General features: G+C 39.6%; 52 protein-coding genes, 1 tRNA gene and 3 pseudogenes. 47 read left to right on the plus strand and 9 right to left on the minus strand.

What is annotated here, in order from left to right:
- Positions 1 to 1683, minus strand: a 1683-nt coding sequence (locus N2257_02985; GenBank protein MCX7793361.1) for a S8 family serine peptidase, incomplete at its 3' end; no start/stop codon positions are given.
- A gap of 214 nt (positions 1684 to 1897) precedes the next feature.
- Between N2257_02985 and N2257_02990 the strand changes: the two are divergent.
- The 3 genes and pseudogenes from N2257_02990 to N2257_03000 all read left to right on the plus strand — a co-directional run bounded on the left by N2257_02990 (position 1898) and on the right by N2257_03000 (position 4479).
- Positions 1898 to 2044: pseudogene (locus tag N2257_02990) on the plus strand (adenylyl-sulfate kinase).
- Between the two features lie 306 nt (positions 2045 to 2350).
- Entirely contained in the window at positions 2351 to 3490 is a 1140-nt protein-coding gene (locus tag N2257_02995; protein MCX7793362.1) for a hypothetical protein, read from the plus strand.
- Positions 3491 to 3519: 29 nt separating this feature from the next.
- Positions 3520 to 4479, plus strand: coding sequence for a glycosyltransferase family 4 protein (locus N2257_03000; protein MCX7793363.1), 960 nt, complete (start codon positions 3520 to 3522; stop codon positions 4477 to 4479).
- On the opposite strand, the gene N2257_03005 is transcribed toward N2257_03000, so the two are convergent.
- Positions 4459 to 6285 (minus strand): sulfatase-like hydrolase/transferase, encoded by a 1827-nt coding sequence (locus N2257_03005; protein ID MCX7793364.1) that lies wholly within the window; start codon positions 6283 to 6285, stop codon positions 4459 to 4461. The genes N2257_03000 and N2257_03005 overlap by 21 nt on opposite strands.
- A gap of 39 nt (positions 6286 to 6324) precedes the next feature.
- Here N2257_03005 and N2257_03010 point away from each other — a divergent pair, with 39 nt between their 5' ends.
- From N2257_03010 to galE, 5 genes are read left to right on the plus strand one after another with little or no spacing between them, the layout of a single operon-like run.
- Complete coding sequence (locus N2257_03010) at positions 6325 to 7446, plus strand: glycosyltransferase family 4 protein (GenBank protein ID MCX7793365.1); 1122 nt, start codon at positions 6325 to 6327, stop codon at positions 7444 to 7446.
- A complete protein-coding gene (locus N2257_03015; protein MCX7793366.1) occupies positions 7431 to 8972 on the plus strand; it encodes a glycosyltransferase family 39 protein in 1542 nt (513 codons plus the stop codon). The genes N2257_03010 and N2257_03015 overlap by 16 nt, the downstream gene beginning before the upstream one ends.
- On the plus strand, positions 8966 to 10072 hold the full coding sequence (locus N2257_03020; GenBank protein MCX7793367.1) for a glycosyltransferase: 1107 nt from the start codon (positions 8966 to 8968) through the stop codon (positions 10070 to 10072). The genes N2257_03015 and N2257_03020 overlap by 7 nt, the downstream gene beginning before the upstream one ends.
- The gene (locus N2257_03025; GenBank protein ID MCX7793368.1) at positions 10069 to 11025 is read left to right on the plus strand and encodes an SDR family oxidoreductase; all 957 of its coding nucleotides are present in this window, start codon (positions 10069 to 10071) and stop codon (positions 11023 to 11025) included. The genes N2257_03020 and N2257_03025 overlap by 4 nt, the downstream gene beginning before the upstream one ends.
- Positions 11022 to 12014, plus strand: a complete 993-nt coding sequence (gene galE, locus N2257_03030; GenBank protein MCX7793369.1) for a UDP-glucose 4-epimerase GalE — start codon at positions 11022 to 11024, stop codon at positions 12012 to 12014. The genes N2257_03025 and galE overlap by 4 nt, the downstream gene beginning before the upstream one ends.
- On the opposite strand, the gene N2257_03035 is transcribed toward galE, so the two are convergent.
- Complete coding sequence (locus tag N2257_03035) at positions 11979 to 12740, minus strand: glycosyltransferase family 2 protein (GenBank protein ID MCX7793370.1); 762 nt, start codon at positions 12738 to 12740, stop codon at positions 11979 to 11981. The two genes, galE and N2257_03035, sit on opposite strands and share 36 nt — an antisense overlap.
- A gap of 33 nt (positions 12741 to 12773) precedes the next feature.
- Here N2257_03035 and N2257_03040 point away from each other — a divergent pair, with 33 nt between their 5' ends.
- From N2257_03040 to N2257_03070, 7 genes are read left to right on the plus strand one after another with little or no spacing between them, the layout of a single operon-like run.
- Entirely contained in the window at positions 12774 to 13556 is a 783-nt protein-coding gene (locus tag N2257_03040) for a biotin--[acetyl-CoA-carboxylase] ligase (protein ID MCX7793371.1), read from the plus strand.
- Positions 13534 to 14289: a type III pantothenate kinase gene (locus N2257_03045; protein ID MCX7793372.1), complete on the plus strand. Its 756-nt coding sequence runs from the start codon at positions 13534 to 13536 to the stop codon at positions 14287 to 14289. The genes N2257_03040 and N2257_03045 overlap by 23 nt, the downstream gene beginning before the upstream one ends.
- Entirely contained in the window at positions 14282 to 15265 is a 984-nt protein-coding gene (locus N2257_03050) for a galactose-1-phosphate uridylyltransferase (GenBank protein ID MCX7793373.1), read from the plus strand. The genes N2257_03045 and N2257_03050 overlap by 8 nt, the downstream gene beginning before the upstream one ends.
- 1 nt (position 15266) lies before the next feature.
- Entirely contained in the window at positions 15267 to 15707 is a 441-nt protein-coding gene (locus N2257_03055; GenBank protein MCX7793374.1) for a universal stress protein, read from the plus strand.
- Between the two features lie 54 nt (positions 15708 to 15761).
- Positions 15762 to 16310: a Mov34/MPN/PAD-1 family protein gene (locus N2257_03060; GenBank protein MCX7793375.1), complete on the plus strand. Its 549-nt coding sequence runs from the start codon at positions 15762 to 15764 to the stop codon at positions 16308 to 16310.
- Between the two features lies 1 nt (position 16311).
- Positions 16312 to 17415 (plus strand): NAD(P)/FAD-dependent oxidoreductase, encoded by a 1104-nt coding sequence (locus N2257_03065; GenBank protein ID MCX7793376.1) that lies wholly within the window; start codon positions 16312 to 16314, stop codon positions 17413 to 17415.
- On the plus strand, positions 17412 to 18206 hold the full coding sequence (locus N2257_03070; protein MCX7793377.1) for a TonB family protein: 795 nt from the start codon (positions 17412 to 17414) through the stop codon (positions 18204 to 18206). Before N2257_03065 ends, N2257_03070 begins: the two co-directional genes overlap by 4 nt.
- Before the next feature lie 48 nt (positions 18207 to 18254).
- Here the strand turns inward: N2257_03070 and N2257_03075 are convergent.
- Positions 18255 to 18341 (minus strand) — tRNA-Leu (locus N2257_03075).
- A 17-nt stretch (positions 18342 to 18358) separates the two neighbouring features.
- On the opposite strand from N2257_03075, the gene N2257_03080 reads away from it, so the two are divergent.
- The 5 genes and pseudogenes from N2257_03080 to N2257_03100 all read left to right on the plus strand — a co-directional run bounded on the left by N2257_03080 (position 18359) and on the right by N2257_03100 (position 22069).
- Complete coding sequence (locus N2257_03080; GenBank protein ID MCX7793378.1) at positions 18359 to 19186, plus strand: hypothetical protein; 828 nt, start codon at positions 18359 to 18361, stop codon at positions 19184 to 19186.
- Between the two features lie 287 nt (positions 19187 to 19473).
- Positions 19474 to 20328: a prephenate dehydrogenase/arogenate dehydrogenase family protein gene (locus N2257_03085; GenBank protein ID MCX7793379.1), complete on the plus strand. Its 855-nt coding sequence runs from the start codon at positions 19474 to 19476 to the stop codon at positions 20326 to 20328.
- Between the two features lies 1 nt (position 20329).
- Positions 20330 to 20910, plus strand: a pseudogene (locus tag N2257_03090) (ThaI family type II restriction endonuclease).
- A gap of 251 nt (positions 20911 to 21161) precedes the next feature.
- A pseudogene (locus tag N2257_03095) lies at positions 21162 to 21794 on the plus strand (site-specific DNA-methyltransferase).
- Between the two features lie 50 nt (positions 21795 to 21844).
- Complete coding sequence (locus N2257_03100) at positions 21845 to 22069, plus strand: hypothetical protein (GenBank protein ID MCX7793380.1); 225 nt, start codon at positions 21845 to 21847, stop codon at positions 22067 to 22069.
- Positions 22070 to 22158: 89 nt separating this feature from the next.
- Here the strand turns inward: N2257_03100 and N2257_03105 are convergent, their stop codons facing one another.
- Positions 22159 to 22587 (minus strand): DUF86 domain-containing protein, encoded by a 429-nt coding sequence (locus N2257_03105; protein MCX7793381.1) that lies wholly within the window; start codon positions 22585 to 22587, stop codon positions 22159 to 22161.
- Complete coding sequence (locus N2257_03110) at positions 22568 to 23014, minus strand: nucleotidyltransferase domain-containing protein (protein ID MCX7793382.1); 447 nt, start codon at positions 23012 to 23014, stop codon at positions 22568 to 22570. The genes N2257_03105 and N2257_03110 overlap by 20 nt, the downstream gene beginning before the upstream one ends.
- Before the next feature lie 201 nt (positions 23015 to 23215).
- Here N2257_03110 and aroA point away from each other — a divergent pair, with 201 nt between their 5' ends.
- A complete protein-coding gene (aroA, locus tag N2257_03115) occupies positions 23216 to 24580 on the plus strand; it encodes a 3-phosphoshikimate 1-carboxyvinyltransferase (protein ID MCX7793383.1) in 1365 nt (454 codons plus the stop codon).
- 5 nt (positions 24581 to 24585) lie between these two features.
- Here the strand turns inward: aroA and N2257_03120 are convergent, their stop codons facing one another.
- The 3 genes from N2257_03120 to N2257_03130 form a co-directional block, all read right to left on the minus strand.
- Positions 24586 to 24771: a DUF86 domain-containing protein gene (locus N2257_03120; protein MCX7793384.1), complete on the minus strand. Its 186-nt coding sequence runs from the start codon at positions 24769 to 24771 to the stop codon at positions 24586 to 24588.
- A complete protein-coding gene (locus N2257_03125) occupies positions 24768 to 25013 on the minus strand; it encodes a hypothetical protein (GenBank protein ID MCX7793385.1) in 246 nt (81 codons plus the stop codon). The genes N2257_03120 and N2257_03125 overlap by 4 nt, the downstream gene beginning before the upstream one ends.
- A 232-nt stretch (positions 25014 to 25245) precedes the next feature.
- Positions 25246 to 25437, minus strand: a complete 192-nt coding sequence (locus N2257_03130) for a nucleotidyltransferase domain-containing protein (protein MCX7793386.1) — start codon at positions 25435 to 25437, stop codon at positions 25246 to 25248.
- Positions 25438 to 25455: 18 nt separating this feature from the next.
- Here N2257_03130 and cmk point away from each other — a divergent pair, with 18 nt between their 5' ends.
- The 26 genes from cmk to N2257_03260 form a co-directional block, all read left to right on the plus strand.
- Positions 25456 to 26112, plus strand: coding sequence for a (d)CMP kinase (gene cmk, locus N2257_03135; protein ID MCX7793387.1), 657 nt, complete (start codon positions 25456 to 25458; stop codon positions 26110 to 26112).
- The gene (locus N2257_03140; GenBank protein ID MCX7793388.1) at positions 26093 to 26689 is read left to right on the plus strand and encodes a 1-acyl-sn-glycerol-3-phosphate acyltransferase; all 597 of its coding nucleotides are present in this window, start codon (positions 26093 to 26095) and stop codon (positions 26687 to 26689) included. The genes cmk and N2257_03140 overlap by 20 nt, the downstream gene beginning before the upstream one ends.
- Positions 26686 to 27519 carry a 4-hydroxy-3-methylbut-2-enyl diphosphate reductase gene (locus tag N2257_03145; GenBank protein MCX7793389.1) on the plus strand — a complete coding sequence of 278 codons (834 nt, stop codon included), beginning with the start codon at positions 26686 to 26688 and terminating at the stop codon, positions 27517 to 27519. Before N2257_03140 ends, N2257_03145 begins: the two co-directional genes overlap by 4 nt.
- Before the next feature lie 64 nt (positions 27520 to 27583).
- On the plus strand, positions 27584 to 29212 hold the full coding sequence (gene rpsA, locus N2257_03150; protein MCX7793390.1) for a 30S ribosomal protein S1: 1629 nt from the start codon (positions 27584 to 27586) through the stop codon (positions 29210 to 29212).
- A 2-nt stretch (positions 29213 to 29214) separates the two neighbouring features.
- Positions 29215 to 30063 carry a signal peptide peptidase SppA gene (gene sppA / locus N2257_03155; GenBank protein MCX7793391.1) on the plus strand — a complete coding sequence of 283 codons (849 nt, stop codon included), beginning with the start codon at positions 29215 to 29217 and terminating at the stop codon, positions 30061 to 30063.
- A gap of 107 nt (positions 30064 to 30170) precedes the next feature.
- Positions 30171 to 30467 (plus strand): integration host factor subunit beta, encoded by a 297-nt coding sequence (locus N2257_03160; protein ID MCX7793392.1) that lies wholly within the window; start codon positions 30171 to 30173, stop codon positions 30465 to 30467.
- A gap of 82 nt (positions 30468 to 30549) precedes the next feature.
- On the plus strand, positions 30550 to 31002 hold the full coding sequence (locus N2257_03165; protein ID MCX7793393.1) for a Rieske 2Fe-2S domain-containing protein: 453 nt from the start codon (positions 30550 to 30552) through the stop codon (positions 31000 to 31002).
- 6 nt (positions 31003 to 31008) lie between these two features.
- On the plus strand, positions 31009 to 31656 hold the full coding sequence (locus N2257_03170; GenBank protein MCX7793394.1) for a cytochrome b N-terminal domain-containing protein: 648 nt from the start codon (positions 31009 to 31011) through the stop codon (positions 31654 to 31656).
- Positions 31653 to 32009, plus strand: a complete 357-nt coding sequence (locus tag N2257_03175) for a hypothetical protein (GenBank protein MCX7793395.1) — start codon at positions 31653 to 31655, stop codon at positions 32007 to 32009. Before N2257_03170 ends, N2257_03175 begins: the two co-directional genes overlap by 4 nt.
- Positions 32010 to 32069: 60 nt before the next feature.
- Entirely contained in the window at positions 32070 to 32621 is a 552-nt protein-coding gene (locus N2257_03180; GenBank protein MCX7793396.1) for a hypothetical protein, read from the plus strand.
- A gap of 579 nt (positions 32622 to 33200) precedes the next feature.
- A complete protein-coding gene (locus N2257_03185) occupies positions 33201 to 34040 on the plus strand; it encodes a transketolase (GenBank protein MCX7793397.1) in 840 nt (279 codons plus the stop codon).
- Between the two features lie 7 nt (positions 34041 to 34047).
- Positions 34048 to 35001, plus strand: coding sequence for a transketolase family protein (locus tag N2257_03190; protein ID MCX7793398.1), 954 nt, complete (start codon positions 34048 to 34050; stop codon positions 34999 to 35001).
- A 52-nt stretch (positions 35002 to 35053) separates the two neighbouring features.
- Positions 35054 to 35722, plus strand: a complete 669-nt coding sequence (gene ftsE / locus N2257_03195) for a cell division ATP-binding protein FtsE (protein MCX7793399.1) — start codon at positions 35054 to 35056, stop codon at positions 35720 to 35722.
- Complete coding sequence (locus N2257_03200; protein ID MCX7793400.1) at positions 35719 to 36600, plus strand: ABC transporter permease; 882 nt, start codon at positions 35719 to 35721, stop codon at positions 36598 to 36600. The genes ftsE and N2257_03200 overlap by 4 nt, the downstream gene beginning before the upstream one ends.
- Position 36601: 1 nt before the next feature.
- Positions 36602 to 37846, plus strand: a complete 1245-nt coding sequence (locus N2257_03205) for a peptidoglycan DD-metalloendopeptidase family protein (protein ID MCX7793401.1) — start codon at positions 36602 to 36604, stop codon at positions 37844 to 37846.
- A 10-nt stretch (positions 37847 to 37856) separates the two neighbouring features.
- Entirely contained in the window at positions 37857 to 39134 is a 1278-nt protein-coding gene (locus N2257_03210) for a S41 family peptidase (protein MCX7793402.1), read from the plus strand.
- A gap of 31 nt (positions 39135 to 39165) precedes the next feature.
- Positions 39166 to 39864, plus strand: coding sequence for a ribonuclease H-like domain-containing protein (locus N2257_03215; protein MCX7793403.1), 699 nt, complete (start codon positions 39166 to 39168; stop codon positions 39862 to 39864).
- A 41-nt stretch (positions 39865 to 39905) separates the two neighbouring features.
- Positions 39906 to 40970, plus strand: coding sequence for a tRNA 2-thiouridine(34) synthase MnmA (gene mnmA / locus N2257_03220; GenBank protein MCX7793404.1), 1065 nt, complete (start codon positions 39906 to 39908; stop codon positions 40968 to 40970).
- A gap of 139 nt (positions 40971 to 41109) precedes the next feature.
- On the plus strand, positions 41110 to 41418 hold the full coding sequence (locus tag N2257_03225) for a TRL-like family protein (GenBank protein MCX7793405.1): 309 nt from the start codon (positions 41110 to 41112) through the stop codon (positions 41416 to 41418).
- Positions 41419 to 41491: 73 nt separating this feature from the next.
- Positions 41492 to 41965, plus strand: a complete 474-nt coding sequence (locus N2257_03230) for a DUF3015 domain-containing protein (protein ID MCX7793406.1) — start codon at positions 41492 to 41494, stop codon at positions 41963 to 41965.
- A 25-nt stretch (positions 41966 to 41990) separates the two neighbouring features.
- Positions 41991 to 43865 (plus strand): DUF4105 domain-containing protein, encoded by a 1875-nt coding sequence (locus tag N2257_03235; GenBank protein ID MCX7793407.1) that lies wholly within the window; start codon positions 41991 to 41993, stop codon positions 43863 to 43865.
- 64 nt (positions 43866 to 43929) lie between these two features.
- On the plus strand, positions 43930 to 45192 hold the full coding sequence (gene murA, locus N2257_03240) for a UDP-N-acetylglucosamine 1-carboxyvinyltransferase (protein ID MCX7793408.1): 1263 nt from the start codon (positions 43930 to 43932) through the stop codon (positions 45190 to 45192).
- Positions 45193 to 45220: 28 nt separating this feature from the next.
- Positions 45221 to 47068 (plus strand): excinuclease ABC subunit UvrC, encoded by a 1848-nt coding sequence (gene uvrC, locus N2257_03245; GenBank protein ID MCX7793409.1) that lies wholly within the window; start codon positions 45221 to 45223, stop codon positions 47066 to 47068.
- Positions 47061 to 48122 carry a hypothetical protein gene (locus N2257_03250; protein ID MCX7793410.1) on the plus strand — a complete coding sequence of 354 codons (1062 nt, stop codon included), beginning with the start codon at positions 47061 to 47063 and terminating at the stop codon, positions 48120 to 48122. The genes uvrC and N2257_03250 overlap by 8 nt, the downstream gene beginning before the upstream one ends.
- Positions 48119 to 48565, plus strand: coding sequence for a 50S ribosomal protein L9 (rplI, locus tag N2257_03255; GenBank protein MCX7793411.1), 447 nt, complete (start codon positions 48119 to 48121; stop codon positions 48563 to 48565). The genes N2257_03250 and rplI overlap by 4 nt, the downstream gene beginning before the upstream one ends.
- The coding region (locus N2257_03260; protein ID MCX7793412.1) for a replicative DNA helicase at positions 48555 to 48909 on the plus strand (355 nt) is incomplete at its 3' end. The genes rplI and N2257_03260, both read left to right, overlap by 11 nt.

A 48909-nucleotide genomic window follows, 5' to 3' on the forward strand; every position in this document is an offset into this window, starting at 1 on the left:
ATTAGATCCATTAGGAAGTCTTAGATAGGCATCATATAATCCTTCATAATATCCATAACCCCATGTTAAAGCAAGCCAGTAATAGGGTTTGTTAGGTGGTACAGGTATATTGCCTGCATAAACCCAATCACAGGAAGGTGTTGTAATATCAAACCTTGGTCTTGCAAACTTTGTTTGTGATATTGTAAGCTTCAGGTTTTGGTTTATCGCATCTGTGAGTATATTGAAGAGTCCATAACCGCCAAAAGTTATATCTAGATCATACGGATCATTTAAATATCCATAGTAGGGCACATAGTCAGTTCCTTTTATGGTTGTTCCAAGTGTGAGCTGTACCCTTGCACCTGTTAGTGGCTCACCATTTTCTGCATTTAAGGCAAATCCAATGACACCTGCGATATCGCAGCCTTCATATTCAGAGGGTTTTACAATATATAAAAGATTCAGTGCTCCGAAGGTTGAGACATCATTTGGCCAGCATGTACCGTCTCTGAGAAGAGGGCCTGAAGTATTTGTTGTAAGAAGCTGACCTATCTGGCTATTTGTATAACCAGGATTCAATGCCCAAGCAACTGCTGCTGCACCAGCTACAAAAGGAGATGCCATTGATGTGCCATCAAGAATGGCAAAGCCATCTCCATTATAAGTTACACCGCCAATTGGTGTGGGTGATATTATCTCTACACCAGGTGCAGTAATTGAGACCCAGGTGCCATAATTTGAAAAAGATGCCCTGCAGCGGTTCCAATCATGTGCAGCTACTGCAATCACCTTATTTGGAAAATTTATTGAAAATGCAGCAGGATATACAAATGTACTACTATTATTATTTCCTGCTGCTGCTACAAGAAGCTTTCCTTTTGTATTAACAGCATAATCCACTGCAAGTTCTTCAAGAGGAGAATATCCTCCACCAAGGCTCATATTAATAATCTTTACACCTGTATTATCTGCTGCATATTTAATTCCAAGAAGAATATCAAAGAGAGTTCCCCAGCCCTGAGAATTCAGCACCTTTACGGCAAGTATCTTTGCATTCCAGGCAACTCCTGCTATGCCCAGGCCATTATTAGACTTTGCAGCAGCAATACCAGCTACATGGGTTCCATGGCCATGGTCATCCATGGGGTCTGGATCTCCATTCACAAAGTCATAGCCTTTTATTACCTTACCAATGAGTTCTGGATGTGTATAATCAACTCCAGTGTCAATCACTGCTATAATAGGCTGTGCAACTGCCTGAGGTGGGATCCAGTTTGCTGCAATATCATAATATCCCCACTGATAAACGAGCATTGGGTCATTGCTCTGGCTGAGAATCCCAGCATCTCCAGGATTTCTGATACCAAATGCCTTCTTGATTATATTTGGCTCAGCATATTTTACTGCGTTTCTAAATGCAGGTTCTGTCCTCACTCTTTCTATAGCCTGAGCAGTTGCCTCTTTTGTGGCAGCACCAAGCTTTACCTTTCTTACCTTTGCCTTAGGAAGGTTAAGCTTTCCTATAATCTGGCCACCCAGCTGTGTAACGAGTGCATTAATCTCAGCATCTGTAAGTTCGGGTTTAAATCCAATAATTATCTCACCAGGAGCCTGTTCTGGCTCTTCCCTTATCTGTCCGTAGACAGCGCCAGAGGTAAGGAGCAGACAGAGCATAAGAAGAAATAAAAATAACCTGTTCATAAACTCCTCCTTTTATTTTAATAAGAACACCGAAGGTGTTAATTTAACATTATCACACTACTAACTCAGAGTCAAGGTTATTTTTAATAATTATTGCTGTCTATTTCATGCTTTGGAAAGCTTAAAATAAATTATCATTTTTAAAGCAATAACTTTATCTTGCATGGTTATGTAACCCGTGAGGAGAGGCTCCTTAAATACGGACAGGAGTGGTCTTGTCAGGTTTACAGGTCTTTCTGCCTCAGGTAAGTCAACCATTGCTCACAATCTTGAGAGAGTACTTTTTGACAAAGGCATTAAGACCTATTCCCTTGATGGTGATAACATAAGGCATGGTCTTAACTCTGACCTTGGATTCTCTCCTTAACATAGATAAGGAAAATGCAGATAATAAGATAATCTCAAATGGATTAATAAGAAACATCTGCTCAGTTAAAGAAAGAATAAAAAACTGGTCATTTTTTTAAAAGTACTCAATATTCTTGTAATCAACGGTATTATTTAATTATACTATTGAACAAGAAAATTAACTCGGGATTTAAATATTTAAGATATGACTGAATTTTTTATGTTCACCAAGCAAATGAAAAGTCTCAAAAATTTCAAATTATAAATCAAGGCCCTGTAATAACAGGGTTGTGATTGGCTGGAATATGTAAAGTTTTATATGAAAAGAATTTTAATTTTGAATCACCATCTTGTCGAGTTTGCGGGATCTGAACTGGTTACACTTGAATTAGCTGAATATTTCAATATCAAGGGTTTTGATACCCTGGTGGGTTCATTTATTTATGATAAACCACTGAAGAAGATTTTTGAGAAGAAAAAGGTCAATGTTGTTAATTTTTTCAAAAATCCATTGCCCTTCACGACATTTGATATCGTATGGGCCCATCACTTTCCGACTTACATCAAGGCTATAGTAGAAGAAAGAATCAAGATTAAAAAGTTAGTAATAAGCTCGCTATCGCCATTTCATCCTTTAGAAACAATTCCTGAACCTTTTATGGCCGTTGCTGATCTTATTTTGGTTAATTCTTATGAAAATTTTCAAAAGATTACATCCTATGGAAATGAGTATATTGAAAAGATAATGATTTTTCCAAATAGTGTCCCGCAGATCTTCTTTAACTTTTTTAATCGTAATCCTAAAAATGAATTAAAAAAAATAGCAGTGGTATCAAATCATCCGCCCCTTGAAGTCTTACTTCTTAAAGGAGCCTTCTCCAAGCAGAAAATTGTCGTAGATTTTTTTGGTGTCAAGGGACAATATAAACTCATCACGCCTGAAATATTAATAAATTATGATCTTATCATCTCTATTGGAAAAACCGTTCAATATGCAATGGCTCTTGGTATACCAGTATATTGTTATGATCATTTTGGGGGTCCCGGATATTTAACCTTGGAAAATTATGAGTTAGCAGAAAGATTTAATTATTCTGGAAGATGTTGTAACAGGAAGCTTACTGTTGAAGAGATAAAAAAAGAGATTCTGGAATTTTACTCTTCAGCGGTTGTCTACAGGGAATTTTTTTACAATCTGAGCATTTCTAAATATTCTCTTGAGAAAAATATAAACAGAGTGCTTCAAAGATTAAAAATAGACAATGAGCTTGAATATAAAAATTTAGAACACAAAAATTTCTATTTTTTGTCTCAAATGAATAAGGCTTATATGGTAGAATTTGCAAAATCCAGAAAGACTAATAGTATTAAAAAATTAATTAATACTATAAAATCTATGAAAGCATTTCAGTGTATTCAAACAAAATTTAAGAACATTCTTCAGGCAGATACTTTATGAATATCCTTTTCCTGATCCAGGATCATCAGATGCCCAGTAGCAGGGTAAGGGTATTGAATCTCCTGCCTGAACTCAGGAAGAGGGGGATAAATTGCGATGTTCTTCCCTATCCAAAGGGATTTACAGGAAAAATAAGAATGTTCAGAATATTGAGTAGATATGAAGCAATTTTTCTTCAGAAGAAATTACCAACACCATTAGAATCAATAATTTTAAAAAAATTATCTCCTCTGCTCATTTTTGATTTTGATGATGCCATATATTTGAAACATGATTCAAGCGAGAATCTGGTTAGCAGATCAAGGATGTCAAAATTTAAGGCTATTGCAAGAAAATCAGATCTTATAATTGCTGGAAACAGGATACTTGCTGAAGAGGCAAAGAGATTCAATAAAAATGTTGTGGTAATTCCATCGGCTGTTGAGATAAGGGATATCCCGCAAAAAGACTATAAGTCTGAAAATGAAAGGGTTATCATTGGATGGGTCGGAGGAGCTATAAATTTAATTCATCTAAAACTTGTTGAGCCTGTTCTTAAAAAACTTTCTGAGGAATACAGTATTGAATTGAGAATTATTTGCTCTGAATCCCTTTATATGGAAGGTGTGAAAATTAAATTTATACCCTGGAGACTAGATACCCAGGAAGCTGAGATAGCTAAATTTGATATAGGTATTATGCCCCTTCCAAAGACCAGGCATTCTGAGGGTAAATGTGGTTATAAGGCCCTTCAGTACATGGCAGCAGCCGTCCCACCTGTAGTCTCTGATGTTGGAATTAATTCAGAGATAGTTGAGCACGGAAGCGAGGGCTTTGTTGCAAAAGATCTGGATGATTTTTATAAGTATTTAAGACTATTAATTGAGAACAAGGAATTGCGAAAGAAGATGGGATTAAGTGCAAGACAGAAGGTGGAGAAGCATTATTCAATTGCTGTTGTTTCAGAGATTCTTTCTGATGTCCTCCTATCATCTATAAAACTCAGATAGCATCTGGAGGGCTGTTCTGAGAATGGAGAGTCTTTCCCTGATTATCCTGTCGGCATTCTTGATTATACTGTAGCTATTTCCTGTTCTTACTTCAAAGATTCCTCTGTGAGATTCAGTTGAAAATATAATTCTGTATTCCTCATCAATAAGGGCTGCGGTGTCCCAGTTCGCAGTGATAACAAAGGGTCTTGTCGATTTCTCTAGAAGGGAAATGCCCTGAGAATAATCTTCATAGGGATTAAGGCAACCAAGAGAACGCATGATGGTAGGCACTATGTCAAGATGGGATGTGAGGTTTTCTCTGATTGCTGGCTCCGCCTCCGGATGCCAGAGCACAAAGACAACCTTGTTCTGATAGTCATTAAAAGCCGAGGTATGGCCGAGATAGCCATTTTCATAAAACTCCTCACCATGGTCACCTGTAATCACAACAATGGTGTTTTTAAGGAGTCTTTTTTCTTTAAGACCTGAAATAATCCTTCCTATCAAATGGTCTTCATAATGAATAGCATTTTTATACCTGTTTCTTATTAAATGTACCCTATCCTTAGAGACATCCCTGAAATAGTTTATATAATTGTCTTCTACTACAGGTTGAAATTTTTCAAATTCCTCTGGATAAAGATAGGGTTGATGGGAGGAGTCAAAGAACATAAAAGAGAAGAAAGGTCTTGTCCTTTCTCTTTTTGAGATAAAATCAAGAAATCTTTCTGTAATTATCCTGTCCCTTTCATAAGAAAGCCCGGTGTCAAATGTATCTGTAATAGCCTCAGGTATTCGGACAAAGGCAGTTTTTCTGAATTCAGGAAATGTGAGTCTTGTGCTGGAGAGAATAAGGAATTCATAATTTTTTTCCATAAGAGCATCTATGAGTACAGGTGATATCCTGTTTGCCAGAAAGCTGTGCCAGTATGTTCCGCTCAGGCCATAGAGAAGGCTGAATATCCCAAATCTACTACCATTTCCACCACTATAGTGATTCCTGAAAACTACTGCCTCTTTTGAAAATCTCCAGACCTCTGGCATTATCTCAGGATCGAGCATGTCAAATCTGAGACCTTCTACTGCGATTATCAGAATATTAAAATTCTTCTGATTCTCAAACCTTAGAGGTCTTTTTGGATAATTAAGCGCTTTCCGGTTTGTGTTTAATTTAAGTCCTTCTTCCCTGTTAACATTCATTCCAAGGACCTTTGATGCAAACCTCTTTACAGTGAATGGCTGGTACAGGGGATAGAGCCGTGAATTCTTTGTTATCTCTGTTTTATTCATAAGATCTCCGTAGGCATAGAGGCCCTTATCAAGGCAGATCAATAACAGGGCAGTGACAAAAGATATTCTTGAAAGTTTCTCTATAGCAGGTGAATTGAGTTTTTTAATATAGAGATTGAGTGCTACCTCAATTACTGTAATTAAAAGTATAATAATGATGAAAAATATTATTGTCTCACTTCCCAGTGTTACTGAGTCAGAAACTCCTTCAACTGTGATTACATTCCATACAAGAGAATTAAGATGGAAGCGAAAGAGTGAATAGATTTTTATATCAATGATGAGAATGGCCTGTAGAAGTGTATAAAAAATAACATTAATAAAAAAGGATATAACCTTTCCTGTTATAAATGATAAAAAATAAAGAAAAATTGCTGGAAGAAGATTCAGCATAAGGTAGTTAGCTAAAAAGGCTATTGCCTCAAGAAATATGTTCCCCTCCCAGTACTGGGTGAGGGTACGGGATATGAGCAGGGATAAAAATGTATTCACAAGGCCCAGAAGCACAAAGCAGTGGAATTTATTTTTAACCATCTTTTTAAATCCTCCATATTTGTATTACAATTCTATCATATGAAAGTTGCCATCATAAAGAGCAGATACACACCATATGGAGGAGCAGAAAAATATGCCGCCATAATGGTTAGGGCCTTTGCAGAGAGAGGGCACGAGGTTCACGTTCTCACCTCAGGACATACTGAATGGCCTGAAGAGGAATTTGTGAAGTATATAAGGCTTCCCCAGATCGGATTTAACAACCTGCTGCGACTTCTGACCTTTAATGAATCAGTAAAAAAATATCTTGAAAGAGTCCGCTATGACTGCATTCTGGGTATGGATAACACAGAGATCCAGACCCACATAAGGCTCGGAGGTGGCCTTCATAGGGCGTGGCTTGACAGGCGTTCAGAAGAAAGTTCCTTTTTAAAAAGATTAAGTTTTTCACTGAATCCCTTTCACAGGACAATGGTTGCAGTTCAGGAAAAGGCACTTCATTATCATGGCTTAAAGAGGATAATATGTAATTCAAGACTTGTCATGAATGAGATAGCATATTACTATCCTGAAGCAGTGGACAAAGCAGTGGTCATACATAATGGAGTTGAATGGAATGAACTGGCTCATGTCTTTGAGGTAGGACTTACTGAGAGAGAGCAGATATTGAAGAGATTGAATCTCCAGCCTGACCGTTTTTATTATCTTTTTGTCGGTAGTGGCTATGAAAGAAAGGGCCTTGAAAAGGCTATAAAGGCATTGAAAGGGATGCCTGATTACACTTCATTGATAGTAGTGGGTAGAGATAAAAATGAGAAAAGATTTCATGAACTTGCTGAAAAACTGGGTTTAAAAGAGAGGGTTTATTTTTTTGGTCCGAGAAAGGATGTCGTTAACTTTTACCAGGTCTCCGATGCCTTTGTGCTTCCGACACTTTATGATCCCTTTTCAAATGCAACACTTGAGGCACTTGCAATGGGGCTCTTTACAATTACATCAGATGCAAATGGAGCAGCAGAAATTATTTGGCCAGGTGCAGGTGTTATAATAAAAGACCTGAAAGACACAGAAGCGGTAAAAGAGGCACTGTCAGAGGCACTAAAACCCCATTTATCAAAGACAGAAATAAGAGATAGTGTTAGAAGTCTTGAACTTGAAAACCAGGTGAAAAAAATAATAGACATATGCGTGGAAAGATAATAGCAGGAATAATCCTTATCATATTTTATGGACTCTTAATAAATCTTCCCTATTATCATTTAAAAGAATTTCAGGGTGAGGAAGGTAGAAGAGTGGTTATTGCTCTAGAGATGATTAAAAGTGGAGATTATGTTGTCCCCACTCTCGAGGGAGAGGTGTATTTAAACAAGCCTCCTTTATTTAACTGGCTTCTGGCTGCAATGTTTAATATAACGGGCTCTTCTGCTGAGGCTACTGCACGGGCAGTATCTGTCCTCTCTGCCATAATATGTGCTATTATTGTAAGCCTTTTCTGGCTTAAACTCGGGTTCAAAGATTTATGGTTTCTACCAGGCCTTGTATTTCTCAGTATCCCTGATGTTATGGATAAGGCAATCAGGGCTGAGATAGATATGACCTTTACACTGACTGTCACGGCATCAATTCTGAGCTGGTTTTATTTATACGAGCTAAAAAAAAGAAATCTGGCGGGATGGATTGTCTCCCTTGTTCTTCTGACAATTGCATTCCTTACCAAGGGTATAATATCAGTATACTTTTTTTATCTCACGATAGGCTGCTATCTATTTTCAAATAAAAGACTTAAAGAACTTACAAGCATTAACCATCTTACCGGTGTATTTGCTGGAGTTATTGTATTTTCCTTATGGTTTATACCTCTATTAAAAAGAATTGATCTTCAGACCGTGCTCTCAGCCTGGCTGCAAGAGATATTGGTGAGGAAGGAACCGTTAAAAGACAGCTTCTGGAGACATCTGATCGATTTTCCATTACAATTCATTATTGGTTATATGCCGTGGATAGGTTTTCTGTTATTTTTCAAAAAAAGGTTAATGCTTAATAAGGGTCTAAAGGATATACTAACCTTTTCCCTGTTACCTATAATATCTACCCTAATTATCTTCTGGCTTATTCCTGGAGCAAGGGTGAGATACATTCTACCGCTTTCAGGAATCTTTGCCCTTTTAATAGCACTGATAATAGAATTTATTAAGGAAAGTAATGATATTTCTATTAAGATTTATTTTAAGATTTTGGCTGTTATCATAATCCTTTCAGGCCTTTCTATTCCCTTTTTGAAAGAAACCTTTGAAATTAAAGGAATGGTTCCATGGGCAGGCGGGTTACTACTCTTAGCAGGTGGTGTTTATCTCTTTTTTTTAAAAGACCTACACAAACGGGTGATAACCTTGCTGGTAATTATGTTCATTTTTAAGTCCGTCTATGCAGCTGTATATTTCCCTTATCATGAAAAGAATATGAGTTATTACAGGTATGCTGCAAAGAGGATTAATGAGATGGTTCCTCTATCAGCAAGTCTTTATGACTACAACCTCGGAAATTATCATATAACATATTATCTCAAAAGGGATGTTCTGAAGATTAAAGATATCTCTCTACTTAAGAAAGGAGATTATCTTATCACCAGAAAGGACCATATAGTTTTGCCCTGTGAATTCAAAGAAGTGGATGCCTTTATAGCAAGGAAGATGAGAATAGGAGTGTACAAAAAAGAAGGATGCTGATAGTCCATACTGAATCTGCAACTCTTGGTGGTGAGGCATACAGGCTTATTGAAGAGACGAGATATGTAAATGAGAACACCTTTCACAGGGCATTAATCATAGGTCCAGCTAAATCTGATTTTGAAGAGGTGGCTCTCAGGTCAGGAGTACCTTTTATTGGATTTAATTTCAGGGATTTTGACTATCATCCGGTAAATTTCATAGGTGCGCTGAGATTATTGAAGACCCTCAGACCAGCTGTGGTCCATACACACCACAGTGCCGATGCCTGGATATTCGGTGTGGCGGCTAGACTCCTCGGAATACCGGTTGTCAGGGGAAGGCATATAAGTCTTCCCTTTAAGAAGTCCTTTTTTAAAAATTTTGTTTATACCCACCTTGCTGATGCCTATACTGTTAGCTGTTCATCCATAAAGAGAGAGATGGTTGACGCAGGGCTTGCCAGGGAAGAAGAGGTCTTTGTAACACCGGCTGGTGTGAATCTTGAGAAATTCAACATCAGTAGAATTGACAGGTCTTTTTTAAGACAGGAAATCGGTCTTAAAAAAGAAGACTTTCTGATAGGAACAGCCTGCTTTTTAAGGAGCTGGAAGGGTGTAGATACCCTGATGGAAGCCTTTGATATTCTTGTTAATAAAAATTATAAAAATTTTCATCTCATAATAGCGGGTAAGGGCACGGAAAGAATGAAGAATACGGAGATTTACAAAAAACACAGTGAAAGGATACACATACTGGGTCACAGGGATGACATTGAGGGAGTAATAGGAGGTCTTGATATATTTGTACTTGCATCCAAAAAATCAGAGGGTGTTCCTCAGGTAATTCCACAGGCCATGGCACTTAAAGTTCCATGTATAGGAACAGAAATTGGAGGAATCCCGGATGTAGTAAAGGACGGGGTTACGGGCTGGCTCATAAAGCCTGACAGCCCATCAGAACTTGCAGATAAGATTCGCTATGTGTATAATTTACCGCATAATGAATTGAATAGAATCATTGAAAAGGCATACAATATGGTACATGAAGAATATACAGTTGAGAGCACAGTTAAAAAATATTTCATGGCCTATGACCTCGCTTTGAGGAAAAGAGCATGAGAGGTCTTACATCAAAAAGAATCCTTGTTACAGGTGGTGCAGGGTTTATAGGCTCTCATCTCTGTGAAAGGCTTCTTGCTGAGGGTCATGAGGTCCTCTGCGTTGATAATTTTTATACTGGAAGAAAGGCAAACATTGCCCATCTACTAAGCAATCCCTATTTTGAGGTATTAAGGCATGACATTACCTTTCCACTATATGTTGAAGTGGATGAGATTTATCACCTGGCCTGTCCTGCCTCTCCAGTTCATTATCAGTTTGACCCTGTACAGACTACAAAGACATCTGTTCATGGAAGCATCAATATGCTCGGTCTTGCAAAAAGGCTGAAGATCAAGATACTTCTTGCATCTACAAGTGAGGTTTATGGTGACCCCACTGTTCACCCCCAGCCAGAGACATACTGGGGTAATGTCAATCCCATCGGACCAAGGGCATGTTATGACGAGGGAAAGAGGTGTGCAGAGACACTATTTTTTGATTATCACAGGCAACATAAATTAAAGATAAAGATTGCAAGGATATTTAATACCTATGGTCCAAGGATGCATCCCAATGACGGAAGGGTTGTGAGCAATTTCATAGTGCAGGCACTGAGGGGAGAGGATATAACAGTTTATGGTGATGGAACCCAGACAAGGAGTTTCTGCTATATTGATGACATGATAGAGGGTCTCATAAAACTCATGAACAGTCCTGATGATGTGACTGGCCCTATAAATCTCGGTAATCCTGCTGAATTCTCCATTCTTGAGCTTGCAGAAACAGTAATAAGACTTACAGGTTCAAGATCCAAGATAGTCTATAAACCTCTTCCACCTGATGATCCCAGACAGCGCTGTCCCGACATAACCCTTGCAAAAAGGATTCTTAACTGGCAGCCTCGTACTCACCTTGAGGATGGTCTCAAAAAGACGATAGACTACTTCAGAAATCTCTTGGGTATTGGATGATACTCATTGCAGGTGGTGCAGGATATATAGGTTCACATACCAATAAGCTTCTGAGCCGCAGGGGTTATAAAACTGTTGTCTTCGATAACCTTGTTTGCGGACACAGGGAGTTTGTGAAGTGGGGTGAATTTTTTGAAGGCGATCTAGCATATAAGGATCAGATAAGGGAATGTTTTAAGAAATATCCGGTAGAGGCTGTTATGCATTTTTCTGCCTTTGCTTATGTTGGTGAATCTGTGGACAACCCGGCAAAATATTATATCAATAATGTTGTAAATTCTTTAAACCTGCTTGAGGTTATGAGGGAGTTCGGGATTAAATATTTCATATTTTCTTCAACCTGTGCAATTTATGGCATTCCTGATATTTTACCAATAAAAGAGGACGCGGCAAAAAGACCTGTAAATCCCTATGGCAGGACAAAGTGGATGATAGAACAGATTTTAGAAGATTACGAAAGGGCTTATGGAATAAAATATGTTTCTTTGAGGTATTTTAATGCTGCAGGTGCTGATCCGGACTGTGATATAGGTGAATTGCACGAGCCCGAGACTCATCTCATACCACTTACTATATATGCTGCCCTTGGACTAAAGGATGAAATAAATATATATGGAGTGAACTATCCAACAAAGGATGGAACATGCATAAGAGATTATATACATGTTATGGACCTTGCAGCGGCTCATATATCAGCACTTGAGTTTCTTATGAAGAATAAGAGGAGTGAAGTCTTCAATCTGGGAAATGGTGAGGGATATTCAGTAAGGGAAGTTATAGAGTCTGTAAAAAGGGTGAGTGGAAAGGATTTTAAGGTCGTGGAGGGCGAAAGACGACAAGGTGATCCCCCGATCCTCATAAGTGATAGCAGTAAGGCACATAAAGTTCTCGGATGGAAACCTGAATTTGAAAGTCTAGACTCCATTGTAGAAACAGCTTGGAGATGGCACAGTTCAAGAGCTTTTAAGAGCCTTTTGAAGTTCCCATAGTTTTGAATACTTCTGGAAGGTTGAATAAGAAGCACCTATTGCAGCAATCATACCGTGTGTTCCATCAAGAAAACCCATCTTCAGGATATAAGTCTCAATAAATTTCCAGAGTGTCTTTAATGGAATCATAACCGCACTAACCCTTTTATTTCTTTTAAGGAGTTCCAGGGCAGCGGCTGAGGAATAGTTATTCTGTCTTGTAATATACTGGGATAGAGAGGAATAGGTGTAATGAATTAAAGGTGACTTGAGGGTTCCTATTCTTCCAGATCTGATTATTACTTTATCATGAGGATTTATACCTCCATAAAAGGCGCATTCTTTCTTAAATAATCTCAGAACATGGTCAGGATACCATCCACCATGCCTCATCCATTTATTAATAAAATAATTTTTTCTCGGAAACCTGTATCCATCATAACGGGGATGCTTAATAGCATCTATAATCTCTTTTTTTAGTTCCGGGGTAACCCTTTCGTCAGCATCAATATTTAAAATCCATGAACCCCTGGCCTTTTCCATTGCAAGTGCCTTCTGCTCGTTCATACCAGGCCAGGGATTATAAAAGACCTTATCAGTATATTTTTTACATATCTCTACGGTCCTGTCCGTGCTGCCAGAGTCTATTATTATAATCTCATCCGCCCATTTTACACTTTCCAGGCAGTCACCTATGTTCTTCTCTTCATTAAGTGTTATTATTGTTATACTCAGGCCTGATTCCACTTTTTCTCCTAAATTTTTGATATTATAACATTTATGCAGAACAAGAAAGGCCTGCTATCAGAAAGGATAATAATTCTTGACAGGGTTGATTCTACCAATACCTATCTCAGTATCCTTGCTAAAGAGGGCTATCCCCATGGAACAGTTGTTATTGCCGATACACAGACAGCAGGAAGGGGAAGGTTCAGGAGACAGTGGTTTTCGCCACCGGGAAAAAATATTTATATGAGTATACTCGTAAAACCCGAAGGAGTTAATCAAAGCCTATCAGATTTTTCTATACTCCCCCTGCTGGCAGGTATTGCCTCAGCCAGAGCAATCCGTTACTTTACAGGTCTTCCAGTGAATCTTAAATGGCCCAATGATCTGCTCCTTTATGAGAAAAAACTTGGCGGTATTCTTGTGGAATCCCATATGGCTCCATCAGTCGGGATTCTTGATGCCTATTTTATAGTTGGAATAGGAATAAATGTGAACATGAAGAGGGAGGAGCTCCCAGAAGACATAAAGGATATTGCTACAAGTCTTTATATGATAGCAGGAAGGGAGTTTGAAAGGAAGCCGTTAATTGAAGAGATACTTAAGGAATTCTTCATACTTTATGAAGAATTTAAGTCTGAGGGAAAGACTTACATAATATCTGAATGGCAATCTCTTAGCTCTACCCTTGGCAGGAAGGTCAGATGCCTTATGCCCGATGGAAGGGAGATTACCGGCAGGGCGGTGGCATTAGATGATAATGGCTATCTAATTGTAGAAAAGGACGGAGTCCTTGAGAGTATAAAAGCAGGCGATGTCTTTCATTGTAGCAGTTGATATAGGAAATTCAACAATTACCGCAGGTAGGTTTTCAGAGGAGGGACTTTCTGTAATCTCCGTTCCAACCTTTCCAGTAAGGGATGTTTATTATTATTCCTCCTTCTTCAGAGAGATTGTCTTGAAGGAGCGACCCAAAGGTTTTATAATATCCTCGGTTGTTCCTGAGCTTACTTTACCAGTTAAAGAGGCTGCTCTTTTATTTACAGATAAGGTTATTCTGATGGATTACAGACTTGATACAGGTCTGAGATTTGCTATTCCAGAACCTGAAAAGACAGGCACAGACAGGATTGCAGAAGCAGCTGCTGCATATGATGAATTTAAAGCTCCTCTTGTGGTTGCTGACCTGGGAACTGCCACAACCCTTACCGTCATTGGGGAGGAGGGGTTATATATGGGAGGAGCAATACTGCCTGGTGTAAGGGCTATGGCAGAGGCTTTAGGTAAACAGACAGCCCAGCTTCCTGAAATAGAGCCATCTTTTCCCGCTGAACCGGTGGGTAGGGAGACTGTTTCAGCAATAAATTCTGGTATTATATATGGGACTGCCGGTGCAGTTGAGAGGCTAAGGGAGGAATTTGAAAAGGAGCTCGGCAAAAGTCTTTTGCTGATTACAACAGGAGGAAATGCTCCATTGATTGAGCCCTATCTGAGAAGACTGGATTTTAAAAGACCCTATCTTGTACTTAAAGGTCTTAAATTAATATTTGAGAGGAACTTAAATGCATGAACTTAGAAAGGATATACTACTTGGAAGATGGGTTGTGGTTCTCAGAGAATCAAAGGGACCTGATTACTATTACATCCCTCCATCAAGTGAAGAAGGAGCATGCCTGTTCTGTCAGGAAAGTTTTTTCCAGAAGGACATTCTAACACTTGGCGACCCCGGTAGATGGAAGGTAAAGGTGGTTCCCAATCCAGAGCCTGTCCTGAGGGTTGAGGGTGATCTGGGCAGGCGAGGTATAGGAATATACGATGCCATGAACAGTATAGGAGCAAATGAGATTATCATTGAGTCACCCTATCATGACAAGACTCCTGAGGAACTCGGCACAGAGCATTTAAGGGCAGTTATTGAAGCCTACAGATTAAGGATAGAGGACCTCCACAGGGATGCAAGGCTTCGATATGTTCTTATATACAAGAACCATGGACGTCTGGCTGGTGCCCATTACAATCATCCCCATTCCTCGTTAATGGCTACACCCATAATTCCAAAAAGACTCAAGGAAGAGCTTGATGGTGCAAAGCAATACTATGGTTATAAAGAAAGGTGTATCTTCTGCGACATAATGCATGAGGAGCTTTCAAAAGGCGTTCGTGTGGTCCTTGAGACAAGCCATATGATTGCCTACTGCCCTTTTGCTCCAAGGTTTCCCTTTGAGGTATGGCTTATGCCAAAAAGGCATAACTGTGCATTTCAGGAAAGCTCATCTCAGGAGCTAGATGACCTGAGCCATGTTCTTTATGAAATACTCAGAAAGATGAAGGCCCTTTTCGGTGATCTTCCCTATAATTATGTACTTCATACAGCTCCAAACAGGATTCCAAGAAGAAATCACTGGCATACCCTGGGAGATGATTTTCACTGGCATATAGAATTCATGCCGAGGCTCCAGAGAACAGGAGGATTTGAATGGGGCTCTGGCTTTTACATCCTGCAGACATCGCCTGAGGATGCAGCAAAATTCTTAAGGGAGGTTTGATATGATTAAAAAAATTTTATTGCCAACAGATTTTTCTGAGGGTTCAAAAAATGCCCTGCCCTATGCTGTGGAGCTAGCAAGGCAGTATAATGCAAGTCTTCATATTATTCATGTCATATATGATATTAATAAGGCCTCAGGTCTGCACGTGCCTCATGTGAATTTGGACCAGCTCTATAATGAAATTGAGTCTGTTGCAAAAAAGGAGCTCGAGAGATTTGGGCTTGAGGAGCTGAGGGGTATGAATGTCCAGAGAGAGGTGATAAGGGGAATACCCTATGAGGAGATAGTAAAATACGCTGAAAAAAATCAGATAGACCTTATAGTGATAGGTACCCACGGAAGGAAGGGACTTGAAAAGATATTTTTTGGAAGCACAGCAGAGCAGGTTGTAAGGAAGTCTCCCTGTGCAGTCCTTACAGTGAGGCTTCCCAAGAAGTAAAACTGGGAAGATAATCCTCTTTTTATCACTTACAGTAGCTTTTGAGATAAAGATTTGAAAGTCTATCTTTCTGAAAGCACATTTCTCGGTCTTCTCCTCAGCTCTGCTGAGGTTTATAAGAAGGAATGCCTCGGTTATCTTCTGGGCTACAGGCTTGAAGATAGATTCATAGTAGAGCATGCCTTCAGTCTCCAGTCAGCCTCAAGAAGACTGAAGGGAGTGATCCTTGGTGATAAACACCAAAAAAAAATAGAAGAGGTACTTGATAGATTTGACAAACTCCAGATAATCGGTGACTTTCATTCACACACACAGTTTGGTGAGACGAAGGGACTTCCCATACCGAGCCAGGAAGACCTTAAGACGATGAAACCTGGAAATATCTATCTTATAGTTGCTGTAAATGATATTGATAAGGTTTATTCATGGAGTGAGAACAGGGACGGAACCATATCAGGTTCAGTGGGAAGATTGTTTTTTAAGATAGCAGCCTATTATTTAAAGAAAAAGATAAAAAAAAGCTCTAACGGAAACACCTCAGGTAATGAATCCTTTGAAGTAAAAAGGGCAAAGATATACTGTCCTTTCCCGCCAGGTTTTTAGAATGGTCAAGCTAAGTTCTGATGTTATTGTAATAGGAGGAGGTCCTGCAGGTTCTATAGCAGCAAGGACTTTAGCAGAGTATGGTCTGGATACTGTCCTTGTGGAGAGAAATTTAAAACATATTAAACCCTGTGGCGGAGGAATTCCCTCAACAGCCTTCAAGGAGTTTCTTATTCCCCTGGATATTGTAAAAAAAGAGGTTGATCATGTGGAAATAATACCTCCATCTCAAAAAAGGCTCTCTGTAACCCTGAAAGGTGGCGCCATATCAATAGTGGATAGAGCTGAATTTGATTCCCTTTTAAGAGAAAAAGCCTCTCTAAAAGGTGCAAGGATTATTGAGGCAGAGTTCATAAGATTTCTTGAAATCTCACCAATTATAAAATCACTTTTGAAAAAAGGAGAAGAAGCAATTGAACTCTCTTCAAAATATGCCATCATAGCTGATGGAGTAAATTCAAGGGCTAGGAATTCGCTTGGACTTAGGCCAGTGAATGCAGTTTTTACACTCAGTATTAAGTTTAATGAAATTAATACTGAAAGGTGTGAATTCTGGTTTGGCTCTGAACATGCGCCGGGTTTTTACTCCTGGGTTTTTCCTCTGTCTGCAGGTACGGGGAGCCATGAATCAGGGTCTATAAAAGGGAATTTTTCCCTTTTTCTGAAGAAAAGAAACCTATCACTTAATGTACCTCTAAGAGGATATAGAATACCCCTCTGGTCTTTAAGGGGAAGTATCTTAGAGTATGGACCAAGCATACTCTTGGCTGGAGATGCAGCAGGTCTTGTACTGCCTCTTACCTTTGAAGGAATATACTATGCCATGGCTTCAGCTAAGCTGGCAGCAGAGGCTATAATAGAGAATAGGCCTTCTATCTATAAAAAGGAGTGGAAGGAAAGATATCTCAGGAGTTTCTCATTTATGAAACTCCTGTGGAGATATTTTCTCAGAAACGACAGGTTAGTGGAAAAGCTTGTTGACTTACACAGGTTGCCCGAGGCCCAGGAGATTGCAATTGAGTTGTGGCTTAAAAAATCTCTGGATAAAAAGAGCCTTCATTCCTACATAAGGCTTTTCAGGAAACTTATTGGCATAAAGATATGAAAGAGGAATTATCATGGATCCCTTCTCAGGAATTTCTTACCATAAGAAAGGAAGCTTTCTTTTTTCTCTTCCTGAGTCTTGCCCTTCATTCTATGGTTGCAATTTTTTTCTATTTTTATTCTATAAAAGAAGAATCAGTTAAACCACCACTTTTTGCAAGGGTAGTAAGACCTGAGGAGATTCAGGGTCTGCTTTCACATGAGATGCTCAGAACTCCGGTAACCAGGCAAAAGAGGAATAGTACCATGCCCTTTTCATGGCAGAAGCCTGAGGGTAAAACTATGGCTCCTCCTCAGAGTCCTGGTAATTTTCAAGAAATTCAGAGACCTGAGGACCTTATCAGAATTCCTGAAATAACATCAGCTCCACCTGTTAAGGATACTCCTGTACTTTCAAGACTTTTTGATAAAGAAATAATTAAAGAAAAGGCAAAAGAGGACTCTGTTGAAGAAAAAATCTCCAAGATGACCTTTGATACAAAGGAATTCAAATATCAGGGTTACATGAATAGGCTTAAGGAGAAGATAGAATCCATATGGCAGTATCCTCTTTCTGCAGCCCAGAGAGGTATTTACGGAGATCTATACATAAGATTCTCAATAAAAAAAGATGGAAGCCTAGGAAGAGTTCAGCTTATAAGGACATCCGGCTACAGAGAGCTTGATGAGGCTGCAATGAAGGCATTATTCGACGGAGCACCATACTGGCCGTTGCCTCAGGAATGGGGAATTGATGAATTCATAATAGACGGACATTTTATTTATACGCTTTATGGATATTATATTAGATAGTTGCAGGATAGAAATGTATTTATTTAATTACAGTGAGCTGCTTAATAATGGTGCCGAAGGCGGGATTCGAACCCGCACGGCCTTGCGACCACCAGACCCTGAATCTGGCGCGTCTGCCAGTTCCGCCACTTCGGCTGAGATTATTTTAACACATGATTGACCTTCACATACACGGACTTAGTAAGTGGGATATCTCAGATGGAACTGAGGCTATTGAGAATATCTCCATTCTTTATGCCTCAATGGGAGTGGAGGCATTCCTTCCAGTGATAATGCCTGATGAGCCGGACCGGATCAGAACTATCTTAAGGACAATCAGTATTGCTATGAAAAGGGCATCTGGAGCAAGAGTACTGGGAGCCTATCTTGAGGGACCTTTTATCAATCCAGAATATGCAGGAAGTCTGAAAAAGGAATTTTTTCTTCTTCCCTCACCTGAATCATTAATGAGATTGATTGATGGTTATGAAGATATTGTCAGGATCATTACGATAGCACCGGAGCTTCCAGGAAGTCTCAGAACCATAGAGATGTGTAGAAAACTGGGCATAACAGTTCATATGGGTCATTCAGGTGCTACCTATAAAGAGGCCCTTGATGGAAAGTCTGCTGGTGCCACAGGTATAACACACCTCTTTAATGCCATGAGACCGATACACCACAGAGAGCCTGGAATTACTGGTCTCGGCCTTCTTGATAAGGACCTTTACATAGAGCTCATCTGCGATGGTATCCATATCGCTCCTGAGATTTTAAGGCTTGTATTTTCTGTGAAGCCATCAGATAAAATAATAGCCATATCTGATTCAGTGGCCTGTGCAGGAGATTCTGAGGCTTCAATTTATAATTCTCAAGGCATGTTGAGAGGAAGCCCTTATGCAATCAACAGGGCTCAGGATATTCTTAAAAGTATCGATATCTCTATGGATGTTATTGAAAGGGTTACTTATATAAATCAAAGGATATATATTAATGAATAGCTATACATAAATCAGCTGACAATAATAAGTAAAAGAGGAATCAATAATGTTACTTGATCTAAGAGGATATTCTGAGGAAGAATCTCTTAAAAAGTTAAGGGATATTTTAAGGTATTCCTGCCCTCAAGATGAAATCCTTGAGGTGCTTATTAACTCAGAAAGGTTTGAAAAAAAACTAACGGCATTTTTGAAAATGTCCGGTCTCAAATTTGATTCGTTAAGAGATGGCTCGACCTTAATAATAAGGATTATAGAAAAAAGCTGTAACTGCCAATAGAATATAAGATATGGAATTAAATTTTAAAAAGGTATCAATAATAGGAGTGGGGCTCATTGGAGCGTCTTTAGGACTTGCAATGAGAAAAAGAGGCTTGTGCCAGGTCATCCATGGAACTGGCAGGGATGAAAAGAACCTCATGAGGGCAAAAGACAGGGGCATCATCGATACTTACAGTCTTGACCTTAAAGAGGTATGTGAGGGTTCAGACCTAATAATACTTTCAACACCTNTAGGGGCATTTCTTGATATTTTAAAGAAGATAAATCCTTTTCTGAAAAGGAGCTCTATACTCATTGATGTAGGTAGTGTAAAGGGAAGACTTGTTTACGAAATCGAAAAAATAATATCAGAAGGAGTCTTCTATATTGGCACCCATCCCATAGCAGGAAGTGATAGATCAGGCATTGATGATGCAAGGGCAGAACTCTTTGAAGGTGCAAGATGTATTATAACACCCACCGATAAGACCGATAGAGAATCTCTTGAAAAAGTTTATCATCTCTGGGAGAAGGTGGGCTGCAGGGTTGAACTAATGGATCCCTACAGGCATGACAGAATTTATGGTGCCGTAAGCCACCTTCCTCATATGATTGCCTACAGTCTTGTTAATACGGTAGGGGAAATTGATAGTGAATTTATTGGATATGCAGGTCAGGGATTTAAAGATGCAACACGAATTGCCTTGAGTTCTCCTGATATGTGGAGGGATATAGTGATTTATAACAGTGAAAACCTTTTAGAGATGCTGGATGTCTTTAAAGGAGAGATTGAAAAAATAAAGGCACTTCTTGAGAAAGAAGATGCCGATGGAATAAAAGAGTTCTTTGAAAGGGCAAAGGAGTTGAGGGAGAGGATAAGGTAGGATGGGAAGGGTGATTGAGCTATTTCAAGACCCAGAGATAATTAAAAAGATTCAAATAAAATTGCCTTATTTATTTCAGCTTGCACAGATTGAGATGTCTCGGGCAGGGAAAACAGGGATGGAAGTTGGTACAGTAAGGGAACAAATAATAATCGCATTATTGCTTTATAAGTTTGGGAAGAAAATGTAAATACTATAGCTATTACCAAACCAGAGGTTGATGTTGAAGTCTTTGGTGAGCCTGTTTCCATAAAGACTTTTACGGGCAAGGGTTTTTCAGGTATTAAAATTGCTTGGACTGTAGATGTAAAGAGTTCCAGAGTATTTCTAAATAATTACGAACCTTCATCAGATATTTTGCTTGTTCAGATAAATTGGGATCATGAAGGTGGTTTTTATTATATTCCAAAAGAAGTTCAGATAAAATATCTTCATAAATTGGGAAGAGAGAATTATATAAAATTGCCAAAAGAAGGAACAAATCCAAGAGGTATAGAATTTAAAAAAGATGCTTTAAAAGCATTATTAACAGATAAAGAAACTAAAAAGATACCGATTGTGTGGAAACGGAGAGATTTATAAGAGGTGGGTTGATCTCTGGGATGAAGACTAAATTCAAAAGAGGTAATGGTACAAAGACCAGTCCCTTTGGTTCTCCTGGTAGAATTGGTCATGACTCAACACCCTTTTATAATAGTAAGCTTTATGAAGGACTTCCCAAAGAAGAACGAATTAATTATAAAGAAAATAAGACACCATCTGAATTTTTAAACAAAATTATTTGCAGATCAAGTGAAAATATGGAGGAATTGCCAGAAAGTTGCGTTCATTTAATGATAACATCACCACCTTATAATGTAGGCAAAGAATACGATCAGAATCTCACATTAAAAGAATATAGAGATTTTTTAAAGAAAGTCTGGAGTGAAGTTAAAAGAGTTCTTGTGCCTGGTGGAAGGGCATGTATCAATATAGCAAATCTCGGTAGAAAGCCTTATATCCCTCTTCATGCATTTATTATTGAAGATATGCTTGAGCTTGGCTTTTTAATGAGAGGAGAAATTATATGGAATAAGGCTTCAAGTGGAAGTCCCTTTACCGCCTGGGGCAGTTGGCTGTCAGCAAGAAATCCGACTTTGAGAGATATTCATGAATATATTTTGGTTTTTTTCAAAAGAAACTTTTAAAAGAGAAAATCTCAATAGAAAAGCACCATATCAAAAGAAGAGTTTCTTGCCTTTACAAAGAGTATCTGGACTTTTCCAGCAGAGCCAGCTACTAAAATAGGACATCCTGCACCTTTTCCAATTGAATTACCTTATAGACTTATACAACTTTATAGCTTTGAGGGTGAAATTGTTCTTGATCCAGTTATAGGAAGTGGGCAGACTGCCATGGCTGCAATTAAAACTAATAGATATTTTGTTGGCTATGAGATAAATAAAAAATATGTAAAGCTGGCATAAAGAAGAATCAGGGATTACTCATGTAAGCAAGAAAAAATTCCATTGAACTTATGAAATCTAAAGAAAATAATTATCCTGAATTTAAAGTATGTGATTGCTCCTTGTATTATTGGGAAAATATTGTTGTGAGTGGAGATGAAGACTTTGATGATCGCACTACAATACATTATCATTGTGCATTATGCAGTGAAGATTATGCTGTAGTAGATTTTGATGATCCAGAAGAAATTCTTTATCTTCATCCTTCTGTTAATAACAAATTCAAAGGCAGATAAAGGCAAAATAGGTGTTGAGGAGATATTAATTTTCAGAAAATAAATATAATGAACAAATAAAACTCTATAATGCAAAATGTCTTAAGTATTTAAATTCTGAGCCTGTATTGTTCTATAAATTTTTTTATCAATTTTAAAAATTCCTCTATATCTGTAAGATTGTCTTGAATAATCCTGTAGATTTCCTCATCTGTAACCTCATGATAAAAATGGACGAGTCTATTTCTATATCCAGCCATGAGTCTGAGCCTCTGAGCGAATTCTTCAGGTATTATACCAAGTTCGGAAAGCCTTGCAGGTATCTCCTTATATTCAACGACTGCCTTTCCAGCGGTTTTTGCAATAATATGTCTTCCTGTATCAAAGATTGCTTCAAGGCTTCTTCTTAAGTAGCTCTCAGCGATTGAAGGTGCCTCGCTGCTAAGGAACCTGTCCTTTGGAATGCTAGCTAGTCTTTTTAATTTAAAGAGTGCCTGATTTATAAGACCAAGCCTGTCTTCAATCAGCTTTATATTCAAACTCGAAATAACCATTCTCTATAGCCTCAAACATATCCTTTTCATTGAGCTTTAAAATCACAAGCTCATCAGAGGCAAACATGAGAACTTTTTCTTCATACTCCTCTTTTGTCTTCTCATCAATAGCGTATATATTAATCCCTTTGATTGCCTCAAGCTGTATCAGGTGATCAACCTCATGAAGGAACAAAAGGTCTGCCCTGAAGGGTGAGACAAGCTCCTGGAACTCTAAACTGAGCAAAGCATAGGTTTTGAGAATGTCTTTTGGAAGCTTCAAAAATAAGACAGCAAAATCAATATCACTTTCAGGATCCTCTAACTCAATTCTCTCACCTTTAAGAAGCCTAAGACCCTCTTCAGCCTTTGAGCCAAAGAGATAACAGAGGGCTATATCATAAGATTTGCATATCTCTTCTATCCTTACCATGCTGTAATTATAACATGAATTATTTTATTTCCTGTCTTAATTAAAGCCTCAGCTATTAAAACAAATATATGCTATGCTAAGAAAATAGAGAAAAATTTAAACGCCCTTGCATATTAATAGATTATTAACTTAAAATTTACCATTGCATTTTTTATAATATCTTAAAGAAGAAAGAAGATAAAAGGTATTCAGATAGACTAAATGAACATAAAGCTATATAAAGCAAAATCTTTAAGAGGTGAGCTCACACCTCCACCTGATAAGTCTATAACCCACAGGGCCATCATGTTTGCATCCATTGCAGAGGGCACGAGCATTGTCAGGAATCCCCTCATGGCAGAGGATCCGGTAAGCACCATGAATGCTATGAGGATGTTAGGGATAAATAGAGCAGCAGAACAGCAGAGCAGAAGAGCAGCAGAGTCTTCCACACTTCCGAGCTTCTGCACTTCCGAGCTAATTATCCATGGAAGGGGTCTATATGGTCTTAAAGAGCCCTTTGATGTTATAAATTGTGGTAACTCAGGAACAACTGCAAGACTGATTTCTGGAATCCTTGCAGGGAATCCTTTCTTTTCTGTTCTTACAGGAGATGATTCATTAAAACAGAGACCAATGGCAAGGGTTATTAATCCATTAAGAGAGATGGGTGCTATTATATCAGCAAGACAGCATGATAAATACCTGCCCATGGCTATAAGGGGAGGTAATCTTAAGGCAATAAGATATGAGATGCCTGTTGCATCTGCTCAGGTGAAGTCCTGTCTGATACTTGCTGGGCTCTATGCAGATGGAATATCTGAGATAATAGAACCTCAGAAGTCCCGCGACCATACAGAGAGGATGCTCAGGGCAATGGGTACTGATATAGAACAGAAGAGCATTACAGCAGCAGGGCAGCAGTCTATAATCATGGTTAAGGGTATTAAGTCTTCCGGACTTCAGCCTCTTGATATAACAGTGCCAGGTGATTTTTCTTCTGCTGCATTTTTTATTGTTGGTGCATTGATTATCCCTTGTTCAGAAATCTTCATTAAGAATATTTGTTTGAACCCTACAAGAACAGGGCTTCTTGAAGTAATAAAAGAGATGGGTGGAGAGATAAAGATAGAAAATATAAGGGATATCTCTGGTGAGCCTGTTGGTGATCTTTATGTCCAGAGCGCATCAGGACTTAAAGCCGTCAGGGTGGGCAGAGAGATTATGCCTTTAATGATAGATGAGTTTCCGATACTCTGTGTCCTTGCAACACAGGCTGAGGGAGTTACGGAGATAAGAGGTGCTGAGGAATTGAGAGTAAAGGAGTCTGACAGGATTAAAGCAATGGCGACAGAGTTAAGAAAATTAGGAGTTGAGATTGAGGAATATCCTGATGGTTTAGCAATTAAGGGTAGAGTTTCTTTAAAAGGCACAACAGTAGAAAGCTATCATGACCACAGGATTGCCATGTCCCTTGCCATAGCAGGCCTTATTGCAGAGGGAAAGACTATTATAAATGATCCTCAGTGTGTGGATATATCTTTTCCCGGATTCTTTTCCATACTTGAAAAAATGGTGAGAAGATAACCTCCTCAGGTTCTTAGACTATATTTTTCCATAAAATTTTTGATCAGTAATACAAATTCCTCTATATCCTTAAGATTGTCCTGAATAATCCTATAGATCTCCTTTTCTGAAATTTCATGATAAAAATGGACAAGTCTGTTTCTGTATCCTGACATAAGTCTTAGTATTCCGGAAAAATCTTCAGGTCTCACTCAAGTTCTGCAAGCTTAATGGCTATTTCCTTGTACTCAACAGATGGCTTTTCAGCACTCGTTGCAATGATATGCCTTCCTATGTCAAAGATTGCCTCGAGGCTGCGCCTGAGATAACTTTCAGCAATTGAAGGTGCTTCACTGCTTAAAAATTTCTCTTCTTGAATACTGGACAATCTTTTTAATCTAAAAAGTGTCTTATTTATTAGGCCAAGCCTGTCTTCAATGAGCTTTATATTCAAAGTGGAAATAACCATTCTCTATAACCTCAAACATATCCTTTTTATTTAGTTTCATTATTCACAAGCTCATCAGAAGCAAACATGAGAACCTTTTCTTCATAATACTCCTTTGTCTTCATCGACAGCGTATATATTTAACCTTTGATTGCTTCAAGCTGTATGAGATGGTCAACCTCCTCAAGGAACAGAATATCTGCCTTGAATGGTGAGACAAGCTCCTGAAATTCTGTGCTTACAATGGCATATGTTTTGAGAGGTCTTCTGGAGGCCTTATAAAGAGTACAGCAAAATCAATATCACTTTCAGGATCCACAGGTTCAAGCCTTTCACCCTTAAGAAGCCTCAAACCCTCTTCAGCCCTTGAGCCGAAGATATAGCAGAGGGCTATACCATAAGCTCTACATATTTGCTCTATTTTCTCCACAAAGGTATTATATATATTATGCCTCAGGTGATTACCATAGATGGGCCGTCTGGTGCTGGTAAGAGCACAGTAGCAAGACTTCTTGCAAAAAGGCTCGGTTACCTTTTTCTTGATACAGGTGCCCTTTACAGGACCGTGGCACTTTATCTTAAAGAGAAGAATGCAATCCAAGCAGATGATGCGACCATTCAAAGACTTCTTCAGGAATGCAAGATATCTTATGATGGAGAAAATATATTACTGAACAGTAGATCAGTTTCCTCTGAGATCAGGACACCTGAGATAAGCGAACTATCATCAATTGTTTCCACAAAAAAGGTCGTAAGGGACTTCCTTACAGAACTCCAGAGGAAGATAGCCTCTGGAAGGGATGTGGTTGCTGAGGGCAGAGATAGCGGAACAGTGGTCTTTCCCGAGGGTAAAAAATTCTTCCTTACAGCCTCCATTGAAGAAAGGGCAAAAAGGCGATGGAAAGAATTAAAAGAAAAAGGAATTGAAGCAGATATTGAAGAAGTAAGGGAATCGATGAACAGAAGGGATCAAAGGGATTCTACAAGAGAGCTTGCTCCTCTTAAACCTGCTGAGAGTGCTATAATAATTGATACTACAGAGTTAACCCCCTCACAGGTTGTAGAAGAGATAATAAAAAGATTAGATGTTAGAAAGGATAATTAGATATATAGCCTACATTTTTTTTAAACTCCTTTTCAGACTTGAAGTGAAGAATAAAGATAATATACCTGAAGTAGGGGGTGTTATAATTGCAGCAAATCATACAAGCTATCTTGATCCACCATTGATAGGATCAGTACTCAGAAGAAGGCCAACGTTCATTGCAAGAGAAAGTCTCTTCAAAGTACCACTTATAGGCTCAATAATCAGGGCCTATTCCATAGGTGTAAAGAGAGAGGGGCCAGGTCCTTCAACACTTAAAAAGGCTGTGCGTGTTCTAAAAAAGGGCGGTCTTCTTGTGGTATTTCCTGAAGGAAGCAGAAGCAAGGACGGTAGACTCATGGAGATAAAAAGGGGTGTCGGCCTTATGGCAGCACTTACAGAAGCACAGGTAATTCCTGCTTACATAAAGGGTGCCCATAATGTCCTGCCTGTTGGTGCTGTTATACCCAGGCCTTATAAGATAAAGATTATATTCGGTAAGCCAATAAAAAGAAGAAAGGATGAGACAGATAAGGACTATGAAGAGAGGGTTACCAAGGAGGTTTATTCAGAGCTTAGGAGGCTTAGTCATTCATGAAGATTAAGAAAGCTGAGATGGCAGGATTCTGTTTCGGAGTGAAGAGGGCAATTGAGCTTGCCATGAAGGCAGCTCGTGAGGGTACGGGAGTTTATACCCTCGGTCCTCTTATCCATAATCCTCAGGTCATTGAGCGATTAAAGCATGAGGGTGTAAGACCCTGTGATATATCAAGTCTGCCCTCTGATATCAAGACAGTTATAATAAGAACCCACGGTGTTGAAAAGGAGCTAAATGAATATTTAAATTCTCTCCAAATAAATGTTATTGATGCAACCTGTCCATTTGTAAAAAAGGCTCAGCAGTATGCTAAACTTTTACATGAAGAGGGTTATCAGGTTCTTATCCTCGGAGATGCAGCTCATCCAGAGGTGGTAGGTATAAAGAGTTATGCTGGTCCTGATGCACTGGTTATCTCGGACCCTGATAAGCTGGTAAAACTCCAAAAGAGGGTTGGTATCGTTGTCCAGACAACTCAACCTCTGGAGAATCTCCAGAGGTTGCTTCACAGGGCAATTGCCCTTTGCAAAGAACTTAAGGTTTATAATACAATTTGTAATTCAACATCCCAGAGGCTTACGGAGACCGCCGAGCTGGCAGTAAATGTCGATATAATGCTAGTAATAGGCGGTCGTAACAGTGCAAACACAACTCAGCTTGCAAGACTCTGTGAATCTAAAGGTGTAAGAACCTATCATATAGAGACAGCTGAGGAGCTTAAAGCAGAGTGGTTTGAAGGAGTAAATTCTGTAGGTATAACAGCAGGTGCTTCAACACCTGACTGGATTATAGAGGATATAATAAATAAACTTGAGAGGTTTAAGGGTTAATATGGGTGCAGAAGATAAGATAAATCAGAGCTTAGATTTCTCTACAGGGAATGAGGGCTCCTCAATGACTGTTCAACAGATTGGTGGAGTAGAAAATAGTTCAGGCGAGGAACTCCTTGATTTCCTTGAAAGGGATTTCCATACCATCCAGGAGGGAGAAATAGTTAAGGGCAGGGTTATTGCAAAGAGGCAGGATGGTATTATTGTTGACATAGGATACAAGTCTGAGGGTTTTATCCCCCAGGCAGATGTGCCGCAGGAACAAGAGATAAAAGCAGGAGATGAGATAGAGGTATTTATACAGGAGATCCTTGACGGAGATGGAATAGTGCTCCTTTCCTATCAGAAGGCAAGGAGACTCAGGGCATGGCAGCTTGTTGAGCAGGCACAGAGCAGTGGTGGATACATTGAAGGAAAAATTATAGAAAAGACAAAAGGGGGGTTCATTGTAGATATTTCAGGTCTCAGGGCCTTTCTGCCTCTCTCTCACACGGATCTCTCCCTTCCGAGGAACCAGGATCAATATATTGGCATCACTTCCAGATTTAAGATAATTAATGTAAACAAGAAAAAAAATAATATCGTCCTTTCGAGGAAAGAAATACTGCAGGAGGAGAAAAGGAGGCAGAAAGAATTACTTCTTGAGCGATTAAAACCCGGTGCCCTTGTAAAGGGGATTGTAAAGAATATTACAGATTATGGAGTTTTTATTGATCTCGGTGGAATTGATGGACTTCTTCATATCTCCGATATATCCTGGAGCAAGATCAATCATCCTTCAGAATATTTCAAGCAGGGTGACAGGGTTGAGGTAATGGTATTGAAATTTGAACCAGAGACTGAGAAGGTTACACTTGGTTACAAGCAGAAAAAGCCAGATCCCTGGTTGAATATTGATCAGAGATATGCATCAGGACAAAAGATAAAAGGAAGGGTTATAAGCATTACAGATTATGGTGCCTTTGTCAGGATAGAAGATGGGATCGACGGTCTTATTCATGTATCCGAGATGGACTGGTCTAACAGGCCCAAACATCCATCAAAATATGTATCTCCAGGTGAAACTGTAGATGTTGTTATTTTGAATATTGATAAGGCTCAGAGAAAATTATCCCTTAGCCTTAGGAGGACAAAACCGAACCCCTGGCAGGTTATAGCAAAGAAGTACAAGCAGGGGGATATAATAGAGGGAAGGGTGTCAAATATAACCGATTTTGGTGTCTTTGTTGAATTACCAGAGGGTATTGATGGCCTTATCCATATATCAGACCTTTCCTGGACAAGGCACTTTCAGCATCCTTCTGAGATTGTGAAAAGAGGCCAGAAGATAGAGGCAGTGATTTTGAATATCCAGCCAGAAAAAGAGAAACTCTCTCTTGGCCTAAAACAGCTTACAGAGGACCCATGGTTGAGGATAATACCTGAAAGATACAAACTAGGAGATGAGGTTAATGCAAAGGTTATCAAGATAACAGAGCACGGAATATTTGTGGATATTGATGACCTTGTAGAAGGCCTGGTATTTGCCTCGGAGATACCAAAGGATATTGATAAAACCTCGCTCAAATCAGGTGATACCATAAGGGCATGGATAATAAAGATAGACAGGGATCAGAGGAAGATCGGCCTCAGTCTAAGAAAATCAAAATCTGAAAGCGGAGATCAGGCTCGGGAAGAGTCAAGAAGGAGTTAGGAATGAAAAAAACCTGTCTCATAATTATACTCGTTATAAGCTCTTTAATAATTCTTAGTCTTTTAATGACCCTCTTTCAGAAAGATGCTGTTACAGGTGAGAAGATAGGTCTTATCAAGGTTGAGGGTCCTATATTAACCTCCTGGGAAGCTATAGAGGAATTAAAGAATTACAGAGAAAATAAAAGTATAAGGGCAATTGTTCTCAGGGTTGATAGCCCTGGTGGTGCAGTTGCACCATCCCAGGAGATATATGAGGAGGTTAAAAAGACAGCAAAGGAGAAACCTGTTGTTGTTTCCATGGGAGCTGTAGCTGCCTCCGGCGGTTATTATATATCAGCAGCCGCATCAAGGATAATAGCCAATCCCGGTACACTCACAGGCTCCATAGGTGTGATAATGGAGATACCAAATATAAAGGGTCTTATGGATAAAATAGGGATAAAGACAGAGGTAATAAAAAGTGGAAGATACAAGGACCTCGCCTCTGTATTCAAGGATATGGAACCAGACCAGAGGAAGATACTTCAGTCTGTACTTGATGAGGTTCATGAACAATTTATAAAAGCAGTATCTGAGGGAAGGAACATACCTGTTGAGGAGGTGAGGAAGATTGCTGATGGTCGTGTCTTTACAGGCTCACAGGCTTTAAGTCTCGGTCTTGTAGACGAGCTTGGTAATATAGAAGACGCAATAAAAAAGGCAGCAGAACTTTCAGGTATCAAGGGAAGGCCGGAGATTGTTACAAAAGAAGAAGGCTTCTCTCTTAAAACACTGCTCAAAAACAGTCTGCCAGACAGACTTATGGAAGAATATACATCAGTGAAGGTTAAATATATATTTATTCCATGATTCAGGGTTAAAAAATGTGATAGATGATAACTTTTATGAACCTTATAATCATTATTCTTTTTCATAATATATCGTTGACATCATGAATTATTTATAAGGAGGTTTCTATGACGAGGTCTGAACTTGTGGAGAAGATTGCAGAGAAGTGTACTAATTTTACAAAAAGACAGGTTGAAATCATGTTTGACACGGTTTTTGACAGTATTAAGGATGCTCTCAAGCGTGGAGAAAGGGTTGAGATAAGAGGATTCGGAAATTTTACAGTGAAAACAAGGAATCCCAGGGTTGCCAGGAATCCAAAGACAGGAGAAGCTGTCGATGTTCCAATGAAAAGGGCAGTTCATTTCAAGGTTGGAAAAGAGCTTATAGAGATGATGAATGCTCCTTCTCAAGAGAGTAAGTAAAGGTTGTTTTAATGAGTGATAGCCTTGAGTTTTTAGATTCATAAGAAATATCTATCGAAATCAGTAAATATAAGGAAGAATTTTGGAAAGAAGAAGTTTCCTAAAGCTTTCTGCCAAGCTTGGTATAACTTTAGCTGGCTTTCTTACCTTACCCTTTTTTGTTTCACTCAAGCCCGGAGGGATTAAAGAAAAAAGGATAGAGTATTTTTTTCTTGCATCCCTTGAAGAGATGCCCAGAAAGGATGTTAAGAAATTTGAGCTTATACTTGAGCAGAGCACAAGCGATCAGCGTCTGAAGAATATGAATGTTTATATAGTAAAAACCCTAGATGGATGGATTGCCCTCTCGCCTGTATGCACACACCTCGGATGTATGGTTAATTATAACAGGATAAAGAAGGAATTTATATGTCCATGCCATGGTGGAAGATATAATACCCATGGAGAGGTTATTGTTGGTCCACCTTCCATGCCACTTACAAGGCTTCCTCTGAAGGTAGAAGATCAAAGCGTCTTTGTGGGGATAAAGGTTTAGCTTCTTATGGCAAGGCTCACTGACTGGTTTTTGGATAGATTCGGTCTCAGAAATCCGCATAAAAGATTCTTAGAGAGACCTGTTCCACCGGGATTGAGTTATTTTTACTGTCTCGGTGGTATGGCCTTTACATCCTTTATGATTCTTGTCTTTTCTGGAGCCTTCCTTACATTTTTTTATGTTCCTTCAGAAAAAGAGGCCTTCCAGAGTATAGTGAGGCTTAATAATGAGGTGCCTCTTGGCAGATTTATAAGAAGCGTGCACAAATGGTCAGCAACACTGCTAATAATATCTATCATTCTTCATGGGCTCAGAGTTTTTATATCCAGAGCCTATCTGCCACCCAGAGAGTTAAACTGGGTATCAGGTGTATGCCTCTTTATTCTTGCAATGTTAGAGGGTTTTACAGGCTATCTCTTACCCTGGGATCAGAAGGCGTACTGGGCAACAGTGGTTGGAACAAATATTATTTCCTTAATTCCACTTGTTGGAGATGATATCCTGATGGTTATAAGAGGAGGACCTGAGGTATCAGGTGCAACACTTACAAGATTTTATGGGCTCCATATAATATGGGTTCCTCTTTTAATGTTCCTGTTACTCTGGGTTCATTTTCATATGGTAAGGAAACTTGGTATCTCGAGACCTCTATGAAGGAACATAAGAGATTTTATCCCGATTATCTAATCGAGATTTTATTCTTTGTTTTTGTCCTGATTGAAATTACAGTCATCCTCGCCCTTCTTTTTCCACCATCAACAGGAAGGGAGATAGATTTTCTTTCACCTTACCAGCCAAGACCAGAATGGTACTACCTGTGGCTTTTTGGACTCTTAAGATATTTTCACGGAGACCTTGCTGTGATAGGCGGGGTGGTTATCCCCTTTCTGGCAGTATTTATATTATTTGCAGTGCCCTGGATTGACAGGAGGTTTGGCAGGTTATTTACATCTCTGCTCATAGGGATTCTTCTCTGTTTTTTTATTATTTCAGTTTTTCTGGTGTAATTTTTCACATGTCTGTACCTTAGCCTTACAGCCCATGGCTCTTTTATGATATTCTATAGTATGCTCACTGGTTTTAACACAAATATTAAATACAGAGGAGAGGTGTTTCATGTTCAGACAGAAGATAGTGGTCTCAGAAATCCTGTTATAACCACACTTCTTTACAGGGGGGGTGTGATACTTGTTTCAAAAAAGACCAGCTATAAAGAGCTCATACCTGATGATACAGTTTCAATATCTAATGTTATTAGAGATAGGATAAAACAGCTTATGACGGATCAGCACAAATCAATGATAACAGAGCTTCTTGCTGGAAGATTTGATGATATTATAAAAGGTCAGAGGTCTCCACTACAGGAAATTCGCAGTGCATCAGCAGAGGTTCCAGAAACAAACCAGCCTGAAAGATCTCTCAACCAAGGAAATGGAGATAAAGTCCTTTCAAAGGAATCGGATAGGTCCTCGTCAAATATTTCTCTCACAGAGTCTAAGAAGGATGATGGAGGAATAAATACCGATCCTCAAACACACACTCCAACCAAAAGCCATTCCTGCCGCTCCCTTGATGACATACTTCTTGAGCATATAATGAAAAAGAAAAAGAATACATAGAATTGAAATAAAAAAAATGCATTCATTAAAAACACATACAACAACGCCCGGGAATAGAAGTATTACAAGCAAGTTATTAACAACCTTTGATGATATAAATACATAAGAAGAGGATTCCATAGTTTACTGGGTAATAATGAATTTTATGGAAATTCAAAAGCCCTTGAGACTTTTTTTCGTTTCCCGCATCTTGAGAAGAAACGGTGGTATAGCTTTATATGGAAGAATATTGGATTTATAATGGAAGACTCAAACTTTTCAATTCTAAACACTGGAGAGGGTGGTGGAGGAGGTCCAAGGCACAGGGTTGAAACTGACCCGGGGCATTGGAAATATAAAGATCTCTATCCTGGTAAAGCACTCAGATTTTTACATTTCTGTGTGATAGAGAATTATGATAAAACTCTATTGTATAAAGTCAACTGACAATCTTATGGTAAATTTAGCTAAATAGACCCTTTAAAAATCCAAAAAGGATGACATAGAGTTTATACTTTACAGTATAGGACTTTCCTATAGGCAATCCACAGGAGTAATTTTGCTATTGTATACCTGTCTTTAAATATAATATAATGAAAAATGCTTGTTCAGAAGAGGGATATTGGTTATCTCAACAATCAAGCCAGGCTTTTGAGGATTGAGATCCTCAAGATGCTTACAGAGGCTGGCTCCGGTCACACAGGTGGTAGTCTTTCAGCTGCTGATATAGTAACTGCCCTGTATTTTTATAAACTGAGACACAGGCCTGATGCTCCTTTTTGGAGAGAGAGGGATAGATTTGTGCTGTCAAAGGGGCATGCTGCTCCTCTTCTTTATGCAGTGCTTGCGATGAGTGGATATTTTGATAAGTCTCTCCTTAAGACCTTAAGAAAATTAGGAAGCCCTCTTCAGGGACATCCCTGTTCAAAGAACCTTGCTGGTGTTGAGATATCAACAGGTTCCCTGGGACAGGGTTTGAGTGTAGCAAATGGAATAGCCATGGGATTGAGGCTTGATAAACTTCCTTCGAGGGTTTACTGTCTTCTTGGCGATGGTGAACTTCAGGAAGGTCAGGTATGGGAAGCTGCCATGACTGCTTCTCATTATAAACTTGATAATATCTGTGCAATAGTGGATCTTAATGCCCTACAGATTGATGGACCAATTTCAGAGGTAAAAGATATTGAGCCAGTGGATAAAAAATTTCAGGCCTTTGGATGGCATACCATTGAAATAAACGGTCATGATATGGCGCAGATAGTTGATAGCCTTGACAGAGCAGAAACCCTCAAGGGTGCACCAACTGTAATACTTGCAAGAACAATTAAGGGAAAGGGTGTATCGATCTTTGAAAATAAGGTCAAATATCATGGTGTAGCTCCAACAAAAGAGGAGCTCGAAATTGCCTTAAGGGAACTTGGTGATGGGACAGGTATCTGATACCAAAATGGAGATCAAATCTTTCAGTGGAGTTGATGCGGCAACACGAGATGCCTATGGAGAGGTTCTTTACAGAATTGGTCTTGAAAATCCTGATATAGTTGTCCTTGATGCAGACCTGAGCTCTTCTACAAAGACCCAGAAGTTTGCAAAGGCTTTCCCTGAGAGATTTTTTAATATGGGTGTCTCTGAGCAGGATATGATGGCTACAGCAGCAGGACTGTCTCTTTCAGGGAAGATTCCATTTGCCTCTACCTTTGCCATATTTGCCACTGGTAGGGCATGGGAACAGATAAGACAGAGCATTGCCTACAGCTGCCTTAATGTAAAGATTGTTGCAACCCATGGAGGAATTACAGTTGGTGAAGATGGCGCATCCCATCAGGCAATTGAGGATATCGCCTTGATGCGCGTCATACCCGGCATGACCGTTATAGTGCCTGCTGACGCCTACGAGACAGAACTTGTTATTAAAGAGATTGTTAAATATAAAGGACCTGTTTATGTTAGGCTTGGCAGGGCAAAGGTTAGGGCTGTTATGCCTCAGGAATACAGATTCTCCATAGGCAAGGCCCACGCCTTCGGTTTTGGAAAGGATGTAAATATTATTGCCTGTGGTGTGATGGTAGCAGAGGCACTCATTGCAGCAGGGATACTTAAAGAAAATGGAGTAGATGCTGGTGTTATAAATATGTCAACCATAAAACCACTTGATGAGGAAATGCTTTTGAAGGCATCAGATGCATCCTTAATTGTTACAGCTGAGGAACATTCAGTGATAGGCGGTCTTGGTGGAGCGGTTTGTGAATTTCTTTCTTCAGTAAAACCAAAACCTGTATTAAGGATAGGAATAAGGGATAGATTTGGAACCTCGGGTTCGTCAGGCGAGCTGATGAAATTTTTTAAACTTACGGGTGAGCAGATAGCTGAGGATATTCTTTCAGTGCTTCGTAATGCGTGATCAGGAATAATGAAAAAAATACTCATCAGCCCGTACTGCTCATCAGGATTAAATGAATATGATTCACTTTGAAGGTGTTTCCAAGATATATGAAAGACAGCTTGCCCTTAAGGAGATAACCCTTTCAATAGAAAAGGGAGAGCTTGTTTTTATCACAGGTCCATCAGGTGCAGGAAAAACCACGCTTCTGAAATTGATATATGCCCACGAAAGACCTGATAAAGGCAGGCTGGTTGTCGGAGAATATGAACTCTCCACCATCCATCAGAGGAATATACCCTTTTTAAGAAGGATGATCGGCATAGTTTTTCAGGACTTCAGGCTGATTGATACAAAGACTGTTTTTGAGAATGTTGCAATGCCCCTCAGAATAAGGGGACTTAAAGAAAGAGACCTCAAGGATTTCGTTTTTGATAGTCTTAGACTCGTGAATCTTAGACACAAAATAGATGCTTATCCACCAGCTCTTTCCGGTGGTGAACAGCAGAGGGTAGCTATTGCAAGGGCAATAGTGGCTGAACCGCTGATTCTCCTTGCCGATGAACCAACTGGTAATCTCGATCCTGAAAACACAAAAGCTGTAATGGATATATTCAAAGAGATAAATGCGAGGGGAACAACAGTGGTTATTGCCACTCACAATCCCGACCTCTATACCCATAGTGGCAGGAGGGTCTTCAAACTTCAAGAAGGTGCACTTACAGGAGTGGAGGTCCTGTGATTACAGGTTATTCCTTCAGATTTGCCATTGAGAGCCTCAGAAAGGAATTGTGGATAAATATTATGGCAGCCCTTTCAGCAGGCATCGGATTATTTCTTGTTGGAATAGTTGTACTTGCTGTTTTAAATATTAATTTAATTACAAAAAAACTGCCTGAAAAGCTTACGATTATCCTTTATCTGAAGGACAGAACCTCAGAGGAGCAGATAGACAGGGTGATCAGGAGCCTGAAAGAAAATTCAATGATAGGGTCTGTAAAATTTATATCCAGAGATGAAGCACTTCATGAGCTTAAAAATAAATTAAAAGATTCAAGTCTTCTCTTAGAAGGACTTGATGAAAATCCTTTGCCTGACTCAGTGGAGATAAAACTTAAACAGGAACATTTAGAAAAAGATGCTATTAATAGCCTCCTTCAGCAGCTCAGATCCATTCCCGAGGTAGAGGATATAGATTATGGGAAGGATTTAATGGAGTCAATTGTTTTGATAAAGAGGCTTTCTGATAAGCTGGGTGCGGCCTTTCTTTTAATAATGATGGCAGGGATAATATTTAACTTTTATACAACAATAAAGATACTCTTTTACAGAAGGAAAGAGGAGATTGAGACATTCAAGCTCCTCGGAGCATCAAGGGGTTTTATAAAAGCACCCTTTCTTATTGAAGGTGCTGTTATCGGACTCGCCGGAGGTCTCATAGCATCCCTTGCGGTCACAGGACTCTATCAGGCATTGAATTTTCTTTCAGAAAAGATGCCCTTTATTACCACCTTTAATCTTCAGGCCCAGATATTTTATTTCATAATCGGCTTACTATTTTCCGGTGTCATTCTGGGAATCACAGGAGCAATACTCAGTATTGGTAGAATAAGGTACTGAAGTGGTGCAGAAGTGCAGAAGAATGGCTGTCTATGGAAGATGCAGGATTCAGAGCTCAGGACTATCAGGTATCCTCTATTATTTATCATGCATCAGGTCTGAATTTTACTGTTACATTCAACTGTCATTACTCTGCCTTTTTCAGGTGATTGTTATTTATGTAATTCCTTCCCATGCACAGGACATTGAGGAGAGACTGAAGGCGATAGAGAAGGATATTAAGAAATATGAGGAGAATCTCAGAAAGGAACAGGAAAGAGAATTTTCAATATTAAATGAACTTGACCGCTTAAACTCACAACTTGGAGAGGTAAGGGAAAGGATACGAGAAAATAGAAGAAGATTGAGGGAGACCGAAGGAAAAATTTTTGCCACCCAGAAAGAGATAGCCTCGCTTGAGCTGAGATTAAAAAGCAGGATGGCTTGGTTGAAGAAAAAAGTGCGGACAATTTGGATTTACGGTTATACAAGGGAGCTGGAATTTCTCCTCACTTCAAGAGACGGAGGAGAACTTCTAAGAAACTGGAGGTATCTAACATTACTTGCCAGATATGACAAAAGGATAATGGACAGGCTAAAAAATGATATAGAAGAGCTGAGAAAAAAAGAGACTGCGCTTTCATCGTTAAGGAGGGAGATAAAAAAGACGATTGCTGAGATAGAGACAGAGGAGCTCAATCTCTTAAAACTCAGAAAGGAAAAGAACATAGTCCTTGCCAGTGTGAGGGAAAAAAGGGAACATTATGAAAGGATGCTCAGGGAATTATCAGAATCAGCAAAAAGACTTACAAAGATAATAGAAGAATCTCGGATAAGGGGTAGTGCAGCAGAAGACAGGAGTTTCCTTTCAAAACGGGGAAGGCTTTCCTGGCCTGTAAATGGAAAGGTAAAGATTCCATTTGGCTATCATAAAGATCCGCTAACAGGAGTTCCTGTTTTCAGGAGCGGTATTTATATACTCACAGAGGAAGATTCTCAGGTTCATGCTGTGTACAGCGGAAGGGTTGCCTATACAGGTGAGCTCAGGGGTTATGGAAAGGTTATAATTATAAGTCATGGTGGTAATTATCATAGTGTTTATGCCAATCTATCTGAGATTTTTTTTAAGCCAGGAGATATAATAATAGAAAGACAGGCCATTGGAAGGGTCGGTGAATCTCAGCTGATGGATGGTATGGTTCTCTATTTTGAGATTCGTTACAGGGGTAAACCCCTTGACCCCCTTCAGTGGTTAAAGAAAAGATAGGAGGAGAAGAATGAAGAAAAAGATATTGCGCATTGCAGTAGTGCTTCTGCTCATCCTCTCAGGCATGCTTATTGGCAGGATAAGCACAGCCACCAAGAGCGGAGCAGAAGGCTATGAGGAGTTGAAGGTCTTTACAGAGGCCTTTTCAGTAATAAAGAGAAACTATGTTGACGAGGTGAAAACAAAGGACCTGATATATTCTGCCATAAAGGGTATGGTAGGAAGCCTTGATCCCCATTCCGGCTTCATGACTCCAGAGGCTTATAAGGAAATGCAGATAGAGACAAAGGGAGAATTTGGCGGTATAGGAATCCAGATAGGCATAAAGGACAACATCCTGACAGTAATAGCTCCCATTGAAGATACCCCTGCCTGGAGGGCTGGCATCAAGGCAGGAGATAAGATTATCAAGATTAATGGTGAATCAACAGTAGATATGAGCCTTCAGGAGGCTGTCAACAAGATGCGCGGACCAAAGGGAACTAAGGTTACGATTACTATAATGAGAGAAGGCTGGAAGGCTCCTCAGGACTTCACCCTTGTAAGGGATATAATCCATGTAAAGAGTGTAAAATCAAGGATAATAGAAAAGGGTATTGGCTATATAAAAATCTCTGCCTTTCAGGAGCAGACAGCTAACGACCTTGCTGTGGCCCTCAGGGATCTGGTTGAAAAGGAAAAGGTTAGTTCCCTGATTTTAGACCTTAGAAACAATCCCGGCGGATTACTTCAGAGTGCAGTGGAGGTGGCAGACCAGTTCCTTGAACCGGGAAGACTCGTTGTATCCATAAAGGGCAGGACAGGGGAAAAGACAGAATACTTTACAGAAGGTCTGAGACCAAATTATAAATTGCCTGTTGTTGTACTTGTGAATCACGGAAGTGCCAGTGCTTCTGAGATAGTAGCTGGTGCTCTTAAGGACCACAGGAGGGCAATAACGCTCGGAACAACCACATTTGGTAAGGGCTCTGTGCAGAATATAGTTCCTCTGAGTGATGGTTCAGGACTTAGGCTGACAACAGCAAAATACTATACACCAAACGGTACATCTATTCACGGAGAAGGAATCACGCCTGACATTGTTGTTAAGCTTGAGTCAAAAACACCGGATAAGGAAAGACCTGTGCTCAGAGAAAAAGATATTCAGAGGCATCTTCAGGAAAAGGGTGAAGAGCTTCCTCTTGAGACAGCACCGGTTGAGGTAGAAGAAAAAGATGACCTTCAGCTCCAGAGGGCAATTGAGCTTCTGAAGACCTGGGATATATTTAAAAAATTGCCCCAGACATAAATAATACTGCTTAGTCGAGCTATGGAATCCTGTGGCATGGAAAGTGATATTAATGAAGAGAATAATCTTTGACATAGAGACCATTGGAAAGGATTTTGAAAGTCTTGATAAACCCATTCAGGATTATTTACTTCAGTGGGCAGATACAGAGGAAAAGGAAGAAGAGATAAAGGAGAGACTTGGTCTATCTCCTGTTACTGGAGAGATAGTAGCAATAGGTCTTCTTGAACCTGATACAATGAAGGGTAAGGTATACTTTCAGGCTCCCGAGGAAGACCCCTTTCTACCCTTTGAAGAGAATGGTATATGGTATGAGGCGGGCACTGAAGAGGAGATACTTAAGAAATTCTGGCTCGAGATAAAGGATTACGAACAGATAATAACATTTAATGGAAGAGGATTTGATTGTCCCTTCATTCTTATAAGGTCTGCTTTTTACAGGATAAAACCCTCAAAGGACCTGATGCCCAACAGATACAATAACAGCCATACAGACCTGCTTGACCAGCTAACCTTTTACGGGGCTACAAGGAAATACAGGCTTGATATCTGGTGCAGATTCTTCGGTATAAGAAGTCCGAAAGAGGAGGGAATTACAGGTCTTGATATTAAGGAGCTCTTTCTTGAAGGCAAATATCTTGATATAGCAAGATACTGTGCCAGAGATCTTATAGCAACAAAAGAGCTCTTTGATTACTGGGATCGGTATATTAGATTTCGTAACGAGTAATGCCTTTGATCTCTCACTTCACCGATTCGGGACCAGTTGTGGTGGATAAGGTTATTGTTGGAATGAGTGGAGGCGTTGATTCTTCCACCGCTGCCTACCTGCTTAAACAAAAAGGCTACGAGGTTGAAGGTGTAAGCTTCATCCTGTATCAGACAGGGCATATAAAAGGACGCTCTGTGCAAGCAGGCTGCTGCAGCATTGAGTCAATTAAAGAGGCAGCACTCGTTGCGGCAGAGATCGGGATTCCTCACTCTATAATTGATCTAAGGGAAGAATTCCTTAATAAAGTAATAAATCCCTTTATCGATTCTTACAAAAAAGGTCTCACACCAAATCCCTGCATACTCTGTAATAAATATATAAAATTTCCCTTTCTCTTAAGGATTGCAACTGAAAGAAAAGCTCCTTTCATAGCAACAGGCCATTATGCAAAAGTAATTAACAGCAGACTTCTTAAAGGCAGGGATCAAAAAAAGGATCAGTCCTATGTGCTTTATGTCCTTAAAAAGGAGGAGCTTGAGAGGCTCATACTTCCTCTGGGAGAATTGACAAAGGAACAGGTTCGAGAAATAGCAAGAACCCTTAATCTCGCTGCGCTCAGGAGGCCGGAGAGTCAGGAGATATGTTTTATTGAGGACAGAAGATATTCAGAATTTCTAATAAATTTAATAGAGCCAGAAGAAGGACCCATTATTGATATAAAAACAGGTGAGATATTGAAAACCCACAGAGGCCTCTTTAACTACACAATCGGTCAGAGGAGAGGTCTTGGTATATCCTCAAAAGAACCCTATTATGTAGTAAAAATAGATCCTGAAAATAATACCCTCTATGTTGGTAAAAGAGAGGATGCCTTCAGGAGAGAGATTATTGTAAATGATTTAAATATACTTCAGCCTTCGGTCCTGAGCCTTCCTTCCTTAAGGGCAACCGTAAAGATTCGGTCTACAATGAAGGATGAACCTGCAACTGTTTACTTTGAAGGTAGCTCGGCAAGAGTAATCTTTGACCGTCCACAGTGGGCACCTGCACCCGGTCAGTCAGCAGTATTTTATGAGGGAGAGCTGGTGATAGGTGGCGGCGTGATAAAAGAAGTTAAAGACTGAAGAAAAAGATTTTTCTTGACAAGGGAGGTATTTTTAAATATAGTTTTAATAGAAAATCTTCACACAAAAAGGGGGTGATAATTCAGGGTTTCAATTAAAAGCCCTTCTTGGGAATTTATATCAAATTTAAAAGGAGGAGATGATGAGAAGAATATTCGGTATTATTCTGGTAATTATGCTTGTATCCTTATCGGCTTGTGCATCATACCTTCCAGTGGGTACCCTCTACACGGGTGGTAAGATGGGTGTACAGGCAGGCAGTGGACCTGAAACAAAAACGGGAAAGGCCTGCATGCAATCAATTCTCGGGCTCATTGCAGTAGGTGATGCAAGTATTGATGCAGCAAAGGCAGCAGGTGGAATAAAGGAAGTTACTAATATAAATTATGAAGTACAGAATATCCTGGGCATATACGGTACCTATTGTCTTGTAGTTACCGGTCGTTAAAGGGATAGCATATGTTCCCATCGGGAACAGTAAACTCATTTTTAATAAATAACTTGGAATAAGAGGAGGCAGTATGAAAAAATTAGTTCTTTTGCTAATGATTTCTTTATTTATTACAAGCACTGCCTTTGCAGCAGGCCAGGCAAGAAGAAATACTGGATGCGGCCTCGGAACAATGCTTTTTAAGGACAGTGCTGATGACAAATGGCTTCTTCAGGCCTTTCAAGCGACTACAAATGGTACTTTCGGTAATCAGACCTTTGGTATTACCACAGGAACATCGGAGTGTGAGAGGGCTACAAAAATTGCAGGTAATGAAAAACTCAATCAATTTGTGGCAGACAATATGGATAACCTTGCAAAGGATATAGCCACCGGTCAGGGTGAGACCCTTGATACCCTCGCAGAACTTATGGAAGTGCCACCTCAGTACAGGTCTGAATTTTATTCTAAGCTTCAGGCGAATTTTTCTAGAATCTTTACCTCTTCAGATATTCAGGCTGCAGAGGTCCTTGACAACATAATATCAATCAGCTCTCAGAGTTAAATTTTTAATGATAATGGAGAGGGGTATGGGAGCGATCATACTCCTCTCTTTATTTTTTATACCTTCTATTTCCATTTCATCAGATAATACCTATCTTGTTAATTTAATTAAAAAAGCCCTCGATAAGGAGCTATATAAAGACAGATACTGGAATGTTCTTCTTCATTATAAACACGGTCTTTCAGGTACAGAGAGTCTTATAGATGATCCAGCCTTTTTCCTTGCCCAGGATGGTAAAGAAAATCCAGAGGCAGAACTGATCGAGACCTTAAGGTCTTTTTTCAGGGAATACGAAGATGAAAAAAGTAACCCGAGATGCAGATTTCCGGCGAGATATGCCTGGCTTAAAGAAAAATTAGATATAGATGAAGATATCCTTCCTCCTTCAAGATGTATTGAACTTGAAAGATTTTTAGATGCTCTAAAACCTGAGTCTGCAACCCTTGTTTTTCCTGCAGCCTATATGAATAGCCCAGCCTCCATGTTCGGTCATACTCTCATAAGAATAGACAGCAGTTATAAAAGTAAACTTCTTTCCCATGCAGTAAATTATGCTGCAAACACAGGGGATGAAGGAGGTATTTCCTATCTTATTAAAGGTCTCTTCGGGTTTTTTAAAGGTTATTTTTCAATCCTGCCCTATTATGAAAAAATAGAAGAATACAGTGACCTTGATATGAGGGATATGTGGGAGTACGAACTTAATCTTACAGAAGATGAGGTTAGAAAAATGGTTCTCCATATCTGGGAATTGAAGGATATTTATTCCTATTATTATTTTTTTGATGAAAACTGTTCTTACAACCTTCTTTTTCTTTTAGAAGCCGCCAGACCAGAGGTCGATCTTACAGATGGGTTCAGACAGTGGGTTATACCTTCTGATACTGTGAGAGCTGTTATTGATAGGGGTCTTGTCAGGTCTGTCAGTTACAGACCATCAAGAGCAACAAGGATCAGGCACATGGCTTCCTATATCCCTGAAAATTATAAAATTGAAGCAGTGGAAATAGCCAGTGGCAGCTTGATGCCGGATGATATTTTAATCAGGGAGATTAACAACAAGGAGAAGGCAATTATCCTAGACATTGCTGCTGAGATGACTCAGTATAAATTTATGAGGCAGAAACTTGACAGGAAAAATTATCAGGAAAGATTCCTTCAAATTCTCAAAGTCAGAAAAGAGCTCGGGAAATTAGAGCCAGAGGTGTATACTGTTCCTGCCCCTGCCAGACCGGATGAAGGGCATTCCTCCGGAAGATTAAGTACAGGAACCGGTTTGAGGAATAAAGAATGGTACCAGGCATTTATGTGGAGACCTGCCTATCATGACTTGATGGACCCTGATGAAGGATTTCAGGAAGGTTCTGAGATAATATTTGTTAACCTTGGATTCAGATATTATTATGAAAAAAGAAGATTCCAGTTGCAGAATATTGATATTATTAACATTGTATCTCTAGGAATAAGGGATGAATTTTTCAGGCCTCTCTCCTGGAAGGTTCATACTGGTTTCAGGAGAGAGTTAATGAAAGATTATAGAGAACACCTTATATATATCCTGAATCCAGGTTTTGGCATAGCAGGAAGAAGCAGAGTTGCCGGTATTTATTTTGCCTTTACAGAGGCAGAATTAAAATTGAGCGGGAGCTTCAGAGATAATTATTCAGCAGGTATAGGTTTTTCAGCCGGGATGATCAAGAATATAACTGATAAATGTAAGCTGGGCCTTCAGGCAAAAACTATCTTTTACGAACCAGAGAATAATAAATTACATTCAATCAGCTTGAAGCAGAATTATAAAATAACAAAGGACACAGGGCTCAGGCTTAATCTTGAAAGGATAAAATATTATTCAAATTACTGGACAGAAGGAGAGCTGATTTTAAATTTTTATTTCTAAAATCATGTTCTTGCTACTTACCCCGCACTTCAATTTATAATAAAGAAAAGCTTGGAGCATATCAATGGATAAATTTCTAATAAGGGGCGGGAAAAGGCTTTCTGGCAAAGTAAATATAAGTGGTTCTAAGAATGCCTCCCTTCCGCTTATGGCTGCCACACTTCTATGTCCTTCAAGGCACAGCATAAAGGGTGTTCCTGACCTCAGGGATATTCGCACCATGTCACGATTACTCCATACCCTTGGAGCAGAGATCTCCTTTGATAAAAATCTCCTACACATAGACTCAAGTAATATATCGCTTTTTGAGGCACCATATGAACTTGTCAAAACCATGAGGGCATCTGTTCTTGTTCTCGGTCCACTTCTTGCAAGATATGGAAGGGCAAAGGTATCCCTACCTGGGGGCTGTGCAATAGGCTCTAGGCCAATAAATCTTCATATAGAAGGTTTAAAACAAATGGGTGCTGAAATTGTTCTTGAACAGGGTTATATAATAGCCAGTACAAGAGGAAGGCTCAGAGGTGCAAAGATTTATTTTGATATACCCACAGTTACAGGTACAGAGAATGTCCTGATGGCTGCTTCCCTGGCTGATGGAGTTACTGTAATTGAGAACGCAGCAAAGGAACCAGAGGTTGTTGACCTTGCTAATGCCCTTAGTGCAATGGGTGCAAAAATCAAAGGTGCTGGCACAGAAATGATAGAAGTTGAGGGAGTTACCGAGCTTAAACCACTTAATGAATATACAGTTATACCTGACAGGATAGAGGCTGCTACGTTTTTGTGCATTGCCGGTATTACAGGCAGTGAGATAACGATTGATAATGTAATACCTGAACACCTTGATGCAGTGATAGCTAAATTAAGAGAAACTGATCTTCAGATAGATATACATAATTCCTGCTCCATAAAAGCAAAAGGTCAGGAGATTATAAGACCTGCGAATATCAAGACCATGCCCTATCCCGGTTTTCCTACAGATGTGCAGGCTCAATTCATGGCATTAATGTCTGTTGCTCAGGGAACGAGCATTATTCGTGAGACTATATTTGAAAACAGATTCATGCATGTTGGAGAATTAAGAAGGATGGGAGCTGATATAATAACAGAGGGATCTGTTGCCACTGTAAAGGGTGTAAAAGAACTAAGAGGTGCTCCCGTGATGAGCTCAGATCTCAGGGCATCAGCAAGCCTTGTGGTTGCAGGACTGAGAGCAAAGGGAGAGACAGTAATCGACAGGGTCTATCACCTTGACAGGGGATATGAGAGGATGGAGCTCAAGCTGCAGGCACTGGGAGCAGATATAGAGAGGATTAGGTCTTAAAAGTTAGTTTTTATTTAAGAATTCAATTATGCAGACCCATAAACTCCACACCGCTAATAAAGGATCTGGTATTGTGGACCTTTCCACTAATGTGCCAGAACTTCCGGGTGTATATATCATGAAGTCAAAGACAGGGAAGGTCCTTTATGTCGGCAAGGCAAAGAATCTCAGACAGAGACTGAGACATTATTTACACGAAGAACTTGATATGAGAAAATCAAGAATGCTCAAGGAGGTTGAGGAAGTCTCTTTTATTATCACACAGAATGAGCTTGAAGCCCTTGTACTTGAAGCCAATTTAATAAAAGAGTATAAACCGAGATATAATGTTATTCTCAGGGATGATAAGAACTATCCTTATATAAAGGTCGTGATGAATGAAAGATTTCCCCATCTTGAAGTTGCAAGAAAGATTAAATATGATGGTTCGCTATATTTTGGTCCCTATGTTCCTGCCAGCGTGATGTGGGAAGCCCTTTCATTTATAAGAAAGAATTTCAATATAAGGCCCTGTAAATATAAACTTGACAGACCAATGAAACCATGCATACAGTACCAGATGGGAAGATGTCCTGGCCCCTGCGCAGAACTCATTACAGAGGAGGATTACAGAAAGGCGCTCTCCGAGGTAATAATGTTTTTAAAAGGTGAAAGGAAGGATCTTCTTGAAAGTCTTGAAAAAAAGATGGAGAAGCTTTCAGAGGAGATGCGCTATGAGGAGGCAGCAAAGATCCGTGACAGGATTAATGCATTAAAGAGGCTGTGGGAATCCCAGAGGGTTGTGAGTACAATAAACCATAATGCGGACATTATAGGGATATACAAGACCGAAAAGGGTTTCAGTATTGCCGTTTTATTTATGCGAAATGGGTTGATTATAGGGAAGAGAGAATTTTTTATAAAAAGCACATCATCCTCTTTCCCGGAACTTCTTGAAGAAATCATTGAAGTCTTCTATACAAAGGAGATAATACCGCCGGATGTAATAATAGTTCCAGAGGAACCACACAACCGGGAAATACTGGAAAGATGGCTTTCAGAAAAAAGCTCAGGCTCAGAAGCCAGTTCTGCTGTTAGCATAAGAAGACCTTCTAATTCTGAGGAAGAGGACCTCCTTAAAATGGCTCAGGAGAATGCACGGGTGTTTTTTGACCAGAAGGCTATCAAGGCAGAAAGGACACTCATCACACTGGCAGGACTTCTTGAAATTTCTTCTGTACCCGAGAGCATTGGTGCCTTTGATATATCTACCACCTTTGGAAAGGAGGCAACTGGAGGTTTTGTCTGGTGGCAGGGAGAGGAATTTCTTAAAGATAAATACAGGCATGTAAAGATAAAGGCTGTTGAGGGAATGGATGACTACAGAATGCTTGAAGAGGTGATCGGAAGGGTTATAGAGAATCTTAAAGGAGAAGTCCCTGATGTACTCATGGTAGATGGTGGACAGGGACAGCTTGAGGTCTTAAGAAAGGTGATTGAGGATAAGAGGGATCACATCGCCAAGATGCCGGTAATTATTTCTGTTGCCAAGGATCCTGACAGGGTATTTTTGTTGAACGGAAAGATTATTAATCTTGAAACACTGAAAGGACCGGAAGAAGAGGCAGGTCTGCTTCTGAGAAAGATCAGGGACGAGGTTCACAGGTTTGCTATAATGTATCACAGAAAGATAAGAGACAGAAGGCTCAGACAGTCAAGACTTGAAGAGATACCGGGTGTAGGACCCAAAAGAAGGCTTTCCCTTCTGAGAGCCTTTGGTAGTCTTGATGCCATCAGAAAGGCAACAGCAAGTGAGATTACTGAAAAGGTACCCGGGATTGGTCTAAGTCTTGCCGAGAAGATTTTAATGGCGGTAAAGGAAGATAAAGATGATTAATATAGAAAGCATAAGGGAGTATGTAAAAAGGAATCTTCAGGGAGAGGTTCTTGAATTCAGGAGACTGGGAAGTGGTGTTCACGGAGAAGGATTTTTATTAAAAGTAAAGGAGGATTCAGGCATCAGGGAATATGTGATTAAAGACCTCGCTCCCCATGATCTGGGACATGATTATCCTGCAGACAGGGCATCTGTATTTTTACTTGCCTATGATTCATATAACCAGCTTCCGAAACATGTAAGGGCAGTAGATGTCCTTCAATTAAAAAAGGACAAAACCCTCACTTCTATAAAGGATGGAGTAGAATATTATCTTTTGATGGATAAGGCATGTGGAGTTAATTATTTTAAAGACCTTGAGGAAATGAAAGATAAGACATCCCTTAATGAAAGAGACAGGAACAAGATCAAGACAATGGTTAATTACCTTGCAGAGATTCATTCTTTAAAACCCGAGATTGAGCCTAATCTTAAAAGATCCCTTTATCTCAGAAAGCTCAGGGATACTATAGGTCATGGAGAATGTCTTATGGGAGTCTTTGATACCTATCCTGAAGGTACACTCAGTTATAAGGAAATGGAAGAGACTGAAATCCTTGCAATTCCATGGCGATACAGATTAAGAAACAGGATAAACAGATTATGCCAGATTCATGGAGATTTTCATCCAGGAAACATATGGTTCAGAGATGGAGATTTTATCCTCCTTGACAGGTCAAGAGGGCCATGGGGCGAGGCTGCTGATGATATAACTGCACTTACAGTAAATTATATATTCTTTTCAATAAAATACCATGGCTTAGTAAAAAGCCCCTATACTGATGCCCTTGAATTGTTTTACAATGAATACATGGAACTAACAGGAGACAGGGAACTCCTGAGCACGGTTCAACCCTTTTACGCCTTCAGAGCTGCTGTTGTAGGTAACCCTGTTTTTTATCCTGATCTTACCCCTGAAAGCAGAAGGGCTATATTTAACTTTATGAAAAATATCCTTAAAAAGGATATATTTGAACCTGACAATGTTAATCAATTAACCGGAGGTGCTTCATGAAGGTGATTCTCAAAGAAGACATTAAATCCCTTGGGAAAGCAGGAGATATTGTGAATGTCTCTGACGGTTATGCAAGGAATTATCTTATCCCCAGGGGATTAGCCCTTGTTGCAGATGAGAAGAATATAAAGACCTTTGAGCTCCAGAAGAAAAAGCTACTTGAGGCAATAGAGAAGGAGAAGGCTCGCAACCTTGAATTTGCTGAAAGGTTAAAGAATTTAACTGTTACTATAAAGGCCAAGGCAGGAGAGGATGGTAAACTCTTTGGTTCAATAACCACCATGCATATATCAGAGGCCCTTAGGAAAGAAGGAATAGAGCTTGACAGGAAAAGGATCGTACTTTCTGAGCCTATTAAAAGAACAGGTGAATACAGGGTGGCAGTGAAACTACCTCATGAAATAAATTCAGAGTTCACACTGAGGGTTCTTAATGAAAGTTGATCTTTCCTATGACAGGGTTCTTCCCCAGAATATAGAGGCAGAGCAATCTGTCCTCGGAGCAATCCTGCTTGATAATGAGGCTATCTCCAGTGCCCTTGAGATACTTGAACCCTCTGATTTTTACAGAGAAGCTCACAGAAAGATATTTAATGCAATGATAGAGCTTTTTGAAAGGCGAGAGCCCATCGACCTGATCACACTCACCGATTATATGAGGTCAGCAGGAATTCTTGCTGAAGCAGGAGGAGAGCAATATATAGCCCTTCTTGCCACCTCAGTGCCCACATCTGCAAATATCAGGCAGCATGCAAAGATAGTCAAGGAGAAAGCAATCCTCAGGGGGC

The organism is Thermodesulfovibrionales bacterium, assembly GCA_026417875.1.
GTDB lineage: Bacteria > Nitrospirota > Thermodesulfovibrionia > Thermodesulfovibrionales > CALJEL01 > CALJEL01.

What these genes read in the sequence shown, in the direction of transcription:
- N2257_02995 (MCX7793362.1), top strand. Translation starts at nt 2,351, where the DNA reads ATGAAAAGAATTTTAATTTTGAATCACCATCTTGTCGAGTTTGCGGGA.
- N2257_03000 (MCX7793363.1), top strand. Translation starts at nt 3,520, where the DNA reads ATGCCCAGTAGCAGGGTAAGGGTATTGAATCTCCTGCCTGAACTCAGG.
- N2257_03005 (MCX7793364.1), bottom strand. Translation starts at nt 6,285, where the DNA reads ATGGTTAAAAATAAATTCCACTGCTTTGTGCTTCTGGGCCTTGTGAAT.
- N2257_03010 (MCX7793365.1), top strand. Translation starts at nt 6,325, where the DNA reads ATGAAAGTTGCCATCATAAAGAGCAGATACACACCATATGGAGGAGCA.
- N2257_03015 (MCX7793366.1), top strand. Translation starts at nt 7,431, where the DNA reads ATGCGTGGAAAGATAATAGCAGGAATAATCCTTATCATATTTTATGGA.
- N2257_03020 (MCX7793367.1), top strand. Translation starts at nt 8,966, where the DNA reads ATGCTGATAGTCCATACTGAATCTGCAACTCTTGGTGGTGAGGCATAC.
- N2257_03025 (MCX7793368.1), top strand. Translation starts at nt 10,069, where the DNA reads ATGAGAGGTCTTACATCAAAAAGAATCCTTGTTACAGGTGGTGCAGGG.
- galE (MCX7793369.1), top strand. Translation starts at nt 11,022, where the DNA reads ATGATACTCATTGCAGGTGGTGCAGGATATATAGGTTCACATACCAAT.
- N2257_03040 (MCX7793371.1), top strand. Translation starts at nt 12,774, where the DNA reads ATGCAGAACAAGAAAGGCCTGCTATCAGAAAGGATAATAATTCTTGAC.
- N2257_03045 (MCX7793372.1), top strand. Translation starts at nt 13,534, where the DNA reads ATGTCTTTCATTGTAGCAGTTGATATAGGAAATTCAACAATTACCGCA.
- N2257_03050 (MCX7793373.1), top strand. Translation starts at nt 14,282, where the DNA reads ATGCATGAACTTAGAAAGGATATACTACTTGGAAGATGGGTTGTGGTT.
- N2257_03055 (MCX7793374.1), top strand. Translation starts at nt 15,267, where the DNA reads ATGATTAAAAAAATTTTATTGCCAACAGATTTTTCTGAGGGTTCAAAA.
- N2257_03065 (MCX7793376.1), top strand. Translation starts at nt 16,312, where the DNA reads ATGGTCAAGCTAAGTTCTGATGTTATTGTAATAGGAGGAGGTCCTGCA.
- N2257_03070 (MCX7793377.1), top strand. Translation starts at nt 17,412, where the DNA reads ATGAAAGAGGAATTATCATGGATCCCTTCTCAGGAATTTCTTACCATA.
- N2257_03080 (MCX7793378.1), top strand. Translation starts at nt 18,359, where the DNA reads ATGATTGACCTTCACATACACGGACTTAGTAAGTGGGATATCTCAGAT.
- N2257_03100 (MCX7793380.1), top strand. Translation starts at nt 21,845, where the DNA reads ATGAAATCTAAAGAAAATAATTATCCTGAATTTAAAGTATGTGATTGC.
- N2257_03110 (MCX7793382.1), bottom strand. Translation starts at nt 23,014, where the DNA reads ATGGTAAGGATAGAAGAGATATGCAAATCTTATGATATAGCCCTCTGT.
- aroA (MCX7793383.1), top strand. Translation starts at nt 23,216, where the DNA reads ATGAACATAAAGCTATATAAAGCAAAATCTTTAAGAGGTGAGCTCACA.
- cmk (MCX7793387.1), top strand. Translation starts at nt 25,456, where the DNA reads ATGCCTCAGGTGATTACCATAGATGGGCCGTCTGGTGCTGGTAAGAGC.
- N2257_03140 (MCX7793388.1), top strand. Translation starts at nt 26,093, where the DNA reads ATGTTAGAAAGGATAATTAGATATATAGCCTACATTTTTTTTAAACTC.
- N2257_03145 (MCX7793389.1), top strand. Translation starts at nt 26,686, where the DNA reads ATGAAGATTAAGAAAGCTGAGATGGCAGGATTCTGTTTCGGAGTGAAG.
- rpsA (MCX7793390.1), top strand. Translation starts at nt 27,584, where the DNA reads ATGACTGTTCAACAGATTGGTGGAGTAGAAAATAGTTCAGGCGAGGAA.
- sppA (MCX7793391.1), top strand. Translation starts at nt 29,215, where the DNA reads ATGAAAAAAACCTGTCTCATAATTATACTCGTTATAAGCTCTTTAATA.
- N2257_03160 (MCX7793392.1), top strand. Translation starts at nt 30,171, where the DNA reads ATGACGAGGTCTGAACTTGTGGAGAAGATTGCAGAGAAGTGTACTAAT.
- N2257_03170 (MCX7793394.1), top strand. Translation starts at nt 31,009, where the DNA reads ATGGCAAGGCTCACTGACTGGTTTTTGGATAGATTCGGTCTCAGAAAT.
- N2257_03175 (MCX7793395.1), top strand. Translation starts at nt 31,653, where the DNA reads ATGAAGGAACATAAGAGATTTTATCCCGATTATCTAATCGAGATTTTA.
- N2257_03180 (MCX7793396.1), top strand. Translation starts at nt 32,070, where the DNA reads ATGCTCACTGGTTTTAACACAAATATTAAATACAGAGGAGAGGTGTTT.
- N2257_03185 (MCX7793397.1), top strand. Translation starts at nt 33,201, where the DNA reads ATGCTTGTTCAGAAGAGGGATATTGGTTATCTCAACAATCAAGCCAGG.
- N2257_03190 (MCX7793398.1), top strand. Translation starts at nt 34,048, where the DNA reads ATGGAGATCAAATCTTTCAGTGGAGTTGATGCGGCAACACGAGATGCC.
- ftsE (MCX7793399.1), top strand. Translation starts at nt 35,054, where the DNA reads ATGAATATGATTCACTTTGAAGGTGTTTCCAAGATATATGAAAGACAG.
- N2257_03210 (MCX7793402.1), top strand. Translation starts at nt 37,857, where the DNA reads ATGAAGAAAAAGATATTGCGCATTGCAGTAGTGCTTCTGCTCATCCTC.
- N2257_03225 (MCX7793405.1), top strand. Translation starts at nt 41,110, where the DNA reads ATGATGAGAAGAATATTCGGTATTATTCTGGTAATTATGCTTGTATCC.
- N2257_03230 (MCX7793406.1), top strand. Translation starts at nt 41,492, where the DNA reads ATGAAAAAATTAGTTCTTTTGCTAATGATTTCTTTATTTATTACAAGC.
- N2257_03235 (MCX7793407.1), top strand. Translation starts at nt 41,991, where the DNA reads ATGGGAGCGATCATACTCCTCTCTTTATTTTTTATACCTTCTATTTCC.
- murA (MCX7793408.1), top strand. Translation starts at nt 43,930, where the DNA reads ATGGATAAATTTCTAATAAGGGGCGGGAAAAGGCTTTCTGGCAAAGTA.
- uvrC (MCX7793409.1), top strand. Translation starts at nt 45,221, where the DNA reads ATGCAGACCCATAAACTCCACACCGCTAATAAAGGATCTGGTATTGTG.
- N2257_03250 (MCX7793410.1), top strand. Translation starts at nt 47,061, where the DNA reads ATGATTAATATAGAAAGCATAAGGGAGTATGTAAAAAGGAATCTTCAG.
- rplI (MCX7793411.1), top strand. Translation starts at nt 48,119, where the DNA reads ATGAAGGTGATTCTCAAAGAAGACATTAAATCCCTTGGGAAAGCAGGA.